The 56911-nt window shown below is 56.6% G+C and carries 56 protein-coding genes and 1 pseudogene (1 of these 57 running past the window's edge); 23 read left to right on the top strand and 34 right to left on the bottom strand.

Annotation, left to right across the window (positions count from 1 at the left end):
* Nucleotides 1–630 carry the 3' portion of an endonuclease III domain-containing protein gene (locus tag LARV_RS01545; protein WP_075071980.1) on the top strand. Its footprint begins 75 nt before the window's first position, so 630 of the gene's 705 nt are visible here — the last part of the coding sequence; its start codon lies beyond the left edge, outside the window; it ends in the stop codon at nt 628–630.
* 121 nt (nt 631–751) lie between these two features.
* Here the strand turns inward: LARV_RS01545 and LARV_RS01550 are convergent, their stop codons facing one another.
* Both LARV_RS01550 and LARV_RS01555 read right to left on the bottom strand, forming a co-directional pair.
* Nucleotides 752–1495 carry an HAD family hydrolase gene (locus LARV_RS01550; RefSeq protein WP_075071981.1) on the bottom strand — a complete coding sequence of 248 codons (744 nt, stop codon included), beginning with the start codon at nt 1493–1495 and terminating at the stop codon, nt 752–754.
* 183 nt (nt 1496–1678) lie between these two features.
* On the bottom strand, nt 1679–2584 hold the full coding sequence (locus tag LARV_RS01555; protein ID WP_075071982.1) for a DMT family transporter: 906 nt from the start codon (nt 2582–2584) through the stop codon (nt 1679–1681).
* A gap of 225 nt (nt 2585–2809) precedes the next feature.
* Between LARV_RS01555 and LARV_RS01560 the strand changes: the two genes are divergently transcribed.
* Both LARV_RS01560 and LARV_RS01565 read left to right on the top strand, forming a co-directional pair.
* Complete coding sequence (locus tag LARV_RS01560; RefSeq protein ID WP_075071983.1) at nt 2810–4696, top strand: glycoside hydrolase family 5 protein; 1887 nt, start codon at nt 2810–2812, stop codon at nt 4694–4696.
* A 108-nt stretch (nt 4697–4804) separates the two neighbouring features.
* Nucleotides 4805–5764, top strand: a complete 960-nt coding sequence (locus LARV_RS01565) for a GNAT family N-acetyltransferase (protein WP_075071984.1) — start codon at nt 4805–4807, stop codon at nt 5762–5764.
* Between the two features lie 48 nt (nt 5765–5812).
* Here LARV_RS01565 and LARV_RS01570 read toward each other — a convergent pair whose 3' ends face one another.
* Together LARV_RS01570 and LARV_RS01575 are read right to left on the bottom strand one after the other, a co-directional pair.
* A complete protein-coding gene (locus tag LARV_RS01570) occupies nt 5813–6307 on the bottom strand; it encodes a GNAT family N-acetyltransferase (RefSeq protein ID WP_075071985.1) in 495 nt (164 codons plus the stop codon).
* A gap of 25 nt (nt 6308–6332) precedes the next feature.
* Entirely contained in the window at nt 6333–6803 is a 471-nt protein-coding gene (locus tag LARV_RS01575; protein ID WP_075071986.1) for a GNAT family N-acetyltransferase, read from the bottom strand.
* A 118-nt stretch (nt 6804–6921) separates the two neighbouring features.
* Between LARV_RS01575 and LARV_RS01580 the strand changes: the two genes are divergently transcribed.
* The 8 genes and pseudogenes from LARV_RS01580 (at nt 6922) to LARV_RS20530 (ending at nt 12631) form a co-directional block, all read left to right on the top strand.
* The gene (locus LARV_RS01580) at nt 6922–7746 is read left to right on the top strand and encodes a M55 family metallopeptidase (RefSeq protein WP_075075069.1); all 825 of its coding nucleotides are present in this window, start codon (nt 6922–6924) and stop codon (nt 7744–7746) included.
* A gap of 183 nt (nt 7747–7929) precedes the next feature.
* A pseudogene (locus tag LARV_RS20890) lies at nt 7930–8160 on the top strand (NUDIX domain-containing protein); the annotation flags it as partial.
* Between the two features lie 201 nt (nt 8161–8361).
* Nucleotides 8362–9168: a GNAT family N-acetyltransferase gene (locus LARV_RS19805; RefSeq protein WP_407936364.1), complete on the top strand. Its 807-nt coding sequence runs from the start codon at nt 8362–8364 to the stop codon at nt 9166–9168.
* Between the two features lie 256 nt (nt 9169–9424).
* Nucleotides 9425–10705 carry a tyrosine--tRNA ligase gene (gene tyrS, locus LARV_RS01595; protein ID WP_075071987.1) on the top strand — a complete coding sequence of 427 codons (1281 nt, stop codon included), beginning with the start codon at nt 9425–9427 and terminating at the stop codon, nt 10703–10705.
* A 107-nt stretch (nt 10706–10812) separates the two neighbouring features.
* The gene (locus LARV_RS01600) at nt 10813–11346 is read left to right on the top strand and encodes a GNAT family N-acetyltransferase (RefSeq protein WP_075071988.1); all 534 of its coding nucleotides are present in this window, start codon (nt 10813–10815) and stop codon (nt 11344–11346) included.
* A gap of 140 nt (nt 11347–11486) precedes the next feature.
* Entirely contained in the window at nt 11487–11831 is a 345-nt protein-coding gene (locus LARV_RS20520; protein WP_075071989.1) for a putative sulfate/molybdate transporter, read from the top strand.
* Nucleotides 11832–11879: 48 nt separating this feature from the next.
* On the top strand, nt 11880–12518 hold the full coding sequence (locus tag LARV_RS20525; RefSeq protein ID WP_201785854.1) for a putative sulfate/molybdate transporter: 639 nt from the start codon (nt 11880–11882) through the stop codon (nt 12516–12518).
* Nucleotides 12488–12631, top strand: coding sequence for a hypothetical protein (locus tag LARV_RS20530; RefSeq protein ID WP_201785855.1), 144 nt, complete (start codon nt 12488–12490; stop codon nt 12629–12631). Before LARV_RS20525 ends, LARV_RS20530 begins: the two co-directional genes overlap by 31 nt.
* A 25-nt stretch (nt 12632–12656) precedes the next feature.
* Here LARV_RS20530 and LARV_RS01615 read toward each other — a convergent pair whose 3' ends face one another.
* A complete protein-coding gene (locus tag LARV_RS01615; protein WP_075071991.1) occupies nt 12657–13388 on the bottom strand; it encodes a GNAT family N-acetyltransferase in 732 nt (243 codons plus the stop codon).
* Nucleotides 13389–13666: 278 nt separating this feature from the next.
* Here LARV_RS01615 and LARV_RS01620 point away from each other — a divergent pair, with 278 nt between their 5' ends.
* The 6 genes from LARV_RS01620 (at nt 13667) to LARV_RS01645 (ending at nt 18360) form a co-directional block, all read left to right on the top strand.
* A complete protein-coding gene (locus LARV_RS01620) occupies nt 13667–14374 on the top strand; it encodes an ABC transporter permease (protein WP_075071992.1) in 708 nt (235 codons plus the stop codon).
* Nucleotides 14375–14377: 3 nt separating this feature from the next.
* Nucleotides 14378–15097: an ABC transporter ATP-binding protein gene (locus LARV_RS01625; RefSeq protein WP_075071993.1), complete on the top strand. Its 720-nt coding sequence runs from the start codon at nt 14378–14380 to the stop codon at nt 15095–15097.
* A gap of 24 nt (nt 15098–15121) precedes the next feature.
* Entirely contained in the window at nt 15122–16432 is a 1311-nt protein-coding gene (locus tag LARV_RS01630) for a substrate-binding domain-containing protein (protein ID WP_075071994.1), read from the top strand.
* 149 nt (nt 16433–16581) lie between these two features.
* On the top strand, nt 16582–17103 hold the full coding sequence (locus tag LARV_RS01635; protein WP_152031653.1) for a hypothetical protein: 522 nt from the start codon (nt 16582–16584) through the stop codon (nt 17101–17103).
* A complete protein-coding gene (locus LARV_RS01640; RefSeq protein ID WP_075071996.1) occupies nt 17103–17834 on the top strand; it encodes a hypothetical protein in 732 nt (243 codons plus the stop codon). Before LARV_RS01635 ends, LARV_RS01640 begins: the two co-directional genes overlap by 1 nt.
* A complete protein-coding gene (locus tag LARV_RS01645) occupies nt 17785–18360 on the top strand; it encodes a hypothetical protein (protein ID WP_152031654.1) in 576 nt (191 codons plus the stop codon). The genes LARV_RS01640 and LARV_RS01645 overlap by 50 nt, the downstream gene beginning before the upstream one ends.
* A 2-nt stretch (nt 18361–18362) precedes the next feature.
* Here the strand turns inward: LARV_RS01645 and LARV_RS01650 are convergent, their stop codons facing one another.
* The 17 genes from LARV_RS01650 to LARV_RS01730 all read right to left on the bottom strand — a co-directional run bounded on the left by LARV_RS01650 (nt 18363) and on the right by LARV_RS01730 (nt 30666).
* The gene (locus tag LARV_RS01650) at nt 18363–19655 is read right to left on the bottom strand and encodes a hypothetical protein (RefSeq protein WP_075071998.1); all 1293 of its coding nucleotides are present in this window, start codon (nt 19653–19655) and stop codon (nt 18363–18365) included.
* Nucleotides 19656–19773: 118 nt separating this feature from the next.
* Nucleotides 19774–20250, bottom strand: coding sequence for a hypothetical protein (locus LARV_RS01655; RefSeq protein WP_075071999.1), 477 nt, complete (start codon nt 20248–20250; stop codon nt 19774–19776).
* A 38-nt stretch (nt 20251–20288) separates the two neighbouring features.
* Complete coding sequence (locus LARV_RS01660) at nt 20289–20657, bottom strand: roadblock/LC7 domain-containing protein (protein WP_075072000.1); 369 nt, start codon at nt 20655–20657, stop codon at nt 20289–20291.
* Nucleotides 20658–20691: 34 nt separating this feature from the next.
* Nucleotides 20692–21423 carry a DUF4388 domain-containing protein gene (locus LARV_RS01665; RefSeq protein ID WP_083522250.1) on the bottom strand — a complete coding sequence of 244 codons (732 nt, stop codon included), beginning with the start codon at nt 21421–21423 and terminating at the stop codon, nt 20692–20694.
* Nucleotides 21424–21430: 7 nt separating this feature from the next.
* Nucleotides 21431–21832, bottom strand: a complete 402-nt coding sequence (locus LARV_RS01670) for a hypothetical protein (RefSeq protein ID WP_075072002.1) — start codon at nt 21830–21832, stop codon at nt 21431–21433.
* A gap of 63 nt (nt 21833–21895) precedes the next feature.
* Nucleotides 21896–22267 carry a roadblock/LC7 domain-containing protein gene (locus LARV_RS01675; protein ID WP_075072003.1) on the bottom strand — a complete coding sequence of 124 codons (372 nt, stop codon included), beginning with the start codon at nt 22265–22267 and terminating at the stop codon, nt 21896–21898.
* 10 nt (nt 22268–22277) lie between these two features.
* Nucleotides 22278–22874: a GTP-binding protein gene (locus LARV_RS01680; RefSeq protein WP_075072004.1), complete on the bottom strand. Its 597-nt coding sequence runs from the start codon at nt 22872–22874 to the stop codon at nt 22278–22280.
* A 21-nt stretch (nt 22875–22895) separates the two neighbouring features.
* Nucleotides 22896–23423: a roadblock/LC7 domain-containing protein gene (locus LARV_RS01685; RefSeq protein ID WP_075072005.1), complete on the bottom strand. Its 528-nt coding sequence runs from the start codon at nt 23421–23423 to the stop codon at nt 22896–22898.
* Nucleotides 23424–23721: 298 nt separating this feature from the next.
* Nucleotides 23722–24810: a WD40/YVTN/BNR-like repeat-containing protein gene (locus tag LARV_RS01690; protein ID WP_075072006.1), complete on the bottom strand. Its 1089-nt coding sequence runs from the start codon at nt 24808–24810 to the stop codon at nt 23722–23724.
* 4 nt (nt 24811–24814) lie between these two features.
* On the bottom strand, nt 24815–25087 hold the full coding sequence (locus tag LARV_RS01695) for a MoaD/ThiS family protein (protein WP_075072007.1): 273 nt from the start codon (nt 25085–25087) through the stop codon (nt 24815–24817).
* 130 nt (nt 25088–25217) lie between these two features.
* Entirely contained in the window at nt 25218–25721 is a 504-nt protein-coding gene (locus tag LARV_RS01700; RefSeq protein WP_075072008.1) for a methyltransferase family protein, read from the bottom strand.
* A 96-nt stretch (nt 25722–25817) separates the two neighbouring features.
* Nucleotides 25818–26180 carry a DUF5655 domain-containing protein gene (locus tag LARV_RS01705; RefSeq protein WP_075072009.1) on the bottom strand — a complete coding sequence of 121 codons (363 nt, stop codon included), beginning with the start codon at nt 26178–26180 and terminating at the stop codon, nt 25818–25820.
* A 7-nt stretch (nt 26181–26187) separates the two neighbouring features.
* The gene (locus LARV_RS01710; protein ID WP_075072010.1) at nt 26188–26622 is read right to left on the bottom strand and encodes a hypothetical protein; all 435 of its coding nucleotides are present in this window, start codon (nt 26620–26622) and stop codon (nt 26188–26190) included.
* Nucleotides 26623–26713: 91 nt separating this feature from the next.
* Nucleotides 26714–27592 carry a hypothetical protein gene (locus LARV_RS01715; RefSeq protein ID WP_075072011.1) on the bottom strand — a complete coding sequence of 293 codons (879 nt, stop codon included), beginning with the start codon at nt 27590–27592 and terminating at the stop codon, nt 26714–26716.
* A gap of 7 nt (nt 27593–27599) precedes the next feature.
* The gene (locus tag LARV_RS01720) at nt 27600–28631 is read right to left on the bottom strand and encodes a glycosyltransferase family 87 protein (RefSeq protein WP_075072012.1); all 1032 of its coding nucleotides are present in this window, start codon (nt 28629–28631) and stop codon (nt 27600–27602) included.
* Nucleotides 28632–28800: 169 nt separating this feature from the next.
* Complete coding sequence (locus LARV_RS01725; RefSeq protein WP_236709900.1) at nt 28801–29472, bottom strand: MBL fold metallo-hydrolase; 672 nt, start codon at nt 29470–29472, stop codon at nt 28801–28803.
* A 78-nt stretch (nt 29473–29550) separates the two neighbouring features.
* On the bottom strand, nt 29551–30666 hold the full coding sequence (locus LARV_RS01730; RefSeq protein WP_075072014.1) for a WD40/YVTN/BNR-like repeat-containing protein: 1116 nt from the start codon (nt 30664–30666) through the stop codon (nt 29551–29553).
* 265 nt (nt 30667–30931) lie between these two features.
* On the opposite strand from LARV_RS01730, the gene LARV_RS01735 reads away from it, so the two are divergent.
* The gene (locus LARV_RS01735; protein ID WP_075072015.1) at nt 30932–32710 is read left to right on the top strand and encodes an ABC transporter ATP-binding protein; all 1779 of its coding nucleotides are present in this window, start codon (nt 30932–30934) and stop codon (nt 32708–32710) included.
* 173 nt (nt 32711–32883) lie between these two features.
* Here LARV_RS01735 and LARV_RS01740 read toward each other — a convergent pair whose 3' ends face one another.
* The 8 genes from LARV_RS01740 to LARV_RS01775 form a co-directional block, all read right to left on the bottom strand.
* Nucleotides 32884–36552 (bottom strand): beta strand repeat-containing protein, encoded by a 3669-nt coding sequence (locus LARV_RS01740; RefSeq protein ID WP_075072016.1) that lies wholly within the window; start codon nt 36550–36552, stop codon nt 32884–32886.
* A gap of 48 nt (nt 36553–36600) precedes the next feature.
* Complete coding sequence (locus tag LARV_RS01745) at nt 36601–37134, bottom strand: phage tail protein (protein ID WP_075072017.1); 534 nt, start codon at nt 37132–37134, stop codon at nt 36601–36603.
* A gap of 29 nt (nt 37135–37163) precedes the next feature.
* Entirely contained in the window at nt 37164–37655 is a 492-nt protein-coding gene (locus tag LARV_RS01750; protein ID WP_075072018.1) for a phage tail protein, read from the bottom strand.
* 16 nt (nt 37656–37671) lie between these two features.
* Complete coding sequence (locus LARV_RS01755) at nt 37672–38184, bottom strand: phage tail protein (RefSeq protein WP_075072019.1); 513 nt, start codon at nt 38182–38184, stop codon at nt 37672–37674.
* A 30-nt stretch (nt 38185–38214) separates the two neighbouring features.
* A complete protein-coding gene (locus LARV_RS01760) occupies nt 38215–38523 on the bottom strand; it encodes a DUF6916 family protein (protein ID WP_075072020.1) in 309 nt (102 codons plus the stop codon).
* Nucleotides 38513–39004 carry a GNAT family N-acetyltransferase gene (locus LARV_RS01765; RefSeq protein WP_075072021.1) on the bottom strand — a complete coding sequence of 164 codons (492 nt, stop codon included), beginning with the start codon at nt 39002–39004 and terminating at the stop codon, nt 38513–38515. Before LARV_RS01765 ends, LARV_RS01760 begins: the two co-directional genes overlap by 11 nt.
* A gap of 10 nt (nt 39005–39014) precedes the next feature.
* Complete coding sequence (locus LARV_RS01770) at nt 39015–39371, bottom strand: twin-arginine translocation signal domain-containing protein (protein ID WP_236709901.1); 357 nt, start codon at nt 39369–39371, stop codon at nt 39015–39017.
* Nucleotides 39372–39559: 188 nt separating this feature from the next.
* A complete protein-coding gene (locus tag LARV_RS01775) occupies nt 39560–40105 on the bottom strand; it encodes a nucleotidyltransferase domain-containing protein (protein WP_083522251.1) in 546 nt (181 codons plus the stop codon).
* A gap of 510 nt (nt 40106–40615) precedes the next feature.
* On the opposite strand from LARV_RS01775, the gene LARV_RS01780 reads away from it, so the two are divergent.
* The 4 genes from LARV_RS01780 (at nt 40616) to LARV_RS01795 (ending at nt 44828) form a co-directional block, all read left to right on the top strand.
* The gene (locus LARV_RS01780; RefSeq protein ID WP_075072023.1) at nt 40616–41851 is read left to right on the top strand and encodes a beta-xylosidase family glycoside hydrolase; all 1236 of its coding nucleotides are present in this window, start codon (nt 40616–40618) and stop codon (nt 41849–41851) included.
* A gap of 129 nt (nt 41852–41980) precedes the next feature.
* Nucleotides 41981–42682 (top strand): hypothetical protein, encoded by a 702-nt coding sequence (locus tag LARV_RS01785; protein ID WP_075072024.1) that lies wholly within the window; start codon nt 41981–41983, stop codon nt 42680–42682.
* 186 nt (nt 42683–42868) lie between these two features.
* Nucleotides 42869–44260, top strand: a complete 1392-nt coding sequence (locus LARV_RS01790) for an FAD-binding oxidoreductase (RefSeq protein WP_075072025.1) — start codon at nt 42869–42871, stop codon at nt 44258–44260.
* Nucleotides 44261–44357: 97 nt separating this feature from the next.
* Nucleotides 44358–44828 (top strand): VOC family protein, encoded by a 471-nt coding sequence (locus LARV_RS01795; protein WP_075072026.1) that lies wholly within the window; start codon nt 44358–44360, stop codon nt 44826–44828.
* An 83-nt stretch (nt 44829–44911) separates the two neighbouring features.
* Here the strand turns inward: LARV_RS01795 and LARV_RS01800 are convergent, their stop codons facing one another.
* From LARV_RS01800 to LARV_RS01810, 3 genes are all read right to left on the bottom strand, one after another.
* Complete coding sequence (locus LARV_RS01800) at nt 44912–50608, bottom strand: peptidoglycan DD-metalloendopeptidase family protein (protein ID WP_172797757.1); 5697 nt, start codon at nt 50606–50608, stop codon at nt 44912–44914.
* A 41-nt stretch (nt 50609–50649) separates the two neighbouring features.
* Nucleotides 50650–54387: a phosphodiester glycosidase family protein gene (locus LARV_RS01805; protein WP_075072028.1), complete on the bottom strand. Its 3738-nt coding sequence runs from the start codon at nt 54385–54387 to the stop codon at nt 50650–50652.
* 333 nt (nt 54388–54720) lie between these two features.
* Nucleotides 54721–55281 carry a methyltransferase family protein gene (locus LARV_RS01810; protein WP_075072029.1) on the bottom strand — a complete coding sequence of 187 codons (561 nt, stop codon included), beginning with the start codon at nt 55279–55281 and terminating at the stop codon, nt 54721–54723.
* A 147-nt stretch (nt 55282–55428) separates the two neighbouring features.
* Between LARV_RS01810 and LARV_RS01815 the strand changes: the two genes are divergently transcribed.
* Nucleotides 55429–56208 (top strand): nitroreductase family protein, encoded by a 780-nt coding sequence (locus LARV_RS01815; RefSeq protein ID WP_075072030.1) that lies wholly within the window; start codon nt 55429–55431, stop codon nt 56206–56208.
* Nucleotides 56209–56313: 105 nt separating this feature from the next.
* Here LARV_RS01815 and LARV_RS01820 read toward each other — a convergent pair whose 3' ends face one another.
* Nucleotides 56314–56826: a ClbS/DfsB family four-helix bundle protein gene (locus LARV_RS01820; RefSeq protein WP_075072031.1), complete on the bottom strand. Its 513-nt coding sequence runs from the start codon at nt 56824–56826 to the stop codon at nt 56314–56316.
* Nucleotides 56827–56911 lie beyond the last annotated feature (85 nt).

Consider the following 56911-nt stretch of genomic DNA (forward strand, 5'->3'; position numbering starts at 1 on the left):
TTCTACGGCATGCCCGAGTGGCGCGATCCGCTGCCCGCGCTGGACGAACTGGTTTCGACCATCCTTTCGCAAAACACCAACGACCGCAACCGCGACCTGGCCTTCAACAACCTGCGCGCCCGATTCCCGACCTGGGAGGCGGTACGCGACGCCCAACCCGGACAGGTCGTCGAGGCCATCCGCATCGCCGGGCTTGGGAACCAGAAAGGCCCGCGCATCCAGGCCGTGCTGCGCCAGATCAGCGCGGAACGCGGTTCGTTGGACCTGAGCTTCCTGGCCGACTTGCCGGTCGCCGAAGCCATGGCCTGGCTGACGCGCTTCAACGGCGTCGGGCCTAAGACGGCCTCCATCGTGCTGGTCTTCTCGCTGGGCAAGCCCGCCTTTCCGGTGGACACGCACATCTACCGCGTCACCGGGCGCATCGGGCTGCGGCCGGAGAAGATGAGCGTCGAGGATGCGCATTCCTATCTGGCAGCCCAGTTCCCGCCCGCCGAGTACGGCCCGGCGCATTTGAACCTGATCCACCTGGGGCGCGAGATCTGTCACGCGCGCAAGCCGGATTGTCCCCGATGCCCGCTCAAAGACCTGTGCGATTATTTCCAACGGGCAAGCGCCGCAGTCGGAAGCTGACAGGATCAACCGGATTTTAAACAGAAGAGATGCGGTCTACCAAAGATCGCGCCTCTTTTTTCAGCCTGGGGCCGGAAACCGCCAACCCTGCCCGGCTGCAATCGTCCTGGTCTTTTTTACGTTACAAATCCGCCTCGAGCAGCTCTTCCAGCGAATGGATGATCGCGTCCGGCGGATTTTGCCCAGCCTGGGTGGTCGGCTCGTTGCGGCTGTTCAACCAGATGACGCGCATTCCCACCGAGCGCGCCCCCACCACGTCCTGTTTATACGTATCGCCGACGAACAGCGCCTCTTCCGGCTTCCAACCGCCGGCGTCCAGCGCGTATTCGAAAATCCGCGGGTGCGGCTTGAGATAACCGGTTTCGGAGGAGACGATCACCGGGCCGAACAGCCCGCGCAATCCCTCGGATTGCAGCAGGCGTTCCAGCAGCGCACCCGGAAGCATCATATTCGATATAATTCCCAGCTTGAAGTTGAGGTTGGTCAATGCGCGCAGCACCTTGCCGGCCGCCGGATCGATGCGCATGTATTTCATCGTATCGATGTGCGACAACAGGCGTTCGTATTGATCGCCATTGAGCGCGTGTGAAAAGATCTTCGGCAGAAGACCGCGCAGGATTTCGCTGCTGCGGGGTACGATCAAACCACCGTTCTCCAGGCTGATGAAACGCTGAAAATAATCGCGCTCGAACACGCCCGATAACTCGGCCGGGCCAACGCCCGGGCGCAGGTACGGCGCCAGTAGCGGGTCGACAGCGATGCGCGCCATCCCGTCCCAGTCCAGATATAAATACCGCGGGTCCAATCCCGGGGTGGGCGTTGCCAGCACATAACCAAAATCGAAGAAAATAACGCGAATTGCCATTCAATCCCCTCCGGATCTGATTTTACACTGAATTGAGAATCAAAAAGGACAGAATTTAACGCCGACGAAATAAAAGACAACCGGAACCGGCCGGAGAATCAACATAGCGGTCCATTTTTTCAGGGACCCGTATGAAACGGCTTTTTCTCTCAGGAGCGGCAGCGTTCCAGGCCGCACACCGGATCAGTCGGCGGGCGATCCCTCCACGGCCCGTTTTTGGCTGGCCCTCAGCGAGCCAAAATAGACGCCCGCGACCACCAGAACGGCCCCGACAAACACCCAGGGCGTAAACTTTTCATGATCCAACCAGGCCGAGGCCGCTATCCCAATGAAGGGGAAGATCACAAAGGAATAGGAGACCGTGGAGGCCGGCCAGCGATTGAGTACATAGACGGTCAGAATAAAGATCGCGCACGAACCGAACAGGATCAGGTAAATCAGCGCGCCCCAGGTGGTCGCTTTGACCGGCACAGGGTGAGGTTCGTGAAACAGCATCGACATCAGGAACAGGATCACCGAACCGACGGCCATGCCGATCATGTTGGTGGTGACGGGGTGGCTGCCGGGAAAGCGTTTGATGAGCAGCCCGGCTTCGGCAAAGCATACCGACCCCAGGGTAATGGCCAGCAACGCCGCCAGCGGAGCATTGGCGGGGCCTTTCGCGCCATAAATGACCGCGATGCCGGCCAAAGAAAGCAGCGATCCAAACAGGGCCCGCAAACGGAAGGGTTCGAGACGCTGCGCGACTGCAAAAATCAAAGTAAAGAGGGGCACCAGCGCCAAAAAGATGCCCGCCGTGCCGGCCTGGACTTTTTGCAGCCCCCAGTAAAGAAATGAATAATTCGCCCCAAAATTGAGCACACCGTACAGCACCGCGCCAAGCAGGTTGCGGCCGGATGGCAGCGGCAGACGTTTTATGGCAGCGATTCCGGCCAGAATCAGGAAAGCCGGAACAAATCGCAACACCGCGCCCCAAAACGGCGGCAGCTCCTCCACGGTCAAACGCACTCCCAGGCCGTTGAACCCGGCCAGAAAGATCGTCATCAGGAAAGCCGCCAGGGTGGCGCGCTCTCCGACAAGGTTTTTCATACTTCCTCCGCGATTTCTACCGATAATCTGCCATCCATAAAACCTCCGGCCCGGGCCCGGCCGGAGGCTCTCTTTCTTGCCATTTTCGCATGATATTCATTATATACAGGATATTGTTGATAAAACTTATAGTATATTAAAGTATTGCTTTTTGACCAAATGCGGGTGGATTTTTAACCAACCCATTTCGAATTTGCGCTACAGTAGTGGCAAAGGAGCTCAACCATGATCCATCTTGACAGCCGAAATTTCAAAGATGAATATGGGCGCACGCTCATGCTACGCGGCGTCAACCTGGGCGGCAGCAGCAAGGTGCCCGTCCAACCTGACGGCGCCACCTGGAACAAGGCAGGCTTCTACGATCACCGCCATGTCTCCTTTGTCGGGCGCCCCTTTCCACTGGCCGAAGCTGACGAGCACTTCAACCGCCTGCGGAACTGGGGCTTCACCTTCCTGCGTTTCCTGGTCACCTGGGAGGCCATCGAGCACGCCGGGCCGGGCATCTATGATGAGGCCTACCTGGATTATGTGCGCGCAATCGTCGAAAAAGCGGCCGAGTACGGCATCCAGGTGTTCATCGACCCGCACGAGGACGTGTGGAGCCGCTTCACCGGCGGCGACGGCGCGCCGGGTTGGACGCTGGAGGCAGCCGGTTTCGACCTGACCAAAATCCACGCCACCGGCGCGGCCATCCTGCATCAGGAGTACGGCGATCCCTTTCCGCGCATGGTCTGGCCGACCAACAACAACAAGCTGGCCGCCGCCACGATGTTTACGCTGTTCTTTGCCGGCAATGATTTTGCCCCACTGCTCAAGGTCGACGGCGAGCCGATTCAGGACTATCTGCAGCGCCATTACATCGCCGCGATCCAGCAGGTGGCGCTGCGCCTGCGCGGCCTGCCCAACGTGGCCGGCTACGATACGCTCAACGAGCCCGCCAACGGCTGGATCAGCGAGCCCGACCTGCGCAAACCCGGCCAATCCGTGCCGGCGTTGATCGGCGCCTCGCCGACCATTTTCCAATCCATGCTGCTCGGCGCGGGCATCCCGCAGCGGGTCGATTGCTACGCAGTGGGATTGGCCAGTTTCAAAAAGACGGGCCAGGTGCTGCTCAACCCGCAGGCTGAACGCGTCTGGTGGGAAGGTCAGGCAGACGTCTGGCGCCAGCACGGGGTGTGGGATCTGGACTCCCATGGCCAGCCCGTGCTGCTCAAGCCGGATTATTTTACGAAGGTCAACGGCCGGAGTGTCAATTTCGATGAGGATTATTTCAAACCCTTCGCCAACCGCTTCGCCCGCGAAATCCGCGCGCTGGCGCCTGAGGCTCTGATTTTCGTCGAAAGCGTGCCTTCCTTTACGAACCTGCACTGGGGCAGCCAGGACGAGACCCAGATCGTGCACGTACCCCACTGGTACGACGCTGTGACCGTGTTGAAAAAAACCTTCCTGCCCTGGTTCACGGTGGACGCCGACACGCGCAGGCTGGTGTTCGGGGCGGCCAACGTGCGCCGGGATTTTGCCGCGCAACTGGGGCGTCTGCTGCGCCAGGCCGACGAGCAGATGAACGGCGCCCCGACGCTGTTGGGCGAGGTGGGCATCCCCTTCGACCTGGACGGCGGAAAGGCCTTCCGCAGCGCCGATTTTTCGCGCCAGGTGCAGGCGCTGGACGCAACCATGGCGGCCCTGGAGATGAACTGCCTGAGCTTTACGCTGTGGAACTACACCGCCGACAACACAAACCAGCGCGGCGACCTGTGGAACGACGAGGATTTCTCGCTGTTTTCACGCGACCAGCAGAACGGCAGCCATACCGTTTACGACGGCGGGCGCGCGCTCGAGGCTGCCCTGCGCCCCTATCCCATGGCCACCGCCGGCCAGCCCCTGCGCCTGGCGTTCGATATCCGCAGCAAGCGCTTCGAGTATACCTTCCGCGGCGATGATGGCGTTGTCGCCCCCACCGAGATCTTTGTGCCCGATTACCAATATCCGCGCGGTTTAAGCGTCGAAGTCTCGGATGGATCCTACGAGTTCGACCGCGAAGCGCAGGTGGTGCGGTATATCCAAACCCCGGGCCGCGAGGCGCATACGATCCGTATCAGGCCAGAAACCTGACAACAACGTGGCGGAGGGGTCGTGCAAGAAGCGGCTCATGGATGACAAGCCATCAAACCTCCACAGAATCCAATCTGTTTTTCGGACCGCGAAAGGACGTCAAAAGCCATGCCCGGCATTCATCTGCGTCCGGCCGAATTGGAACGCGATTTCGGGCTGCTAGCCGAGCTCTTCACGCTCGAACAGGACGAGCCCACCACCGAATCGGGACTGATCGAAGACTATGAGGTCCATAAAGACCGCATCTTCTGCCTGACGGTGGCGGAGGACGAGAGCGGCGAATTTCTGGGGTTCAACTGGGCCACCCTCAACCGCGACAGCGCCCGTAAGGCTTATTTTTACGTCATCGTCCAGCCGGAACACCGCCTGAAGGGGGTCGGCAGCTGGCTGTATCAGGATGTGGAACAGTCCGCCCGGGCGGCCGGCGTTGATCAGTTGGAGGTTGGCATTCGGGATGACCGGCCGGAATGCCGGGCATTTGCCGAACGGCGCGGGTTCAGCGAACACCTGCACCGCATCGGGATGCGCCTGAATCTGGATGCCTTCGATGACCATCCGTACGACGAACTCATCGCCCGGCTCGAGGACGGCGGATTCTTATTTACCTCCATGTCCGAACTGGGGGACACGAACGAAGCCCGGCGCAGGCTTTACAGGCTCAATGACACCACGGCTGCCCAGACCATGGGCGCGGACGGCGACCATCCCTGGTCAGATTTCGAGGACTTTCAAAAGCATGTCTGCCAGGCGGAATGGTACCAGCCCGGCGGGCAAAAGGTCGCCATCGACGTCGCCAGCGGCGAATGGGCCGCCATGAGCGCAATCACGTGCTTTGCAAGCCGCGATTACGCGTACAATCTGTTCACGGGCGTGGACGAGCGCTACCGCGGGCGCAAATTGGGTCAGGCCGTCAAGGTGACCGCGCTGCGCTATGCCCGCGAGGTGCTGGGCGTGCACGAGGTCCGCACGCACCACAACACGAATAACCTGCCCATGCTGGCCATCGACCGTAAATTCGGCTACGAAGTCCTGCCGGGCGAGTTCGTCATGATCCGGAGCCTGATTTAGGAGCCTGCATTCCGAACGTGCCGGCCGGGTACTCATAGCACGGGCTCATCAGCCCGGTTTTTCAGGGTCAAAGTCCTCGAGTTCCAGCTTCATCTCGCTGGTCTGTTCGAAACCCATCTTTTCGTAGAGCAGGCGGCCCTCCTGCGAGGCGCGCAGCGTTGCCCGGGGAATGCCCTCTTCTTGCAGTAACACGAGAATTCGTTTCATTATGGCTGTCGCAAGCCCGCGGTGGCGGAATTCCGGGCGGGTGTAGATGCCCATGATGTAGCCTTCGCGCCCCGAAAGGTTGTGGTAGGCTGGCGGCGCTTCCCGCAGGATCAGCCCGCCGGTGGCCGCAATTTGCCCATCCACCTCGACCAGCCAGGCTCGAAAACGGCCGTCAGCCAGGTGGGCATTCATGTACGTCTCGCTGGCGGCCGCCACCTCGGCCAGGATGTTGGGATCGCAGCATCCCATGGATTGGAACATCGCCAGGCGCAGCTCGATCAGCACGGGAATATCGGCCATTTCAGCGGCGCGAAGGAAGGGTTCAGGATTTGTCATGGCGGTATGGGATGGATGGCTGCTCCTACGCCAGCCGTAATTTCATTTCAGGGGTGGCTTCGAAGCCCAGCGATTCATACAACGGCCGCCCATCCGGGGACGCGCGCAGGGTCACGCGGGTGATGCCTTCGGCGCGCAGTTGATCCAGGATCGCGCGCAGGATGGCCGTCGCCAGTCCGCGGCGGCGAAATTCAGGCCGGGTGTATAAGGCCATGAGGTAGCCCTCCCGCCCGGAAAGATTGTTGTAGGTGGGCGGCGCCTGGCGGATGACCAGCCCGCCGGTGGCGACGGCCTGCCCGTCCATCTCGATCAGCCAGGCCCGAAAACTGCCGCCCGGCAGGTGTTCGCGCAGATAGACCTCGGTCGCGGCGGCCAGGCGGGCCAGCGACTCGGGATCGTGCCTCCGCATGGACTGCATTTGCGCCAGGCGCAGCTCGATCAGCACCGGGATGTCGGCGATTTCAGCGGGACGAATAATGGTATTAAGGGCAACCATACAGACCTCACAGGTCGTGATTTTGGAGAAGTATAGCCCAAAAATGGTTTCCGGATCACGTGTCAACGAATTGCGCTTCTTGGATTATACTCATCTCCATTCCACTCAGGAGCACATCATGAAATTGTTGATCGCTGTCGATATGGAAGGCATCACCGGCGTGGTCAACTGGGATCACGTTACCCCCAGTCACGCCGAATATCAGCGCTTTCGCCACCTGATGACCGCCGACGTCAACGCCGCCATCTGCGGCGCCGCCGACGCCGGGGTCGAAGAAATTATTGTCTCGGATGGTCACTGGTCCGGTACCAACCTGCTGATCGAGGAACTGGACCCGCTCGCCCGGCTGAACTGCGGCAGCCCGGCGCCCTTCTCGATGGTCCAGGGCGCCAACCAGAAGATCGATGCGGCCTTCTTCATCGGTTATCACGCACACATCGGTTCGCAAAACGCCATCCTGGATCACACCTGGTCGTCCACGGCGGTGGCCAATGTGTGGCTCAACGACCGCATCGCCGGCGAGATCGGCCTGAACGCGGCGGTGTGCGGCGCCTTCGACGCGCCGGTGCTGATGGTCTCCGGCGACCAGACCGCCATCGCGGAGGCGCGCGATTGGCTGGGCGAGATCGAAACCGCCGTGGTCAAGCAAGCCAGCGGGCGCTTTGCGGCCGAATGCCTGCCCCCGCCGGTTACCCAGAAGCTGATCCGCGAAAGCGCGACCCGCGCCGTGCGCCGCTACATGAAGGGCCGCGCCCCCGCCCCGCTCAAGGTCGATCTGCCCGTCACGGTGACCGTCGAATTCACCTACTCGAACATGGCCGACCTGGCTGCCATGCTGCCCGGCGCTGCGCGCCTGGACGCCCGCAAGGTGGCCTACACCGCCGCGGATATGCCCACAGCTTACCGGGCCTTCCGTTCGCTGGTGGGGCTGGGAAATAAGTGATGAGTTCTGAGTTGATGGGTTCTGAGTTCTGAGGAATGAAGGTCAGAGTCAATGGGTTCTGAGTTCTGAGGAAAAAGAAACCATAGGACGTTTAGATAATCTCGTTGACCCACACATTCTTTCTCATCACTCATCATTCTTCACTCATCACCCATCCCCCATCACTCCTCACTCATCAATTCAATGTCCACGTTTCTTCCCCTCCCCAAAGTCACCGCCCTCATCCTGCGGCCCGGGCTGACCGGGCCGCAGATCCTGGCCTTCCACCATCCCACCGCCGGGCTGCAATTGCCTGCCGGCACGATCGACCCCGGCGAAACGCCCGAGGCAGCCGTGCTGCGCGAAGCGGAAGAGGAGAGCGGCTTGACCCGCCTGCGCCTGGTCTCCAAGCTGGGCGTCGTGGAGGTGCAGGCTGAGCCGGGTCAGGGCTGGCTGCTGCGCAGTCTGCGCCCGTTGGAAGCGCCCCATCCCGGCGCGGCCGAGGTCGCCCAACGCATCGGGCGCGCCTGGCCGGTGAGCGTCGACGAACGGCGCGCGGGCCTGGTCCACGTCACCTACACAGAGAGCGACCTCAATTACACCCCACCGCTGTTCCAGTGGTCGGTCGCGGGATGGGTGCCGCAGGCCGACCTGGCGACCGCGCAGGTGCGCCACTTCTATCACCTCGAGGCCGCCGCGCCGACCGATCCCTCCTGGCAGTGGCGCGCCGATCACGGCCATATTTTTCGCTTCGAATGGCTGCCGCTGGATCCGCCTCCCGCGCTCATCCCGCCCCAGGATGGCTGGCTGCGTCACCTGCCCGCCGGCCCAGGCCCCGCGCAAGTGATCATCGAGCAGGGCGACCTGGCGCTGCGGAAATTGCAGCCCCACCCGACCGATTACGCCGCGCTGCAGCGCTGGCTTTCGGACCCGCGCGTGCTGGAATTCTACGCGGGGCGCGATCAGGCTTTCGATCTGGCGCGCGTTTCAGCTCAATTCGATCCGGCTGCCGCGGCAGCCGCCGGCGAAACGCCCTGCCTGATCTTCTACAAAGGCTGGGCAGCCGGCTTTTTACAGTTCTACCCGCTGGCAAGCCAGGCGGCCTGCGCCGACTACGGCCTCACGGCCGCAGGCAGCCTATCGGCCGCAGGCGACCTCACGGCCGCAAGCGGCAATCCCTGGGCGCTGGACCTGTTCATCGGCCAGCCCGAACTGTGGTCGCGCGGCCTGGGGACGAAATTGCTGAATGCATTCGCCGATTGGTTGTTTTCGAACACCCCGGCGACTGCGCTGGCCGTCGATCCGCACGCCGACAACCTGCGCGCCATCCGCGCCTATGAGAAAGCCGGCTTCCGGCGCCACAAACTGCTCCCCGCCCACAAACTGCACGAGGGAAAGTGGGTGGACTGCGTGGTGCTGGTGAAATCAGCTTTTGGCAATTAGCTTTTAACCTTTAGCCTTTAGCTTTTAGCCTTTAGCTTTTAGCCCTTGGCGTTTAGCGATTGGCTTTTAGATCCTTTCCTGGATATGAATTTCAGGGCCTGACATCGGTTCACGCTTCACTCTTCACTCATCCCCAATACCGAAGCAACGAATACCGCATCAACCCAAATCCCCTTTTACCCGTCCCACCCTGCTGATGATATACTAAGGCCATATCCAACCCCGGAGCAGCACCGGGTATTACAGGGAGTAAAGAATGTCCAACAGTATTTTCGAAGAACTTCAATGGCGGGGGATGGTCTACGACAAGACCGATGGCGTGCAGGATTTGCTTGCCAGAGAGAAAGTGACCGTCTACAACGGCTTCGACGTGACTGCCGACAGCCTTCACGTCGGGCATATTGTGCCGCTGGTTGCCCTGGCGCGCATGCAGCGCTTCGGCCACAATCCCATCGCGCTGGCCGGCGGCGGCACCACCATGGTCGGCGACCCGTCCGGCAAGACCAGCGAACGCACCCTCATGTCGCTGGAGGCCATCCAGGCCAACACCGAGGCCATCAAGGTCCAGCTGGCCCATTTTCTGGACTTCGAGACCAAGATCAACCCGGCCAGGGTGCTCAACAACGCCGATTGGCTGGCATCGCTCAATCTGATCGAGTTCATGCGTGACATCGCCAAGAATTTCACGGTCAACTACATGCTGGCCAAGGATTCGGTGCGCACCCGCCTCGAACGCGAGGAAGGGCTCTCGTTCACCGAGTTCACGTATATGCTGCTGCAATCCTACGACTTCCTGTATTTGTACGATCATTACGGCTGCCGGCTGCAAACCGGCGGCAGCGAACAATGGGGCAACATCACCGCCGGCGTCGAACTGGTACGGCGCATGCGCGGCGAGCAGGCCTTTGGCATGGTCTACCCGTTGATCACCAAGGCTGACGGAACCAAATTCGGCAAGACCGAATCCGGCGCCGTCTGGCTGGATCCCAAACGCACCTCGCCCTACCGCTTCTACCAGTTCTGGTTGAACACCGAAGACAAGGATGTGGTGAACTACCTCAAGTACTTCACCTTCCTCGAGCACCAGACCATCGAAGACCTGGCCGCGGCCGTGGTCGAGCATCCCGAAGCGCGCGAGGCGCAGCGCCGCCTGGCAAGTGTGATGACCCAGACGATGCACGGCGAGACCGCCCTGGCGCGCGCCGAACAGGCCAGTCAGGCCCTCTTCGGCGGCGATATCAGCGGCCTCTCGGCGGCCGAGATCAGCGACATCTTCAGCGACGTACCCTCCTGCGAACTGTCCAAGACGCAGCTCGAGGGCGACGGCCTGCCCGTGGCCGACCTGCTGGTGAGCGCCGGCGTGGCCAAGTCGAAGGGCGAGGCGCGCCGCTCGCTGCAGGAAGGCGGCATCTACATCAACAACCGCCGCGTCAGCGATCCCAATCCTTCCGCAACGCTGACTGACCTGCTCGAAGGCCAGTTCATCGTTCTGCGCAAGGGCAAGAAAAATTACACGCTGGTCAAGGTGATCGGGTAAATTCACAGGTCATTTGAACTTCAGAGGCCGGCAGGCAGGCGTTTTTTGGTAAATGTCTTGCTTTTCGGCCTCTTCTTATACCAACCTGAGTCGCAGAGGGGAAAACCATGCTCTTTACAGAGATTGAAACGGATCGATTGATTCTAAAGAACATCGGCACGGATGACCGGGATTTCATCTTCGCCCAGTTTTCCGATGACGTCGTGAACCGCTACCTGTTCGACGCCGAACCGTTGAGCGATCTCCAGGGCGCCGACGAGATCATCGCCTTCTACACCCAACCCGAACCGCGCTCGCAGCAGCGTTGGATTCTGGTGCGCAAAACGGACGGCGCGAAGGTGGGCACCTGCGGTTTCCACTGCTGGAACCCACCCGAGGGCAAGGTGGAGGTCGGTTACGACCTCAGGGAAGCCTTCTGGGGAAACGGCTACATGCAGGAAGCCATGCAGGCCATCCTCGCCTTCGCCCGCGAGAAGATGCATGTCAAAAAGATCGACGCGTGTATAGCGGTCGAAAACCAGCGGTCGATCCGGGTGGTCGAAAAGTTCGGTTTCGTTCGCTCCGGTTCGACGACCCTGGTGTTTCGCGGCCGGGAATACCCGCACCACATTTACTCGCTGGAATTGGCAAAATCCGCGTGAACCCCATCGATGCCTGGAGGCGGCAGAATCATCCGCGCATTCCGACGTGCATTTGTATAATGATTGGATAATCATCCAGGGCCATCCAGGACGGGGCGAACCGCGCGTCTGATTGATACGGCCCGTCGGAAAAGCGCAGGATGCGATTCAAATCTCTTGAATTCAACCTGAGAGAACTGGCCGGGTCGATGGGCGATTTTGGAACGCTGCTCCCATTGGCGATCGGTTATATTGCCGTCAACGGCCTCAACCCGGCCGGTTTTTTGGTGATGATGGGGCTGGCGAATATCGTCACCGGCCTGGTTTACGGTCTGCCCATGCCCATCGAACCAATGAAGGTGCTGGCGGCGGTGGCGATTGCGCAGCACTGGTCGCCGTCCTTGATCTACGCGTCCGGCTTCGCCATGGACGTGATCTGGTTATTCTTTGCCGCGACCAACCTGGTGGGTTGGATTTCGAAAGTAACGCCCAAATCCGTAATCTAGGGCATCCATATCACGCTGGGCATCCTCCTGGCGATTGAGGCGCTCAAATTGATCTCCAGTTCCTGGATGCTGGGCATGGTCTCGATTGGAATCGTGCTGCTTCTTCGCCGGAATCGCTACGCTCCCGCCGCCGTTGTTTTGATACTGCTGGGTGTGGTAATCAGCCTCGTCAACGGTAAATTCCATCAGGTCAGCCTGCCGGCCTTCACGCTGCCGCCGCTGACCCGTTTTTCGCTCCGGGAAGTCTGGCAGAGTATGCTGCAGGCGGGCTTTGCCCAAATCCCACTCACCGTAACCAACGCCACCATCGCCACAGTCGCGTTGATCAAGACGTACTGGCCCGAAAAAGCCGTTACCGCGCGCCAGCTCTCGCTCAATCAGGGCATCATGAACCTGATCGTCCCATTTTTCGGCGGCATGCCGATGTGTCACGGGGCCGGCGGCCTGGCCGGACAGTATTATTACGGCGCGCGCACGGCCGGGGCGAATATCCTGGAAGGGACAATCGAAATTTTGCTGGGCCTGTTCTTCGCCGCTTCGGTCGCCGGCCTGTTCGCGGTCTTTCCCTCCGCCATCATCGGCGCCATGATGCTTCTGGGGGCATCGAAATGGCGCTGTTTGCCCGGAACGCCCGCCTGGACGTGGATGTGCTGCCCATGGGAGCAACCATCGCTGTCGCTTTATTGACCAATATGGCCTGGGGCTTCCTGGCCGGACTCGCGGTCCATTATTTGATCCAATCCATCCTCAAGCGCAAGAAGCATCCCGAAGGCCAACCCCCGGCGATTCCCCCGGGATGAGCGAGGGCCTTGGAGCGCAAGCGCCTCAGGCCGCCCTGACCATCAGCTCTTCCTCGGTTACGTACAACCGGAAGTTCAGTGAACGGGCCAAATTGACGGACGCGATGTTCGCGGCGTCGCAGCGGTACTGCGGGAGGGAACCCCGTTCGACCAAACCGGCGCACAGCGCCCGCACGGCCGCCCTGCCCAGGCCGCGTTTGCGGTAGTCCGGGTGGGTCAGCACCCCGACATCCATGAATCCGATGTAATCGAAAGCGCTGGCCGCTGCCGCAAGCTGCCCGTCTGCCAGGCAGCCGAAAGCCAGATCATCGTCGACCTCCACGCAGCCCGCCTCCACCTCGGCCGGAGGGTTGGCGGCGTGCAGCGCCTGCATCAACCCGGCATCCTGGGCGGTCAATTGGCGCAGCTCGAGTGGCGCCAAAGGCTGGATTGCCGGCAGGTCCGCGGCATAAAGGTAATGATAGAGCGTGCTGTCGCGCGCGATGACTTTCCAGCCATCGATCGGGGCCAGGTCATCCGCGCGCAACGCAGTTCCGGCCGGCCGGCCTGCGGATGCGCTTTTCAGATAGCCGGCCAGATGAGGATCGAATTCGAGAAATGTGCGCCGGTGAACGTAGCGGAAACGGACCAGTTCCTTTCCGTCCCAGCGCTCGATCGGAATCCATTCCGTACCCGGCTGGTTCAAGTTCTCGGTTGGGCAATGATAATGATTGCCCCAATTTTGAAAAATGGTTCGTTCAAAGGCGTCGAAATCCATGCATGCACCCGGCAGACGAATTAATTTTGAAGATCAGCAGGACTTATTTTTACTGCATTTCCACCGGAAACGTGGCCAGTCTTTAAGGCCAGAATCCCCACGCCATGGCATTCGTTGCACGAATTGGATTTCGGCGATTGATTTTTTACTCGAGCTCGTTTGGGTGGGGTTTACTTCCGATTATCCAAAGAGTGTCAAAATAATTCCAAAAAATGTAACGGTTGCATGCAAATGAATATACAGTATAATAGCAGGCGACAGCACAGGAGTACTCGAAGTTGGAAAGAGTCGTACAGGGTATTATCGATGGTTTAAAAATGTTCTTTGGCGGCGATCCGGTACTGTGGGAGATTATCCTGCTCTCCGCCAAAGTCAGCGGCATCGCCTTGGTGTTTAGTGCGGTATTGGGAATCCCGATTGGGGCGTTTCTCGGCCTGGTTCGCTTTCGCGGACGGCGGCTGGTGCAGGCATTCGTTTACACGGGCATGGGACTGCCGCCGGTAGTGGCCGGCCTGGCCGTCTACCTGCTGCTCTCGCGCGCCGGAATCCTCGGGCCGCTCAATCTGCCCTTCATACCCCAGTTGTTCACCGTTTCCGCCATGATTCTGGCGCAGGTGATCATCGCCACGCCCATGATCGTGGGCTACACCATGTCGGCGGTGGCCGAGGTGGCGCCCGATCTGCGCCTGCAGGTGAGGTCGCTGGGCGCGACCCCTTTCCAGGTGACCGTCGCCGTGCTGCGCGAGGCCCGCATGGGCCTGATCGTCGCGCTGGTCGGTGGGTTGGGCTCGATCATCTCCGAAGTCGGCGCGGTGATGATGGTGGGCGGCAATATCGAAGGCAAGACGCGCGTGCTTACCACGGCTATCATGCTCGAAACTCGCCAGGGCGATTTTTCGCTGGCCATCGGCCTGGGAATGGTGCTGCTGGCGCTCTCTTTTGCGATCAATTACGGCGTCACCCAGCTTCAGGGTAAGGGGAACTGAATCATGGGCGCCATTTACGAACTCGATACGTTGAAAAAGCTCTACGAAGGGCGCGCCGTCCTCGATCTGGACCGCCTGACCATCGAACGGGGTGAAATTCTGGCCATGGTCGGTCCCAGCGGAGCCGGAAAATCGACGCTGCTTCGCCTGCTCAATTTTCTCGAAACGCCCGAGCAGGGAGAACTGCGTTATAAGGGCATCTCCGCCGTTTCGATCCCGCTGGAACTGCGCCGCCAGGTGACCACAGTTTTCCAGCATCCGGCGCTGCTGCGCGACAATGTCGAGAACAACGTGACCTACGGTCTGCGCCTGCGCGGCCAGCGCGACTGCGGCGATCTGTCGCAGACGATTTTGAAGCGCATGGGCCTGGAGAAGCTGCGCCGCTCGCAGGCGCGCACGCTCTCGGGCGGCGAAGCGCAGCGCGTGGCGCTGGCGCGCGCCGTGGTCATCCAGCCTGAAGTGCTGCTGCTGGACGAACCCACCGCCAACCTCGATCCATACAACATCGGGTTGATCGAAGATGTGGTGAAAGAAATCCACCAGCAGCGCGGCGTCACGGTGGTGCTGGTCACGCACAACATCTTCCAGGCCCATCGTCTGGCCGACCGCGTGGGATTGATGCTCAACGGCGGCCTGATCGAGATCGGCCCGTCTTCCCAATTTTTCGAAGATCCCCGCGATCCGCGCACACGCGCATTCGTTCGCGGTGAGATGATCTATTAGCACTAGAAATCAGGAGAGAGAAATATGAAATCGACGAAGTTCGCGAAGATTTTTGGACTGCTCGTCCTGGCGTCCATGCTGTTGGCCGCCTGCGCGCCGGCCGCCACCCCCACTGCCGTGGTTGAACCTACCGCCGCCGCAGTGGAACCCACCGCCGCCCCGGTCGAGCCGACTACCGAGCCCACGGCCGCCGCAACCGAAGGCACGAAAACCCTGATCCTGGCCACCACCACCAGCACTCAGGATTCCGGCCTGCTGGATTACCTGCTGCCCATGTTCACCCAGGATACGGGCATCGAAGTGAGCGTAATCGCCGTTGGCTCCGGCCAGGCGCTGCAGATGGGCAAAGACGGCGACGCCGATGTCCTGCTGGTGCACTCGCCCGCTGCTGAAAAGACCTTCATGGACGACGGCGACGGCATCCGCCGCGAAGACGTGATGTACAACGACTTCGTCATCGTCGGCCCCGAAGCGGATCCCGCCAAGATCACCGGTATGACCGCGGCTGTCGATGCGTTCACCGCCATCGCCAACGCCAAGGCACCCTTCATCTCCCGCGGTGACGAATCCGGCACCAACGCGAAGGAATTGGCCATCTGGAAAGCCGCCAAAATCGAACCCGCCGGCGATTGGTACATCTCCGCCGGCCAGGGTATGGGCGCCGTGCTGACCATGGCCGATGAGCAACAGGCCTACACGCTGAGCGACCGCGCCACCTACCTGGCCCAGACCCAGAAGGACCTGACCCTCAAGGTTCTGGTGGAAGGCGACAAACTGCTGCTCAATCCCTACGGCGTGATCGCCGTCAATCCGGCCAAGAACGCCAAGATCCAGAACGACCTGGCCAACCAGTTCATCGATTGGATCATCTCGGTGCCGGTGCAGCAGAAGATCATGGACTTCAAGAAGGCAGAACTCGGCCAATCGCTGTTCATTCCCCAGTCCAAGTTATGGCTTGAATCACAAACTGCTGCCGCCCCCGCCGCCGCCCTCAAGATCACCGGCCTGGTGGAAACCGAACAGGCCTGGGCCGAAGCGGACGTGAAAGCCATGACCACCCTGGAAGTCGAAGCCGCCAACAAAGACGGTGTGATGTCCAAGTACACCGGCGTTTCGCTGAAATCGCTGCTCGAGCTGGCCAAGCCGAAAGCCGATGCCACGACGGTCGTCTTCGTCGCCGATGACGGTTTCACCGCCGAATTGCCGCTGGCCGACGCACTGGCCTGCGAGAAGTGCATCGTTTCCTTCCGCGACAAGGGCGGTTTTAGCACCGTGATGCCCGATATGGCCAACAAGCTGAACGTCAAGGGCGTCATCGAGATTCAGGTGAAGTAATTTCTCCGCAGGAAGGAGTATTCAGGGACCTTCCTGATCCGTTTTTGCAAAGGCGCAGCAAATCCGTTTTATTGCTGCGCCTTTGCCTTTCAAAACCGAAACCGGATATACCTTTCGAACCCGTACGAATGTACAATAAGGAAGTGAATGTGAACAAACTGGCCCATTCCCTCGCCGTCAGCCTTCTGATTGGGCTGCTCATCGCCCTGGCTGGTTGCGTCCCGGCGGCTGCCCCGGTTGCACAGGCAACCCTGGCGCCCGCATCCGCCGCCAGCGTCGCGCCGGCCCAACAGGTCACGCCCACCTCGCTGTCGGGTGATGCCAGCCTGCCCGCACTCCAGTCCGGCGCGCTCTTCCGGGTGGTCAAGCCCGACGGCAGCGCGGTGATGTTCACCGTCGAGGATGTCAAAGCCCTGCCGCTGGCGCAATACATGACCGAGGGCAAGGTGGAAGAAGGCCCCAAACTGCTGGATGTGCTGGCCAGGGCCGGGGTCGATGAATTTAGCGAGGTTGTCATCAGCGGGCCCAAGAGCAGTCAGACGCTCACCCGGGCCCAGGTGGATGACCAGACCGTACTCGACCTGACCAACCGCGGCACGGTCAAATTGGCCACGCCGGCCATCACCAAAGCGGACTGGGTCAAAGACGTCGATTTGATTCTGGTGCATTGATGCGAATATTGATTGGAATCGACGATACGGATAACCTGGAGACCGAAGGCACCGGCCACCGCGTGCGCGTGCTTTGCCAGCGCCTGATGGAAGCGGGCCTGGCGCAGGGGCGCGGCATCACCCGCCACCAATTGCTGGTCTCGCCGGAAATCCCCTACACCTCGCACAACAGTTCGGCCTGTCTGGATGCGGAAACGGTCCCCGAGAGAATGGATGAAATCTGGGCGGCCTGCCGCGCTTTCCTGCTGGCCGAAAGCGCGCCCGGCTCGGACGCCGGATTGTGCCTGGCGGCCTTCGAGCAGGCCGGCCCCCGGGTGCGCGCCTTTGGAACCCGCGCCAAAATGGAAGTGCTGCGCAAGGCAGAAGCTCAATCGCTGGCAGATGCCGCAGACATCCGCCTGGAAGGGCTGACCGGCACCGGCGGCGGGATCATCGGCGCACTGGCCGGTGTGGGGTTGCATGCCGCCGGCCAAGACGGGCGTTTTTTATGGATGCCTGGCCTGCGCGAAATGACCGGGGAGCGGGTCTCAGCCGGAGAATTGGCCGAACGCACTGGCATCGGCGCAGTGCTGACCCTGAATGGCAGGGCCCTTGGACCACAGGAATGGATCGATCTGGGCGCCTGGCCGCGGCCGGTTTTACGCGCCGGGCAGGCCGTGTTGCTGGTAGAGGAGGACGAGAATGGATGGCACTGTCTCTCAAAAGAAATCGTTAAGCAGCTTTCTGAATAGCGCAAACCTGACAGCGCTCGAAGCGTTGTTGATGCTGGGGGTCGGCGCTTCCGCGGTGGTGCTGCACCAGGTCCTGCGCGCGCCGCTCGATTTGCCCGGGCGCCACGGTTTGGAATGGATGGCGCTGCTGGTCATCGGGCGTTCGTTTGGGCGCTCGCGGTATGCGGGCAGCCTGGCCAGCATCGGCGCGGCGATCACCGCGGTGCTGCCCATGTGGGCCGGCTTCGACGATCCCCTCATCTGGCTCATCTACCTGCTGCCGGGCCCGATCATGGATCTGGCCTTCGCGCGCTTCTCACGCTGGCAGGGTAACCTGGCTTTTCTGGCCGTACTGGGTGGACTGGCGCATGCCACCAAACCGCTGGTGCGCTGGGTGATCAACCTGGTCACCGGATTCCCATACGGTTCGCTGCTGTGGGGCGTCGGCTACCCGCTGGCCACCCACATCCTCTTCGGCGCCGCCGGCGGTTTGCTGGGCGGGCTGGTGGTGTGGGGCGTCCGCCGCGCGGGACGGGCCAGGAAATAAGCTCAGTGCGTAAAGAGTAGAGAACCGCGGGCAGCGTCCCAGCGCAGTCCGCGCAATGCCTTCAGGCGTTCGAGGCGCTGTTCCAGGTTCTGGGGGGTCAGGTACAGTTCGCGCGAGGCGCTCCATTCCCAGGATTCGAGCGATGACAGGCCGCTCCATTCGCCCACCTCGATATATTGCATCAGCTTCCGGTCGGTTTCATCCAGGCCCAGATCATCCACCGCAGCGCGTTTGGAAAGCAGGCTTTCGATGCCCTGCCAGTCGTATCCGGCGCAGCGCAGCAGCGACACGGGCTGTTCGGCCAGCGAATTCAGCACTTCCAGCGCCGGTTCACTGTCCAGGCCTTCGAAAACGGGGGTCAGCAAATCCAGCAGCTCACGGCAGCCCTGGCGCAGTTCCTGAATCATTTCATCCGTCAGCGCCGAGGTGTCGCTGGTGGCCAGGTTGCCGTCGTTATTATTCAATATTCCCAACAAATAGGTCTTGCGGCGCCAGGGAACAATTTTGCCAACATGAATGACGCCGTACTGGCTGAAATCCACCGCTTTGAGCAGCAGCGCCAGGAATAAAAAGGTTTTGGCGCTCACCGATGTGGCCGAAAGATCGGCATCCGGGAAGCGAAATTCGAGATGAAAATCGCTGACCGCGCCGGAATCATCGAATTGAACGTGCTGCAAATTGAAAAAGTTTTGGTGCTCGGGGACGCGCTTGCTCTCTTTAAGGATCTCCTTGATTTCCCGCATGGACATCGTAGCCGGGGAATGCTGGATCATCTCGATGTGAGAGGTATAGTTGCGGCGCCGGCACAATGCTTTGCGGGTATCGCCGCAACTGGTCAGGAAGCGCAGTTCGGGCGAATAACGCCGCACCAGGTTCCACAGATTGGCCAGGATGATCTCCGGCACCGGTTCGGCCAGGCCGGGGGTCAGCAGGTGAAAGTGCAGCCCGCAGGTGGCGCGAGCCCGCCCGCCCTTCTCCAACAGCGCGCCCATGATGGCCGAAAGCTGCTTTTGCAGCGACCGAAAATGCGGCTGGCGGCCGATGATGCGAATCTCCACCCCGCAGTGTTCTTTTCCAACGTCCAACACGCCGTTGATCCCCAGCGAATTGAACGTCCCGCTCGGCGCCAGCGCCTCGTTCACCGCCGCTTCGAAGCTTGGCCGGTCGATGCCCTTCGGCGTGGCCACTTCCAGTTCCATCCCGATTTTGGTCACCTGGTACAGCAGGCGCTTCCAGTAACTGGCTTCGTCCAACGATAAGAGATCGGAACGGCGTAAGAAGATGGGATCTTTCATTAGCATGCACTCGGTTTCGTTGAATAATCTTTCACGCCCGGAATAAACTTGCAACCAGGCCCTTCTTTGGATTAAGAAAGGGCCTGGCAGAAATTTCGATCCGATCCGCCGCGGCGGATTACTGCATGGTCTGAATTTCGATGGTGCAGGTCTTGGTCCCTTCGTCGTATTTGCGGCTCAGGAAGCGGTTCTTGTGGCCGGTGCCTTCGCGCAGGGCGGAGGAAGCCATGCAGAACATGCTGCAGTAGAAAGGCTGCACGCCGTGGCTTTGCAGTCCGTTGCACATCGTGCAACCTTTACAATGATCGCATTCAATGGTGATATGGTCGCCCGTAAAGACCGCCTTGCCGTCTTCCATCAGGCCCAGCTCATCCACCGACAGGCGGACGATTTCGGTCAGAATTTCATCCGGGGTTTCGCCCTGCACCTCGAGGCCGGCGGCCTTTTCAGCGCGCGCGACCATCATATCGCCGATGGTTGTCGAGGTGGCGAACGAAGAATCGCCGAACAATTCCCACATGCCCTGGGCCAGACCGAAGACGGTATAGCTCAACATTTCGAGCAAATTCTCTTTTTTCTTCTCTTCTGTAGCCATTTTCGTTTCCTCAGAGTGATCTATATTGATAACCAGAATTAACGGGGAATTGCATCCCATAACTGCGCGTCGTAATCATGGATGACCATACGGGCCACGCCCAGGGGCGCGTCGTTGGACAGGCCGAGCAGGGCGATATACGAACCGTCTCCGAGTTCGTTGATCAATACCATTCCGGTGTTCGTTGAGATCAGGTTGTCTTCCACTTCACCGATGTTCAACTTGTCGGCGACTTTGGCGGCCAGTTTGGCGACCATGGTAAACCGGGCCGCGACAACGGACGTATCGATATTGATGAATTGCTCATCCGCAATGGAGAGGCCATCCGAGCCCACGATTTCGATAAATTGCAGGTCGGCGCCCAATTCATTATGGATATCCTGAAGTAATTGGTCGAGTTTAGACATTCCGCTATTCCTTTGTATTCAGTCCGTCCACGCCTTAGCGCGGCATCACCTTGGAAATACGCTCGGAGTAAATGCCGCTCATCAGGCGCAGATTGCCCAATACGGCGGTTTTCCGGTCGGCAATGATGCCGATGAAATGCTTCTTGTCCGGCAGGTGGTGCATCAGGACGTAAGCATTCCTGGCGGTGAGCAGGTTATCCTTCATGACGATGCTGCTGTCCAATTTGGAGACCGAAGTATCCACCAGTTTGAGAAGCAGGGTCATCTGGGCGCTGACCATGTCAACGTCTTCTTTTTCCTTGGAATAAACGGCAATCGGGAGGGCATCCATGCCCACTACCATACCGGCGACGAAGCCGGTGATCTCGTTGCCCATTTCCTTTAAAATGTCTTCGATCTTCTGTGCCATCGTATCCAGTCCTGTTACAAGGGGTTGGTCAAATAGCTGGTCGATTTCATTGGCGTTTTCATCGAGAAGGCGCGCGCCTTCCAGAAGAATACCCGACCAGTTCTGCGTGATTGTGGTTTTCGGGGAAGTTATTCCCGCATCCAATGAAAATTCACCGTCTTCCCAGCGTATGATCTGATAGACTGCCTCCTCTCCCTCCACATTGCCGCACACTGCATGAGTCATGTTGCCGTCTTGAAAAAAAACGATGGCCGACTGGTTGGCGTGCCTGAGCGTCAGCCGGGCAGTTTTCTGCTCCATGCAATTGTGTTGAATCAAATCGGTAATCGTCATATCTGCAAGTGTGCCTTGCATCATTGCACCCTCACTTCCAGTGTTTGGCCCACACGCTGCTGATCTGGTTGATCGCGTGTGCTGTGATGCGTCGATAAGTGTGCTGCCGGTCAGCCATCAAAACTGCCAGGATGAAATCGTGCTTCTTGGCAGAAAAAGCCCGGCAAATCAATAACTGCCCGTTGGAGTCGACAATGCTGATCTCTTCGGCCTGAGCGATGCCCAGGCGTTTCTCGTTTTGCGAGATCGTTTTTTTGACCATGGCCACCGTGGCGGACTGCCGGTCTGAGTCGAAACCCTCACGGGCTGCAAAAACAATCGGAAGGCCGTTCTCGTCCGTAAGCACGGACGCGAGAAAATCGCCTTCTTGATTCATCTCTTCCAATATTTGGGTAAAAATATCCGTTACCGATCGTGATTCATCGAATGTCATGTCGTCGCTGCCAGGTTCAAGGGATATTCTGTTGTAAACCGATTGGGGATGAAATCTTGCAGTCTAGATTTCGAAGACTTTCTGAATTGCCGTAATCGTCTGAGCCATCACCCGGCGGTAGGCTGTATCCTTGCCCGGGATGAGGAATGCCAGCACCAAATCGATCCCGTTGGCCGAAAACGGCCGGCAGATGAACAGGTTGCCGTTGGCGTCTGACAGGCTGAACTCCGTGGCGGCTGAAATTCCAAGCTGCTCGGTTGCCCGGTTGGTGACGCGCTGGATGATCCCGACCAACGCGGCATGAATTTCGGAATTCAACTGGGTATTAGATGCCGAAGCAATTGGGAAACCTTCCCGATCGGTGAGGACGGAAGCCAAAAATTTACCTTTTTCTTTTGCATCGACCAGTATCCTGGATATTTCGGTGGAATTCATTCTGCCTCGTTTATTGTCGTTTTTCTCTTGCGGTTGTTTGGATAAAGCGGATTGTTTCTCCGCAGATCAACTTGACGGTTTCCAATACCCCCCTGCCGTTCACAGCAACCGCCCCAACAACCGGGCAATCTTTGGCATTCAACAGGGAGCGCATTTCTTCTTCCCCCAGAGCGCCATCGGCATCCTGTTTATTGAGTTGAATGACGACCGGCGTGCGCTCGTGCAATTGATGTTCGCGCATGTGCATGTGCAGATCACACCACGAGACGATATTATCCAGCGCGCGTTCGCGCGCGGAGTCGGCCACGAAGACGATTCCGTCGGCTCCCTTTAAGACCACCTTGCGGCTAGCCTGGTAATAGGTTTGACCCGGCACGGTATAGAGTTGAATGATCGGCACCAACCCGCTAATGCGCCCCAATTCCAATTGCAGAAAATCAAAAAACAGGGTCCGATCCTCAGCAGTCTTTAATGAAACCAGGTTCGAGCGTCGATCGGGGGAGGTGTGCGCGTGAATGTATTCGAGATTGGTCGTCTTCCCGCTCAATGCCGGACCGTAATAGACGATCTTGAGGTTAAGTTGTTTTCTTTTGTAATCGATAATCATCCCGAAGATTCCCCCATGCGATTACATGCGCCAGAGTTCTTCCAGGCTTTTATCGATCTCACTGCTAAAGTCCACCTGATCGATATCAAGCGAGGATTCGGAAGGTTCTTCTTCGACCGGGGCATCCGCAATCTCGGCGATCAATTCAGCGGCCCGACGGATCACCAACCGCGTCCAACCCAGGGGTACATCGGAGGAGACTTTGAACATCAACACCAGATTTGGCCCGGCATTGACGATCCAGGTATTGATCTCAGGCCCCTCACGCAGGATCATGTTGTAATTTTGAACTTCGCCGGTAAGATGCGCCATTTCCTGGCTGGCGGCCATATCGCTGGCCACCAACGCGCCCAGCGCCACCGGATCGGCTTGTTCGCGTTTTCCACTAACGGAAATGACCTGCCCGCTGCTGTCGGCCAGCAGGATATACTGGGCAGGAATTTTTTCCATCAGGCTGGAAAGCACCTTGTCGATGGCTTGATCCTGGGAAGGGTAAAGAATTAGGCCACAGCGCAGAATCGTGCTGGCCTCAGCCTTGGGGATTTTCATATGAGAGCACCTCCACTGGGGTAATCGGTCTTCCTTGTAATGAACCGGTCCCCCATGGTTTTAAATACAAACAAAGCCCATTGCCAGACACAGCAATAAACCAATTTTCGGGGAAGCTAATCGGTTTTATTCTTGGTAGGTGAGTTTATTATAACGTTCCTTGTGAAAAACCTCCTTAACACTCCTGTAAAGTGAGAATTGGATTAATTTCAATCCGTAAAATTAATGATCTTCATCCTCGCCCGAATTCAACCGGGAAAAGCAGTTACCCGGGCAATCTTTACGGTTTTTGTGAGGCTCAGCCGCCAAAACGGGCCGAATAAATTAATGGATAGTTCGTTCCCAGGCATTCCCAATGTTCGCCGTCGTCCTCCGACAGGAACAGGTTCCCAGAGTTGGTGCCGAAAACCAGGTCCTTGCCGGCCCGATCGGCGGCATGGCGCAAGGCGTAATCATAACAATTCTTCTGCGGCAGACCCTCGCGCAGCGTCTGCCAGGAGCGTCCGCCGTCCGACGTCCGGCACACACACAGCGCTTCGTCGATCGCCATACGCTGCTCGTCGCTCTTGGCCGGGAAAACCCAGGCCAGGTCCGGATTACCATCATCCATCAAGATCGGGAACCCAAAACGCGCCGGGCCGTTTTCCTGCATCGCCGCCTGCCAGTTTTGGCCGCCGTCTTCGCTGCGATAGATACCGACATGGTTTTGCTGCATCATCACCTGCGGGTTGGCGCGGTTGGCCGCCAGTAAATGCGTATCGAAGCCCACTTCAGGCGTCGGATCGGGCAGCCAATCGGCTCGCAGGCCCTTATTGCGCGGCGTCCAACTCTTGCCCCCATCCCAACTCTCGAATACCCCGGCCACGCTGATGGCCACCCACACATGGTTGCTGTCACGCGGGTCGACCAGAATGGAATGGATCCCGGGCTGAGGGCGGCCGCCGCCAAACCACTGTGTCTTGCGGGAAGGATGATTCCAAAGGCTCTCGACCAGTTCGAAGTGGTCGCCGCCATCGTTGCTGATAAACAAACCGCCCGGTTCCGTGCCCAGATAGAGACGCCGGGGTTGGTCCGAACCGCCAGGCGCGACCAGCCAGATGTAACTCAGGCTGGCAGGCGTCCCATCCCCAAGTTCGGCGCCGGCCGGATATTTGGGCAGTTCGACTTCCTCCCAGGTCTGCCCTCCATCCTGCGAACGTTGTAATTTCGGTCCCCAGTGACCCGTATCCAACGCAGCCCAGATCGCTTCACTGCGCGGATCTCGAAATGAATAGGATACGGTCAGTCCTGGGAATGCGTGCCGCACGGTCTTCCAGGCGCCGGCGCTGTGTTCCAGCATCAATAACCCTTTTCGCGTTCCAAGTAGTAGAGATGTACCGCCGTTCATCGTTTCAACCTCCTGATAACGCCTGCAGGATAAAAATCGTATCATTGGCCTGAACCGGATCGGAGAGCGACTCGCGGTCGCGAATCAAATCCTTCCCGATAAAGATGTTGACGTGCTCACGCAAGCGGCCCTGGTCGTCGACGAAATAGGCGCTCAACCCGTGATATCGCTCTTCCAGCGCTGCGATGACGGCTGCCACAGTGCCGCCTTCCACCTCCGCGGTTTGCAGAGCCGGATAATAACGCAACAAGTGTTTGGTAAATCGGACCGTTGGCATTGCGCACCTGAAAATCGTTAGCCGAATCAATCTATCGTAGATAAATATTATATATATTTACAATGAGGATTCAAGAAGAATCCCCTTAACACAGCATATATTATTTTTTCGCCTGGCTGCAATCTGATCCCTATGCCGGATGCCAGGGCGTCAGGCGCGGAATCCAGCGCGGAACGTTCTTCCTGTATTCGCGATATTCGTCCCCGAAGCGTTTTTCCAGCCCCGGTTCTTCTGAAGCGATGAAATAAATGGTATTGACGGCAAAATTCAATACCGCCAGCAGGGCGATGCCGGGCGACCGGAACAGGAAGGCCTCACCCGCCTGAAGGATGATCAGGGACAGGATCATGGGATTGCGAACGTAGGCGTACATGTTCGCGATCACGAGTTTGCGGGAGGGATCCCAGGGCATGATGGTGCCGTCGCCAAGCAGGATGAACATGCGGATGGTCAAAATGAGCAGGATCAGCCCGATCCCGCCGACCAGCGCGCCCAGGATGCGTAGATAAATCGAAGTCGTCAGCGCCGGCCGGGCGAATTTAACGTTCTCGGCCCAGACAATGACCCATGGTATCACCAACCCCAGCATGGCAGGCGCAATGAAAGAACTGAGGTGTCGCCAAAAGTTCTTCATCTTTCACCTCCCGCTTCGAATCAGAAAACCGGATCGGCCATCGTGAACCGGCCTGATTCCATTATAGCCAGTAGGCGGGCCTGTGGGACACCTGACTTATCCGGCCTGTTCCCAGGCAGAACGCAGCCAGCCGCGCACCTCGGCATCGAGATCGTTCGAGGAATTGAGTTCGAGGTGGTGCATATACCGCCCGCGCGCCGGTTCGACGATTTCCTTCCAGCGCCGGGAAGGATCCCGCTGCGGGAAAACCAGCGACAGCACCAACGGCGCAGTCTGGCGTCCGCGCAGATATTGGCCCGGCATCCAGACCCAGGCGAACGACCGGACGCGCCGAAAGGCAATCTGGCTCTTCGTCACCGACCTCTCGGCCGGGCCGATTTCATCGATCAAACGCGCGACCGCCTCGTATAGCTGCCGGGATGCGGGTGGATCGCGGAAAAAGTCATCCACCGCTGACATGACTTGCTTATGACTCTGACCGCCGGAACAGGTCGCCAATCAGCAGCCCGCCGCCCACCGCCATTGCCGCTACGGCCAGCCAGTAGAGCAGGATGCACCCTGTCACCACGCCCCACCAGATGCCCTCCGGCTCGATGGCGCCCGAGGCCAGACCGCTGAGCGACGCCACGGCCATCCCGCCGACCAGGAGAACGGCTGCCGATCCAAGGCTCCACCCGACCCAGTTCCGCCGCGAGCGAGCGCGCAGCGCCGCCCACAGCAGCGCCAAACCGCCCGCCAGCGCCACCGGAAAAAATTCGGCGGGCATCAACCAGTCGAGCAGATAGCGCCGGCCGGCGATCAGGCTGGCCAGGCCAAAAATAAACGGCGCCAGAGCAGTGAAAGCCGTCAGTACCGTGCCCAGGATGGCCAGAAGTTTGGTGAAACCATCTCTTTTATCCATGCGGGTACCCTCCTGAAAGGTGAACAGGCCGCGTCATTTTCATCATACAACTTTTCAGGTGGAGAAACGGATGAGATCGATCGAAGCGCCCCTAGGATGCCGCGGCTTCGGGATCGATCTTCTTCTGCCTCGGTTTGCTGAAATAAACCCCCATCCACAGCACCAGCGCGAACACATTGCCGGCATGCCAGCCGATGTTTCCCAACCAGTTGGCCAGCAGCGGCGTCCACGAAAGCAGCCAGGTCAGAATCATCCAGCCGGGTTTCATGCGCCCCAGCGCCGGCATCAGCAGGTAGAAATGGTATGGGAAAAGATGCGGCGTTATGAAGCTGCCGGCGGCCATCAACAAATCCTCATCGCCGCGCGAGAACCACAGCAGCGGCAGCGCCACGATTGCCCCCCACGGGAACAGGGAAATATCCTGGACCCACTCCGCGCGCCAGTCCGGCGCGAAGGTGCCCATCAAGGCCTGCGGCCAGAGGCCCCAGATGAGCAGCGTGAGGACGCCCCAAATCGCGGCCGCGATAAACCACTTCTTTTTTGCGAATAATGCGAAGGTCGAGAGCTGGGGTTTCATGGTCACCAGCGGCACGCCCCACGGCATCAGCAGCAGGCCGGCCAGCACCAGCCCGTCCAGGTTGCCCAGGATCATCAACCACACGGTGGGCAGCGAAAGCAGCGCCAGGACGATCGGCAAAGGCGAAGGATTGTAGCGGTAGGTCCGGTAGATGAGCGCGAACAGGGTGATGGCGACCAGCAGCGGCCAGTTCAGGAATTTGACCACCACCGCCGACCAGGGCGTCCAGATCGGCGAAACCGCGCCCTGACCAAAAAAGTGCACCCAATCGAAGCCCTGTGGAATGAATAACCCGGCTCCATAGAGCAGCGCAAACAGCCCCACCCAAGCCAATACCGGCTTCCAGTGGATGGGATGGTCATGCAGGTAATTGTGAATGGGATTTGGAGTCATCAAGGTATCATTTCCCGGCCGTTCGAGGCAATGGCTTTTGTTTTTGATACAGCATCGCCGCCAGAATTCCGGGCGCGATGATCGTAAAGGCATACCAGGCCGTATTGTTGGTATAGGCAAACAGGATCACCAGCCAACCTGGGATGGATAAGAGAACGGCCGTTCTCAGGATTGATGGATCCTCCAGCAGCGGGATGAGCTGGATCAAATCGTAATCATGCACCAGGGGGCTGACCACGAAACTCCAGACAAGCATCAGGTCGAGCGAGACGGTTTTGTGATTCAACCGCCAGACGACCCACAGGAGCGCCGCCGCGATGCCAACCAGGAGGATCCAGAACCCGGCCTGCGCGGGAGAGATCCAATACAGCAGCGTCCGCGGGACGAAACCGGAAAGCGCTCGTTCGAACAACGGGCGCGGCGAGCTCAACCACTTCGCCGGCCAATCCGGCATCACCAGGAACCCGGGCAGGTAAAGCGCCAGCATGGCGATTCCCCAGCCCCAGGCCTGGCGTGGGATGCGGCGCTCCTGGCGGAAAGCCTTCCACCACTGCCAGACCGCAAACAGCAGTGGAATCATGCCCAACTGCGGTTTCAGCAGGGTCAGCGCCAGAAAGATGCCGCCCGCGATTCGATCCGTCGGGTTGTATTTCCGGTAGCCCCACAACCCCAGCATTCCGAACACGGCCGATTGTCCGCCGGCAAAATGCCCGAACAGGGGCGCAAAGAGCAATACCAGCGGGTTGCCGCGTGTGATCGCCAGCGCCACCACCACCGGGCCCAGCAACCAGAGCGCCAGGCTGAGCGGGCGCGGCAGCCAGGAAAACAACGCGAATACCATGACATAGGGCATGGGATAGTAACTGTTTTCACCGTAGACTTCGCTGCCGGCCAGCAGGTGCCCGCCAATCCGCATGAACGTCTCATAATCGACCGGTCCCTGGTTGGAGCGAATGGCAAACCAGGTATACAGCAGGTAAGGGATGAGCAACAGGATCAGAAAGATGAGTTTGAGCAGGCGTTTTTTTTCTGGGCGCATGGCTGGATCATATTGTGAGGAAAAAAAAGCAGCTTGGATTTCGTTCTATTGTGCCACAACCCGGACCCGCTGCCGGCCAATCGAAGGCCCGAATTTTGACTGCAAAGGGTTTGTAAGGAGATCGTCCGAAGAAATTTTTCCAAACCGAAAGAGGGTGTTCAAGAAGCGTTCAGGGTTGGATGTGTTGCAGCGCCGCACCGCTGATCGGGCGGCGGGAATGGCCGCTGTAGATGGTCCGGGGTTGGGCATTCTGTAAATGGCGCAGGCTGCCCGGCAGCGATTCCCAATGCGTGGCGAGCAGATTTTGCAGGTGCGGCTGGCTGGAACTGGCGATCAGGTCGGCCGCAAAAGCCGTGCCGTCGCCCAGCACCAGGCAGGTATGCCCGGGGGTGTGGCCGGGCGTATGCAGAACGGTCGCGTCCAGGCCAAAGCGTTCCAGGGTCTGGCCGTCCTCCAGGGTAAAATCCGGCGGCGTGGGTCGCAACGGCCGGAGGAGCCTGGCCACCGGTTGAGCCATCGGATAGATCCGGCTGCGGCCGCGCGCGGAGCCGAGCGGCGATTCACCCCGGGCCAGGAAATCCGCATCCGCCGGGTGGACGCCAATGCGCGCGCCGGTCAGCTCGCGCAGGCGGGCCGCGCTTCCGTAATGGTCATAATGCGCGTGCGTGATCCAGATCAGCCTGAGATCACTGCGCCCCAGTTCATTCAGTCTGGCCAGCAGGATGTTTTCCTTGCCCGGCGTGCTGCAGTCGATCAAATACAGGCCGTGCGGGTATTCCAACAGGAAGAACTGTCCCAGGCCGGCGGGCAGGATATGCAGGATCAGAGAGTGAGGGCCCATCATGATGCAACGATTATACTGTTAGTTCCCTAAAGAAAGCGTTTCAACCGCGCTTATGTACCGCTAAATGTCGATGGATCATTTTGAAATTTGTGGCAGGTAGAGCGACAACGTGGGAGCCCGGCCGTGCAGGATGACGCCGCCATTCCCCACTGCCCAACCATCGAAGGGTGAAACCAGGGATACAGAATTGAGGGTTGCCGAAACCGGGCTGGGGACCAGCGCCCAGGTATTGCCATCCCAGTGCCCGATATCCCCTTCACCTCCGACAGCCCAGGCGTCGCCGGCGGAAAGGATATCGATGGAAGGCCGGCCGCGGATCGGGCTGTCGACGGCCGTCCAGGATGTCCCATTCCACCGCAGGAATCGGTTTTGCCCTGAGACAGCCGTCCAGGCCGTATTCGGGTCTAAAGCCGCAATCTCTTCGAGGATGAAACGGATGCTTCCACCCGGGTATTCCGTGAGCGGATGTTCGACCGCCGTCCACGAAGTACCGTTCCAGTGCAGGATGCAACTGCGCAACTGCCGGGTGGGTTGCACCAGTTCGAGTCCGACGGCCCAGCCGTCTGTATCGCTCAGCATCGAAATGGCCGAAAAACGCAGGTACGGGAACGAAGTGTAATCCCAGGCGCTGCCGTTCCAATGCAGGATGGTGCCGAGCGCATATTCGGGGTTGCAGGGCTGGCCCAACGAGCAGACAAAAATACCGCCCGCGATCCAGGCGCTGGTATCATTCGGCACCGAAACATCGGCCATCGCGAAAGGCCAGGGCGGAGATGGCAGCGGCACGGCCACCCATTCGATTCCATTCCAGCGCAGGATGACGCCGTAATAGGGCGGCGTTTCATCCATCCCGATTGCCCAGCCGTTGTCTGCCGAGGACATGGAAACCGCGGCAAGCGTGGTCGTGGGCGTAACCGGCGCGTTGAACGCAATCCAGTTCTTTCCATCGAATCGAAGCACCGTGCCGTTATCGCCTACGGCCCAGCCATCGTTTGCCGAAAGCATGGCCACAGAATTTAGATCGGCTGTAACCGGACTCGAAACGACCGACCAGGTGTAGCCGGCGATGGGCGAACTCACGGCTTCAACGGGCGCGTTTGCCAGGCCCACACCGGACGGGCCGGAAAGATCAGCCATGCCTACGGCGATGAAGAAAGCCACCGTGATCAGAAGGACTGGGGTCTTCATCATGGTACCTTCCTCGAAACCATTGCGGATTGGCTTTTAGGCGGCCGGATTGCGTGCGATGATTTGAACGGATCGCGATCCAGGCCGGCCCAACAGGATCATCCTTTTCATTATATAGAGCGAGCGGGAAAAAGAAAGCCATCCAGAAAAGATCGGGAGGCGCCGGCCCTCAGTACGGCAAAAGAACGGCGAAAAAAAATAACCGCCCGAATCCTTTTTTCGATTCGTCATATAATCGAGTGCTGTAATTTATCGGAACAGGATCGTTATGAATCAACCCCTTCTCGAACACAATTACCAGGGCGAATCGCCGCTGCGCACGCTCTGGTTTCTCTTCGAAGGCGACCGCCTGCACCTGCTGGCGGCCACGCTGCTCTTCGTCATCAAGCACAGCCCGGTGTGGCTGATGCCGCTGCTGACCGCCAAGATCATCGACGTGGTGGTGCAGCACCGGCCCATCGCCGAATTATGGTGGAATGCCCTGGTGCTGGTGGTGCTGCTCTTCCAGAATATCCCGATCCACGTGCTCTACATGCGCCACCTGAGCGCCGCCCTGCGCCGCATGGAAACGAGCCTGCGTTCGGCGCTCGCGCGCCAGATGCAGCGCCTTTCGATCGATTTCTTCCACCAGGCCAGCGCAGGCGTGCTGCAGAACAAGGTCGTGCGCGACGTGGAGACCATCGAGCAAATGGTGCGCCAACTCTTCGACGGCGGGTTGAGCGCGGCCTGCAACCTGATCGGCGCGATTGTCATCACCGCGGTGCGCGCGCCGGCCTTTCTGCCGTTCTTCGTGGTCATGGTGCCCATCTCGGCCGCGCTGGTCAATGCCATGCGCCGGACGTTGTCTGCGCGCAATAAGGAATTTCGCGCCGAGGTCGAACGCATGGCCGCGCGGGTCACCGAGATGACCCATCTCATCCCCATCACCCGCGCCCACGGCCTGGAACGCAACGAACTGGAACACATGGACGAAACCCTCAGCCACGTGCGCGAGGCCGGGCTGGAACTCGACTCGTCCACGGCCGTCTTCGGTTCGATTTCGTGGGTGACTTACAACGTTTTCAATGTGGTGTGTCTGGTGGCAGCGGCCTGGGCGGCCTATACCAGGATCATTCCCATCACCGCCGGCGACGTGGTCATGTTGAGCGGTTATTTCGGCAGCCTGACCAACGCCGTCATGGGACTGGTCAACCTGATCCCGGCCATCAGCAAGGGTTTTGAATCGATCCATTCGGCCGGCGAGGTGCTCGAATCGCCCGACCTGGAGCACAACGAGGGCAAACTCGCCGTCGAAACCGTGAAGGGCGACTTCAACTTCGAAGCCGTTGATTTTCGCTATCCGGACGGCGATTCGGCCGTGGTGCGGGATTTCAACCTGAAGGTTGCCCCCGGCGAAAATATCGCCCTGGTAGGTCATTCCGGCGCCGGAAAATCGACCGTGTTGAACCTGGTGATCGGTTTTGTCCGCCCCACCGGCGGGCGCATCCTGTTGGACGGCCGCGACATGCAAGAGATCGACCTGCGCACCTACCGGCGCTTTATTTCCGTCGTGCCGCAGGAGTCGATCCTGTTCGAGGGCAGCGTGCGCGAAAATGTCACCTACGGGTTGGGCCGCGTATCCGACCGGGTGATCGAAAGCGCCCTGCGGGACGCCAACGCCTGGGATTTCGTGCAGAACCTGCCGGACGGCATCGAAACGCGCATCGGCGAGTACGGCGCCAAGCTCTCCGGCGGGCAGCGCCAGCGCCTGGCCATTGCCCGCGCGCTCATCCGCAACCCGCGCGTCCTGATCCTGGACGAAGCCACCTCGGCGCTGGACAGCGAATCGGAAGCGCTGATTCAAGAAGCGCTGGCGCGGTTGATGAAGGGCCGCACCACCTTCATCGTGGCTCACCGGCTCAGTACCATTCGCAACGCACACCGCATCGTGGTGCTCGAAGACGGCCGGATCGCGGAAATCGGTTCGCACGCCGAATTGATGGCCCGGGAGGGCGTCTACGCGCGCCTGCAATCCGTCCAGGAATCCGGCCCCCAGATCGAAATCTAACGAATGCCGGACTTGCCGACCGCGGGCGGGGAGGGTTGGATCGTTCAATCGATCTTGGCCGCACCCAGCACAACCCCTCCCTGTTGGTTAACTCGTCGGTATTGTTGCCCGAATTAAAAGGGGCAGCCGTTTGTGAGGCTGCCCCTTTGTTGATCCTCGTCAGGGTCCTGAATTTATTTATAGATCATCGGCATGATCAGCACGTACGGCGCGAATGCGGTCTGTGTGCCTGTGCTGGCGACAAAATTCGGGCCGCCGCTGTAAGTGACGGTGAAAGTATTGTTGCCCCGCGGGACATCCGGCGCCGTCACCGTGGCCCGGCCGTTGGCATCCAGGGCAACCGTCGTGGTCGCCATCGACCCGCCGCTGAAGGTCACCGTGCCGGTCGGGATGCCCGCGCCGGGTAACACAGTCGTCACGCTCACGCTGAGCAGCGCGTCCTCCTGGAATAATCCACCCCCGTAGGTGACTGCCAGGGTCGAAATCGTGCCCGCCGCCGAAACGACCTGCGTGACGGGCGTCGTCAGTGTATAGAATTGGAAATTATCATCCCCATTGTAAATGGCGCGAATGGAATGGTTCCCCGCGCTCAACTGGCTTTCACTGATGACAGCAATGCCGTTATCCAGACCGATCATCGTGCCATAATTTCCATCCAGGCTAAACTGCACCGTACCGGTGGGGGTTCCAGCATCCGAAGTGACCGTCGCTCGGATGGTAATTGCCTGCCCGTAGATGGATGGATTGGGAGACGTCTGAAGGGCGAGCGTCGCCGCCGCCTTTTGAACGGTCAGTGTAAAAATCTGGCTGGTTTTACTACCAGTGGCATTATTGGCCGTGATCGACACCGGGTAGCTGCCTACCGTACCCAGAGCCGGCGCCCCAGACATTGTAGCCGTGCCGTCACCGTTGTCGCTAAAGATGACCCCGGAGGGCAGCGCGCCGGCCAACGTGAGCGCCGGTGTGGGGTATCCCGTGCTTGTCACGGTGAAGGAACCTGACGTGGCAACGGTAAATTCGGCATGGTCAGCGCTCGTGATCGCCGGATTAGCGTAAATTGTGGAAGCGGCGCTGTCCGAGTTGTTGGTTGTCACCGGATCCTGAGCACCCGTACTCACAATGGCCGTGTTGGTCAGCAGTGAACCCGGCGTCGCCGCCGCGTTAACCGACACGGTGATGCTGAACGTGGCCGTTGCGCCCGATGGCATTGAATTGAGGCTATCGCTGATGGTGTTGCCGGCATTCGAGAGCGTAAAGGCTGGCCCATTGGTCTGGCTCTGTGAAACAAAGGTTGTATTCACCGGGAGCGGATCGCTTAGCTGAACATTCGTGGCAGCGTCCGGCCCGTTGTTCCTCACGCTGAGGGTATAGGTCAACGTACCGCCCACGACGCCGTAGGATGGCGCGCTCTTGCTGATCGACAAATCCGCGGCCGGGTTCACCGTCTGCGTGACAGGAGAAGCGCTGCTGACGGCAGTAAAGTTTGCATCCCCAATGTAGCTGGCGCCGATACTGTGATCTCCGTTGCTCAGCGTGCTGGTCGTCAGGCTGGCGCTGCTGCCGCTCAGGTTAACCGGTGAGCCTAAGCTGCTGCCATCCACGCTAAACTGAACCCCGCCAGTGGGCGTACCCAAACTTGAACTGACCGTCGCGGTAAAGGTGACTGTCTGCCCATTGTAGGATGGGTTGGGAAGGACGGTCAGGTTGAGCGTTGGCGACGCTTTCGCAACGGAGAGGGTAAAGTTCTGGCTGGCATCCACAAGGCTGGCATTGCTGGCTGTGAGGGTGACCGGATAGTCGCCCACCGTGCCCAGCGCGGGCGTCCCCGCCAGTGTAGCCGTGCCGTTGCCGTTATTGGTGAAAGTGACCCCAGCCGGCAGCGAGCCGCTGAGGGATAACAACGGGGTTGGGTAACCCGTGGCTGTGAAGGTAAAGGACCCGGCGGTGGCAACGGTAAAGGAGGCGGTTGCGGCATTGGTGATGGCCGGCTTTGTATAAACGATGGAGGTGGCTGAGGATGAGCCGTTTCCCGGCATGGGATCCTGAGCTGCGGAACTGACACTGGCCGTATTGTTCAGGCTCGATCCCGGCGTCGCCGTCGCATTCACGGTCGCGACGATCGTAAAGGTGGCCGTCTCCCCGGACGGCAGGCTGCTGATGGTGTTGGAGATCGTATTTCCGGTGTGCGAAAGGGTAAAAGTCGGGCCGGCAGTCTGGCTCTGCGAAACGAAGGTCAAATTCGCCGGCAGTGGATCACTCAGCACCACGCTCGCGGCCGCATCCGGGCCGTTGTTGTGGACCGTAAGGGTGTAATTAATCGTATCTCCCGCCACGCCAAAGGCCGGGGCGGTCTTGGTCACCCCGAGATCGGCGTTGGAGGTGACCGTCAGGTTGGCAGGCACAATGGCATTATCGACCTGCGCGCTGGCGCCGGCCAGTCCATTGGCTGCTCCGCCGGTAAATGTGGCGGTCGCCTGGCCATTGGGTTGAATGGAAGTTTGTTGATTCGAAAGCGAACCATTGACGGCATTTGCCCAGTTCACCGGCAGGCCCAGCAGGACGCTGATATCGTTCACTGTCAGCGGCTGCCCGGCTGAATTTTGCAGGAAACTGGCGGTCAGGGTAGCGATTCCTCCAACTGAAAGGGCATTCGGGTTGGCGGTATGCGACAGCACGATCCACGGCGCGAACGTCAATCCGGCGTTATCGGTCACGGCCAGGTCGCAGCCAGAGACGGTCGGACCGCCGTTGCAGCCCCACCAGTTGTTGGCGGCCGTCGTCGTGGCGTTGTTCAGGGCATGATTGAAAATACCGCTGCCAGCGCTGCTGGCCTGATTGCCGGTGAGACGCGAGGTACTGATATTGAGGGCGGCGGAATCAACATAGATAGCCCCGCCTTTGGCGTTGGTTCCGCTGGCGACGTTGGCCGTGAAGGTCGAGTGGTCGATGGTCAGGCTGCCGGTATTGATCTGAATGGCTCCGCCGTAAGCGGCGCCGGCTGTGGAACTGGTCGCCTGATTGCCCGTAAAGGTCGACCGGCTGATCGTCGCGGTGACATTATTGAGGTAAATGGCTCCGCCGCCGGACGGCCCACTGAGGGCGGTATTGGCAACTTGGTTCCCGCTAAACGTAGAATCGGTAATATTCATAGTGCCGGCGTTCCCGGAAGCGATGTAGGCGATTGCGCCGCCCGGGCTGGCAGCCGAACTGTTGCCGGTAAAACTGCAGTTGGACACGGTCAGGTTGCCGCCGGCCATTTGCAGCGCTCCGCCCGGCTGGGTATTGAAGCCGGCGTCGGGTTGGCTGACGCGGTTGTTGGTGAAAACCAGGTTGTTCAGGGTCAGCGTGTCGGTCGGGGCCCATATGCTGCCCGCCAGAATGCCCGCACCGCCGAAATGGTCTCTTTGATCGGCGCCGCCCGAGATCGTCAAACCGCTGATCGTGACGTTCACATTTCCGACAACGTCGTAGTCAATGCTGATGACGCGATCGATACCGTTGGTCTGGTGGAGGAGGGTGCTGGCCGCACCGGCGCCGTTGAGCACAATGGTGCGGTTGCCATCCGGCGCGATTTGGAGTTCTCCCAGCGTCAGGTCATACGTCCCGGCCGGCAGGGAAATGGTGGTGGAAGCGGCCGAGAGGCTGGCCTCCTCGATGGCGGCGCGCAGACTGCATTGGCCGGTCGGGTCGATGCACAAGCCGTTGCCCGGCGCCGCATCATGGGAATCGGCAGAAGTGTTGACGGTAAAGGGCCCGGCGGCCTGCGCGAAGGGAACGGGGGTAAACGCCAGGGCCAGGACAACCGCCAGAGCTGAAAAGGGCAGCCAAAAGTTTTTCTTCATTGGAATTCCTGTGATTCTGGGTTAATGCGGCGCAACGGATCGGATAGATCAACCTCGGGATGGGAAAACACCCTGAAGCGCAATACAAAAATTGAGCGCGAGATACGGCGGCATGTTATTGTGCGGCTGGCTTCCGCCGCTCGCGTTGAGCGCCTGCGGGCTCATGCCCACCTGGGTCGTGGTGCCTGGTGCGTACATCTTGATCGGCGTGCGGCCGGTATGGGCCTGGGCCAGCACGCCGCCGGTCGCATCGCTGTTGGTGCCGGGTTGATTACTGACCATCAAGGAATGTGAATGCACAGGCATCTCGGTGCCATCCAGTGTGACCGACGCCTCTCCACCGCTATCCCCGATGAAATAATTGGTCAGACCAACCCCCTGCCCCCAGTGAATAGGCGCGCTATCCTGGAAGTTGGGCAGCGCGAAGTTTGATTTACCATCTCCGCCGAAGTTTGTGCCCAGCAGTGAAAAAAGGGCTGTATTTTGATACAGGGGTATCAACTGGCCATTGCAGGTGGCCCAACCTGACGGCGGAAAATTGCACGCAAAGATGCGAATCTCAGCAAGGAAGGGTTCTGACACGAGTTCTGCTCCTGACTGCTCGCGAGGCGTCAATCCCGACTCGGGAAGACACCGGACAAAGCGATACAAAAATTAAGCGCCAGATAGGGCGGCATGTTCGGGTGAGGCTGATTGCCTCCGACGTTGGCCACGGCCGCCGGATTCATGGAAACCGCGGGATTATCGGCATAAGCCGGGACGTTTTCACTGGCGCACAGATTGCCGCCGGCGGTTGTTGAATTGGCGGCGGCGCTGCTGGCGCTGACCGGGTGATTATGTACAGGAATCTCAGGGACGGTCAGCGTATGCGCGCTCTCGCCGCCGGCTTCGCCCATCCGTTCGAGGGAATGGATGGGCATGCGGCCCTGTAAATTGGGCAGCGCAAAATTGACCCGCCCGTCGCCGCCGTAGGTGGTGCCCAGCAGGGCAAAAAGCGCCTGATTTTGTTGGATGGGCAGAAGCTGTCCGTTGCACATCGCCCAACCCTTGGGTGCGAAACTGAAGCTGAAAATCCGAATTTCAGACATATAAGGAACTGACATAAGGGTTGCTCGCTTTCTAGGATTGCAGCGGATAGAGCCCTTCGAAGGCAATGATAAAGCTGACCGCAAGGTAAGGCGGCATGTTGTTGTGGGGCTGGCTGCCGCCGGCGCTGCCCAACGCAGTTGGATAAGCGGGCTGCAGGCCGTTCAGGTCAGGAGTGTACTGCGCTCCCGGCCAGGAGGCCCAGACGTGCCCATCCGGGAAATTGTATTCACCGTTCACCGCGACCTGCGGGGTATGCGTGTGCGCGGGCATCTGGCCGATGGCCAACGGCACATTCTCGACGCCGCCCAATTGACCCAGAGTGTATGTCGCGCCGCCGCCCGCGCCCGTGTGCAGCGGAAAACGGCCGCACAAATTGGGCAGCGCGAAGGTTTCCTGACCGTCGCCGCCGTAAGTGGTGCCAATCAGGGTAAAGAGGGCCTCATATTCACTGATCGAGAGAAGCTGTCCATCGCAAAACCTCCAGCCAGGCGGGGCAAAATTCCCGCCAAAGAGCCTGATTTCACCGATATATGGATCTGCCATTTTCCTTCCTTTCGGTAAAGACCCGTTATGCTAGCGGGTCGGTTTTAGCAGGTTGAAGACCGCCTGGTATTCAATGCCATTTTCCCGCCGGCCGACCGGCACCAGGAACAAATCCATCTCACCCAGCTCGGCGTGCCGCAAATGGTAGATATGCTGCGGTAGCATACCCTCCTCCGGGCCCAGAAAAAACAAGGAGAAAGACTGCTGGCCGGGCATCTCTTTGAGTTGCGAGACCTCCTCCAGTTCCAGGTCGACGGGTTCCGGCAGCACGTTCAACGCGCGGAAACGGGTGTGCAAACAGCCGGCGAACGCGTCCCGCGCGGGCAACTCAGCGCTCATCTCGATCCTCCTCTGAACGCCATTCCATCTCCAGATAAATTCCGTTTTCCGAGACGGCTCGAAAACCCAGGCGTTCGTAGAGCCGCCGCGCCGGATTGAAGCTCTCGACGTGCAAGACCACGGTCTTGTGCGTCTGGCACGCCTCGTTCATCAGGTCGCGCAGAATGGCCGTGCCGGTGCCCTGGCAGCGGTATTCAGGCAGGAGGGCGATGTCCATCAAAAGCAACGTTTTCGGCTTACGCTCGACGATCAGGCGGCCAATGCGCGCGCCGCCCTGCTGAATAATAAAATATTCGGCTTCCGGATAATAAGCGGCATAGTGGCGGGATTGGGCGTCAAACTGCATGCTCGTAAAAGCCTGTTTTTGCTCCGCGCTCCAATCGACCAGCGCCAGCTCATCGGCGCGCGTGCTGGCATAGACCGCCAGCAGAAACGGCGCGTCGTCGGTCTGAGCCGGTATGAGGATAAAGGCTGTACTCATGCCGGTCGATTCAGGCGGCGCTGTTTCGCAGGGTGCGCCATACGCGCGCGTCCGGCGAAGAGAGCGTGAAGTGCATATTGCGCAGGCCGACCTTGGCGAATACCTGGCCATCGCGCTCCATCAGGTCCAAAACCGCGCAATGGCTGCCAAAATCAGCCGTTTGCTGCCAGGTCTGGCCATTGTCGCCCGATTCGAGCACCCGTCCATCGGCGGTGCCGCGCAGCAGCCGGCCGTTGAATGCCAGATCCACGGGCTGCGGCGCTAGAACGGCCGCCGTGACGCCGTGTACGGTTGAGGATTGAATGGCCATTCCCGCCAGCGCGCCGGTGGCAGCAGCCATGGTTTTAAGAAAGCTCCGTCGGTTCAATGACATCTCCAATTCTGGGAGCAGAGGTAAACCGTGTAATGGATATTTACCCCCCGGAAAGATTGTTATATTTTGTTTGAAATGGGTTAGGAAATCAAATACTGATGGTTATTTTACAGCAATTTCAATTCGAGATCGTAAAATCAGGCGATTAAATTAGATGAACATCCAATGAATCTCGCTCGAGATCATTCGCCCCAATTTCCAATATCGTTTTTCACATAAGCGCTGAATTCATCCGGAATGGGCAAACCAAAATGCCGGCACAGGGCCCTGACATCCCGGTAGTCGTTCTCGTCGATGGCGTACCCGGTGTGAAATTTAACCAGCCACTCCGGGGTGATGCAGCGCACCCGTTTCCCGCCGACGGTTCCTTGCCCCAGAAGCGAGTCGAACGGATAAGGCACGCCGTGAACCAGCTTGCCGTTGGCGTCGAAGGTGTACGAATGCACATCGATGCGGTGTCCTTCCGCGTCCCCCAGCACGAAGTTGCACTCCCAGGAGTCATCCAGCGGCACCTCGGAATAACCCCGCCCGGCCAACAGGTCGCGCAGGCGCGGCGTATCGGCATGCTGCATGGCGATATCCAGATCCGCGTGCCGGCGGGTCACCCGGCCCAACTGCGCGTCCACGGCCCAGCCGCCGTCGAGGATGACCTCGATGCCATTGTCTTCCATCCAGCCGACGAATTCGATCACGTCCTGCGCGGTCATTTCCGGATCGGATTGATCCATGTGAGATACCTATCCCATCCTATATAAAATTTTCTCAAAATGATCTCCAATCTTAGCATCAATTATAAGAATTTAATTCTTTACAAATCCAATGGATATTACCAAATATAATGTGCTATCATAATTTTAAGGGGGCTCGTCAATACTTGTCAGTTTACAACATCTCCTTTACGAGCTCCGTATGTCACACGGGCACCCAACTGTCAGACAACCTGATCATCATACTCATCCATCCTGACTACTTTTCCTTGAATGGCCCATTCCCCAAGCAAATCGTCCTATATCGAAGAAGGTGAAATTTCGACAAGCTAGAGTCGCACGGTAAAGATGTCTGTCTCGCCGGGTCGACTCTCAGGAAGGTGTTCGTGTCCGCAGGATTTGATCTCGAGAGGAGGGATCAAAATGGACACCCAACTATTCAAACGATTTCTCAAAAGGACCACTAAATATGCGACACTTCTACTATGCGCAGTAGTCGTGTTTACGCTAAATTTCGCTGGAGTCTCCTCGATGGGCTCGCCCACCTGGAAGGATCCTTTCGACGCTCCGGTACTCCGCCCTGAATGGACCTGGATCAATGAAAATCCGGATCGGTGGAGCCTGACCGAGCAAAAGGGATCTTTGCGCATTTACACTTCACCTTATGGCGCCGGAGGAGAAAACCTGCTGCTGCAATTGGCGCCCAGTCAGGATTTTACGATTGAAACCCGCCTCCTTTTCGAACCAACGTCGAACTTCCAAATCGCCGGGCTGGTGATCTATGAGGACTCGGAGAATTTCCTGCAATTGGGACGCGCGTACTGCGACCCGGGCATTCCTGTCTGCGTCGGCAACGGCATCTATTTTGACGATGTCTCCAATGGAGTCTGGTTCCCTGATAACTTTGCCACTCCGACAGCCAGCCCAAGCATGATCTATCTGCGGCTTGTTCGCCAGCAGAGTATCGTCACCGCTTATATCAGCGAAAATGGGACCGATTGGCGGATGATCGGCGCGCATAGCATGCCGGAAGACTTTGTGATAAACGGAGTAGGACTGACGGCTTCGCAAAATTTCTCTTACCCCGATGTTCCACCCATTCCCGCCGACTTCGATTACTTTCACCTCAGTTGGTCGTCGCCATCTGTCATACCCAACCGCCGGGATCCCTTCAATGCTCCGGTGCTTGGCCCGCAATGGCGCTTGATTAACGAAAACCCGAGCACATGGAGCCTGACCGAGCAGAAGGGATCCTTGCGCATTTACACTTCGCCTTACGCTGCCGGGGGTGAAAACCTGGTGGTGCAATCGGCGCCCAGCCAGGACTTTGTCATCGAAACCCGCCTCCTTTTCGAACCAACGTCGAACTTCCAAATCGCCGGGCTGGTGATTTACCAGGACACAAATAATTTCCTGCAGTTGGGACGCGCCTATTGCGACCCGGGTATTCCTGTCTGCATCGGCAACGGAATCTACTTTGACAATGTTTCCGATGGAGTCTGGTTCCCAGATAACTTTGCCACTCCGACAGCCAGCCCAAGCATGATCTATCTGCGGCTCGCCCGCCAACTGAACACGGTCGACGCTTATATCAGCGAGGACGGCAGCGTTTGGGTAAAGATAGGGTCTCATACACTGCCGGAAGACTTCGTGATCACGGGTATCGGTCTGACAGCATCCCAGAATTTCAGTTTCCCCGATATCCCGGCCATCCCAGCCGATTTCGATTATTTCACCTTGGTCTCCGAACAGCTTAAATCCTATTGAGCGCCGTAAATTGGCTCTCTGCCCGGCGCTTGGCGGGCAGAGAGCCGGCAACGGGCCGTCGAACGGCCATTTTCCATCGGGTGAGGAGGATTTTCTTCTCTTCACCCACCTTGAAAAGGTGGGGGCACCATGAAAAGACTCTATCTTCTGAGTCTGATATTTGCGGTTCTATTTGCGCTCTTCATCCTGCTGCCGCCCTTATTGAGCACGCCTTTCGGCGAGTTTCCGCTGATGAAAACCGCGGATGTCGTCGACCTGTTCACCCCGCTGGTGCTCATGCCGTTTTACTGGCTGCTTTTCGAGGTCAAATCCGACAGCCTGCCCGGCCGGCGTGAAGTGCTGGTTTTCATGGTCTTTGCCGCACTGTGGGTGCTGGGACAGGGCATGCACCTGGCCGCCAACTCCATCGGCCATCTCGTCCCTGAGAATCCCACCGGCGACCTGTACCGGCTGACCTACTACTACGACGAACGCCTGGGTCACCAGCTCTGGCACGGCGGCATCCTTCTGATGATGTTTCTGCTGCTCTACCGGCAGTGGTGCTACCCCTTTGCCGGCGAAAGCGGCGGCCCGGCCCCGGGCATAATCGGTGGGATTGTATACGGGATCACCTTCTTCCTGGCCGGGATCGAAGGCGGCACGGTTGGCCTGGGCTTTACCGCCGCCATTCTGGTGACGGCCTTTGCCCTCATCTGGGGACGCAGGCAATTCCGCCACCAACCGCTGCTGGTCTTCTTCTTCGTCGCCTGCGTGGCGTTCATCCTGCTCTTTATCGGATGGGGCATCTACTGGGGCGGGTGGCCTGAGCCCAGCAAGGTGGGCCTGCTGTAAAACTCCGAAAAGAGTCCTCATTGTCCCCTGCGATTTGGGATCGAGTCGCCGAGTTCGTTTCAATTGCCAGAATCTTAATATTCTCTATAAGATTGCGCCTTGCATTTTGTGCTCGATTTGTTTAGAATTTTCACACAATTTACATCTGAATAGTATATTATCTACCAGGAAAAAAGGAAACGACTTATGGATTCGAACGATTCCTCTACCCTTGGCCTTGGCAGCCGGGAAATTGCCGAATTGCGGCAGATGCTCAAGGGTTCACTGATCCTACCCGGCGACGACCTTTATGACAATGCCCGCACTGTCGTTCAAGGCGCCATCGATCGCCGACCGGCGGCCATCGCGCGCGTTGCCAACGCCGCGGATGTGGCGCAGGTGATCGGATTCGCGCGTCAGAGCGGTCTGGAATTGGCCGTGCGTTCCGGCGGGCACAGCCCGGCCGGGCACGGCGTTTCGGACGGCGGCCTGGTCATCGATTTACGGGAGCTACGCACCCTGACGATCGATCCGGAAAAGCGCACTGCCTGGGCAGAAAGCGGCCTGACCGCGGGCGAATATACCGCGGCCACCGGGGTTTACTCGCTGGCAACCGGATTTGGCGATACCGCCTCGGTCGGCATTGGCGGCATCACCCTGGGCGGCGGGGTCGGCTACCTCACCCGCAAGTACGGCCTGACCATCGATAACCTGCTGGCCGCGGACCTGGTGACCGCCGACGGGCAGCTCGTCCGCGCTGACGCCGGTGCCAACCCGGATCTTTTCTGGGCCATTCGCGGCGGCGGCGGCAACTTCGGCGTGGTCACACGCTTCCAATACAGGCTCCACCCGGTCAGCACGGCCGTGGGCGGCATGCTGATTCTGCCGGCCACGCCCGACGTGATTGCCAACTTCGTGGCCGAAGCCGAAGCCGCTCCGGAGGAGCTTACGACCGTCGCCAACGTCATGGCTGCCCCGCCCATGCCGTTCCTGCCGCCTGAAGTCCACGGCAAGCTGGTGTTGATGGCGCTGATCCTGTATGCGGGTGACATCGAGGCCGGCGAGCGCGCCGTGGCGCGCTTTAGGGCACTGGCCAGCCCGCTGGTGGATCAGTTGCACGCCATGCGTTACGCCGAGATCTTCCAGCCCGAAGACACCAGTTTCCGCCCGGCCACCGTGGCGCGCACGCTGTACGTCGATCGCATCGATCGGGCTGCCGCCGGGATTATTCTGGATTATCTGCAGGCCTCGAACGCTCCCCTGCGCCTGGCCCAACTTCGCGTGCTGGGCGGAGCGGTGGCGCGCGTGCCCGTCGAAGAAACCGCCTATGCCCACCGCCAGGCGCGCATCCTGGTCAACCTGCTTTCGATCTATAACGGTGAAGTGGATCGCCCGGTGCGCCAGGCATGGGTGGACCAGTTCGCCGCCGCGCTGCCGCACCAGACGGGCGGCGTGTACGTCAATTTCCTGGACGGCGCGGGCAGAAATGGAATTCACGAGGTCTATCCCGGCGAAACCGGCCAACGCCTGGCCCAGATCAAGGCTCGCCGCGATCCGGACAACCTGTTCCGCCTCAACCACAACATCAAACCGATGTAACTATGTTTACGTCCGGAGGAGGGTTTGCGCAACCCGGGTTCGTCCCGCGGCCAGACCCTCCCCGACATTTCCAATCATTCCATGGAGGTTTTCTCTCATGCAAAAGATCACCCCCTTCCTGTGGTTCGACGATCAGGCCGAAGAAGCGGCCCGCTTCTACACCTCGATCTTCAAGAATTCGAAAATCAACGCCATCTCCCACTACGGCGAAAGCGGCCCGCGCCCGGCTGGCATGGTGATGACCGTCTCCTTCCAACTCGAAGGCCAGGAGTTCACCGCGCTGAACGGCGGGCCCGAATTCAAATTCAACCCGGCCATTTCGCTGTACGTGGACTGCAAAACGCAGGCGGAAGTCGACTTTTTATGGGAAAAGCTGTGCGAGGGCGGCCGGCCGGATCAGTGCGGCTGGTTGACCGACCGTTACGGCATCTCCTGGCAGATCGTGCCCACGACGCTGACCGAGCTGCTGCAGGATCGGGACGCCGAAAAGGCCGGCCGCGTCATGCAGGCCATGCTCAAGATGACCAAAATCGACATCGCCGAATTGCAGCGCATTTATGCTGGATGAAATATTGTGCAAACTATACCAAATCGAGCCGGTGTTTTCACCGGCTCGTTTCTTAATTGAAACAACAGGAATTTCTTTTATCCTTATCGAATGATGAGTGGCAAAAAAACCTTCCTTTCATTTGGCTCCGTAGAATCAATGGTGAACTGCATCAATGGACTATTTGGGCCATATCCACTGATATTCCAGGTCTTAACTTGCCAGGAATAGACACCATTATCCAACGATATATCCGGCGTGAATGTACAGACATCAACTGTGCAATAACTCATTGCATCTACCCATTCAATATTAACATTTTCACCCTGTGCATCCTGAATGGCAAAAAGATATCTTGTTGAATTCAAGCCAGGTACCCACGTAAATGTCGGCCTGCGAATTACCAAAGTGGAATTCGGTGAGAGAAGCTGGGCTGCGTCGGGTGTATTGATACTGAAATCCACATGCAACTGCATCGTCCCTGCTCCGATTGTTAGTGGTTCGCTGATTTTTCCGGACGACCCAGCCTCGGGGCTTGGGGTAAGATACCCATTGTATTTGCCGACCATTAGGTAATAAACATTGCTAGCGTCCAGAGTAGCCACTAATTCTGAATCCTGATCGTGAGGAGTAATGCTTCGATCGTCGTTACATGCAACTAAAGTCAAATTGCCTCGTGACCCTGTCCACACGGCTAAAACGGTATCATAATCACTCCCGATCGTATCTGCATGAAGAGTACCCAATTGAGCCGGCGTAAAGCTATACCAGACCGTCGCCTCAGCAGGAGCCAGATCGCAATCCAGCATCGGCTGATCATCAATAGCTCGGGTGGCACCAAAAGTATCCAATTCTGTGGCAAACGGGGTATTGTTAATTATCACGGGTGTGTTGATGTCATCATTCAAAGGTGACGGCGTATTCCTCACCTCGAATGTACTCATACCACTTGTCACCCCCTGCCATTTTCCTAAATAATTTAGAGTCACTTTTGAAGTCCATGTTCCGATTGCAGCATTCCCGGGGATCGTCCAGGATGTCAAACCATTCCACCCATCTCTGCTTTCTTGATATGTAAGGACATTAGTCGGGTCTAGTAGTTCCACTGTGGCGGCAATTGGTGTGACAGTCTGAATCGTGACACTCTCTGCTAACTTTAAATTATCCTTCCATTTTCCAAAGAAATGGCCTGTTTCGTTATCTTTAACGAAGATTCGCTCATCCAAGACCTCTCGAGCGCCTTCGTGATTAATCACAGGTGCGTTCGTGGACGTTCCTGTTTTTGTTTGCGTCCATAGATCAGAAAGGTAGTTCCCATAACTGTCTTTCACACTTTGCTGGATCATTGCCTGATCACCCCGGCCGTATGGGGTTTCATATGGTTTCACATTAACTTGCAAATCTCCACCGATAAAAATATCGTTTCCTTGCCTGAACTGCTCAATTTGCAAGTTGCCATTTCCAAAGAGGTAATACCAGAAATCCTCGGTATCTTCCAGTGCCACGATGTTATCAGACCAAAAGGTCAGATCCGGCGGGAAGGAAATTACCGCGGTCTGACCATCAAACATCTCAAGACCTGTTCCAGAATTGCCCGTCCATATGATCAGATTTACACTTGGAACGGTTTGGACATGATAGTTCAGAAGAATCGCCGGGGATTGCGCCACATTATAGATATCTTCAACTTGGTCATTACCCTCCTGGACTGTAAATTTGTGATAAGTCAGATACTTATCCGTATCGTTACTCATTTGGATCAAGTAATTATCCGGTGACGCATAGACGACAAGCGGGCTGTTTACATAAGAATAGCCAACATAGAATTCGCTGTACTTGTTTGCGAACGCGACAGTTGAATTGATCGGATTACCCTGCAAATCCTCCAACGATACGACCGTGATTGGTAGATCTGAGGTATATATCCCCAAATAACCAGGCCCTTGTAGATTTTCGACCGTTTTTAGAATACCCCAATCGGTAACCACAACGTTATAAACACCTGTGCTCAAGTCATTGATCAAGCCGAATCCATACTCGTCCAAATCAAAATACCGTAGGAACGCGCCTGTACCGTCAAAGACTCGACCGCTATTCGTCATTGGCCGATACCAAGGGTTGGTTGCCGTAATGCATAAAGATGTCGACGCGCAGGGAACCTGTGACATATTCATCGTCAGAGACCCACCCGTGCCATTGCCGTAGTGCGTCACACTGATCAAGTAGGTCGTATCCCTATTTGCGGTAAAGAGAATCTTGGATTGGCGCAGGTTTGGATCCGCCTCATCATCATCTCCCTGAATTGGAGAAAGAGTTCCCATGCTTCCACGCTCGAACACGTGTAGCACCGTGTCGTAATTGCTTCCAAAAGTATCCACTGAGAAGATTCCAGTCGCTGTGGGTGAGAATCTAAACCAAACACTCGAAGCATTGTTCGACCCGATGGGATAATTGGGTTCGCCACTCTCGATCGTCGCGGCGCGTGTAGATTGGGTGACCGAATATGGCAATGTATTGATCGTTGTCGCAGCTGCTATGTTGTCATTCGCGGGTGGGCAAATCGCGGTAGTAATACTGACCGTATCACTGGCAGCGGAAAGGATCGTACCTCGGTAGGCGTACACAGCGTAGCTATAATTACTTTCTCCCGAAACAGAAGTATCCTGGTAGCCTGCCGAGTTACTTCCAAGTGTAGCAATCAGCGAGGTGTTGCGATAGACCTGATAACCCTGTTCATTACCGGAACTATCAACCCATAATAAATTCACCCGATTGCAAGAAGGTGATGTCACTGTGAGATTGGCTGGCTGGCCTGGACGCACGGTGAAATTACGCGTGTTGCTAAATCCACTCTCTCCGACTGTATTTCTTGCTTTTACTCTCCAGGTATAAGAATAACCTGCCCATTGCGGGCCAAGATCCTTGCTCGTCTCATTCTGCCAACCGAAAGCCAACGTTCCGGCCGGACCGCCGGAAATTTCACCATAGAATTCATCACCCGTATCGCTCCACGAGAGGCTGATGGATTGGCCTTCATCAAAAATGGCACCATCGTTAGGCTGCATCAGTATCGGTGTGCCCGCCGCACATCCCGCTGTTGTCAGGCTTTGTGTGTTGCCCGAATCGGATTCCAGACTTCCTCTATATGCCCTGACAAAGTACGAATAGTTCCCATTGCAAGACAGGCCATTATCTGTGAAATTGGTGGTGGAACTTCCTACTGTGGCAATTGCCGTCCCATTGCGATAAATGCGGTAACCATCGATATTGCCTGGCGCATCTGCCGAAGCACCCCACGACAGAGTCACTTGTGTCTGGGTCGCGTCAGACAGAGTCAGATTCGACGGTGTACCATACTTGCGATATAACGTGCGGGTCTCACTCCACGCACCCTCACCAGTGCTGTTACGTGCTTTTACGCGCCAGGTGTATACACCACCCCAAAACGTACTCCCGATGGTATAACTCGTGCCGCTCGTCCATCCAGAGTTTACCGAATACCCAGGTCCGCCAGAAAATTCCGCGTAGTAATCACTGGCGCCAGAAACAGAATTCCAAGATAAGACTACATTATCATAACGACCGACTGTTGCATTATTTGAAGGTGAACTTAGCGATGGCGCTGCTGGCGGCTGAACGCAGACGCTGGTATCCGTTGTCCACCATATCCTTACCCGCGCGTCGCCCCCATCTTCACGTAAAAGGGCCCGTAGGTTGGCATTACCACTGATATATCGAGCTGGGCAAGCCTTATCATTAGATCCACTGCCACCGTAATCGCCTATGTTTTGTCCATTAAGCCATATTTTCAAACCGTCATCATGATCCGACAAAAACACATAATTGCCAGAGGGGAAATTAATTGTGGCGGAATAATCCGCAATCCATGTATCCCCATCCATGCCGCATGGCCCACTGGTGCCATAGTTTTTATCTAATGTTGGGCCGCCAACATTTTCAGAGCACTTATAATTTCCGCTATTGTTGTTATCCCACCAACGGTCAATCGTATCGTAATAGTTGGCTGTCCAACTACCGGAAGAGGAGCCCCTCGATTGAACTTTCATTGATGAGACGGAATTATCACCAATGCTATTGTCGCTTAAATTAGAATCGTTCCCTGTAAATTCTTCGCATCCGCCGGCATAGTTATCATCTTTGCAGAGAACAGCTTTGACGTTACCCCCAACTTTTACCGAGGAAACAGAATCGTTGCCAAAACCCATTGCGCCCGGATTGGCCCATTCACCTTGACCAAAGATTTTATAACTGCCACAATAATTTGCATCCGCATAAATCCCTACCTGATCAGAATTAGGAGAAGGATTATTGCAATTGTTGTTGTAACTGCCATGATTATCCACCCACCATTCAGGGTCATAATAATAGTTCTCTACATTACTTTTAACATTTAGGACATTCGTAGTGTAATAACCACTATTATTAGGATCCGGATGATCCGACTGGCGAATTTCCCAATGAAGATGACATGAAGCAGCTCCTCTGGTACCCATTTCTGCAATATGTTGACCTTTGGTTACATTATCTCCAGTAGAAACTAAAGAGCTCTCTAGATGGCCATATTGAGAATAAACAGTAATACCTTGCCAATTATGTTCGATTACTAGAGTGCCCCATCCGCCAAGATTCAAATTTTTCACAACACCATCAGCAACAGCGCTGATATCTGTATAACAATCATTCCCTGGGCCGTTATAGTCATCGCCAGGATGATAAACAAGAGGTGGATACCCCGCGGTCCAATCTAACCACTCAAATCCATAATGATCATTGCTCATGGGGCGTTGAAAGCCAGAAGACGCCTCCTGCACGGCGAGAACGGAAAATGACTGAATGCCCGATGAGTTTCTCAAAATTGTTGAATTCGCTCTTGAAATCCAACCTTGAGGTAGTATTTGGATGTTATCACTAGAATTTACGGATTTAATAATTTCCTGGGTGAAATCCAACATCAACAATGTAGTTGATTTTGAAAACTGGATTGGCGTATCTCCAACTAAACCTTTCAACACGCCAGTGGCAGCCATATATAAGTTATCGGGAGAAACCCATAATGTGCTATTGTAATAATCGCTTTCAGAAGCCATTTCAGTAAATAATTGCTCTTTAATTTTATAAACATAAATACCACTAAAGGGTTCCATTCTTACGTGATCATAGCTTTCGAAATAGATTAACTCTTTTTCAGCGTCGAACAGAACCGGATAAAGTAATTTTCCGGGAAAAGAAGAATTGGAATTATCGGCAAGTAATTGCCTCTCGCCAGATTTAAGATTTACAAACCACATTTGAAATTCAGTCAGAAATCGTTCACTAGGAGAATCGTAGGAATTCTCCACATATACTAGATTATTTTGATCCTCCGATAATATTCCACCCAACAACATATATCCGTCTTCGATGTGTATATCAGGGTAGGATTGGGGATTCTCGATGCAATTGGAGCACCTTGGTGACAACAAAGTGCGGTCCCATCCAGTTTTTGACCCAATATCAATGGATTTATCCAAACCTGGATCGTATAAATAATAGTGATCATCAATTTGATATAAGAATAAGTATTCTGATGTTGTTTCACCATTTGTATTGACTAACTGTTCTTTTGAACTTGAACTGCTATCTGATATTGATGCAGCAAAGGCTGGTACTGGATTAAGTAATTGCAAACTCAGAACCAAAATAATCATTGAGTTTATTAACCACAATTCATTAGTTATCGAGATTGAATTTACTTTTTTATCAGAAGACAGTACATTGATTCTTCTCTTTTTGCTGTTCATTTCATATCTCCTTTTGCATGATGGGACCATTTTGCGCAACTTCATCTAATAACAATGGGTAAATATGTTGCAAAACCATTAACTTTGAATGGCGTCTTTTCTTCAAATGAGAACCACCAATTATTTAAATCCTCAAATGCTGGCTCAACAAAATATCCTTTGCCTGGAATCGCAAATAACCGTTCTCCCAAATAGGTGTAACTTTGACCAGGACGCAGGATAATGTTATCGACAGGCGGAAAATCCACATTCCGCTCGCAGTTCCAATCTGCACAGTTCGGTCCGCGCGCTACGACTCCTAAACGCCTGATCGTGATTGATCGACTGCCCTTGTTTTGAATCGTATAACATGCTAAAACAGGCTCGAAAACACTTGGGTCTTGAGGGGTTAATGTAATTGGGGAGGAGATTTCAATTCCTGGCGAAACCAAAAACCTCTTCATATCTCCGATCTGCCACCAAAAATCTTCCCCTCCGAAAAACGTAATCTGAGCAAAATAATCGCTGCCCGGTTCGATAAATGTTCTCGTTTGAGAAAAATCAATTTCTTGGCCTGGCTGAATTGTCACATTTTCAAGCCAGGGATAATCCACTGGCGAATTACAGCTCCAATCCTGGCAATCAGGGCCATGGGCACCTACCCCAACGCGTTCATAGCGCAAAACGTGATTCCCCATGTTCTTTAGTTTGAATTGAGCCGTCACGGATTCGCCTGCCAATGGCGTTGAAGGCGTTAAAGTCAAGGGCGTAACAACTTCAAGACCGCGATCCACCGAATAGGTTCGTTGCTGTGCTCCAGGAAGTGTTAACCACCACCCATTTGCATCCATAAAGAGCGGCACAACAAAATAGCCGCTCCCTGCCTGTGTAAAGGATCGTGTGGCTGAATAAAGAATCTCTTGACCTGGGTTAAGGGTTATATTTTCTTTTGAGGAAAATCCAGCCCAATTCGTGCAGGTCAAATCAGTGCAATTTGGACCCCGGCCATCTGCATTAATCGCTCGAATGTAGATCGTTCTGGGTCCAATATTTTTTAATGTGTAGGTAGCGGTTACAGGTTGAAGCACGACCGGATCGGAAGGGTTTAGATTAATGGGTGTGGTAACCAATAAACCGGAAGACACTGAAAATGTCTTTATGTTATCCAACAATTTCCAGAAATTCTCCCCAACGTTATACATTATCTGAGCAATATACCCGGCTCCAGCTTCAGTAAAAACCCGATGCTCCTCAAATACATACTCCTGGCCAGGCAAAAAGGTCACATCCTCTTTCCATGGAAAATCCACCGCTCGTTGACAATCGAAGGAGGTACAATTCGGGCCCTGGCTGCCTACTCCAATTCGGTCTACGTGAATTGTGTGCGAGCCCATATTTCGCAGCTTGAAACGCGCGATGATATCTTCCCCAGTTAAAGGCGTGGTTTGGTTAAGGGTTAATTCTTCGATCAACTCCAGCCCGCGATCCACCGAGAAATTTAACCGAGAGCCTCCTGGGATGATATACCACCAGTCATTTTGATCAGCGAACATGGGCTGGACGAAATAACCACTGCCAGCTGATTGATAACTGGTTATCTTTAAGTAGGAAAATTCTTCTCCAGGTGGTAAGGTTATGTTACTCATCACCTCAAACCCCGCCCAATTCTGGCAAGTCAGGTCGGAACAATTCGGTCCGCGACCCTCTACGCTAAGTTTTTGAATTGTGATCGATCTATTCCCATTATTTTGCACTTTAAATGCAGCTGTAACTGGTAAGTTCGCTATAGGTTCAGTAGGAGAAAGAGATAAAGGTTGGCTGATCTCAATTCCCGCCCCAACCGAAAAGGTTAGCTTGTTACCAAGTACAAACCACTGATTGGAAGATTTGTTGTAGGTGATTTGAGCGAAATAATTACTTCCTTGCTCAGTAAACACACGTTGTTTTGTATATGAATATTCCTGACCAGGCTGTATCGTCACCGATTCAACGACCGGCCAATCGACCACCGGATTGCACGTCCAGTCGGCGCAGTTTGGTCCATGCGAGCCGACCAGGATACGTGCGAAAGTAATGGATTGTGTGCTTGTGTTTTTTATTCGGAAGTGAGCAGTAATACTCTCTCCAACAAGTGGATCTTGGGGGGATATTGTTAGAGGATCGATGATTTGAATTGGATTCTGAAGAGAGAAATGCCAGGTGCTTGACCAACCACTTTCCGCGTTGCGATTATCCCTGGATTTCACATGCCATTGATAATTGCCATACTGGTCATTCAAAGAATTGGGTTGCCAACAGGTGCCACTGATCCATCCGCTGCTTAAGTATGTTGGGCTGTTATAAACTTCCGCAAAAAACTCAACAGAGTCTCCATTTGGATCACCGTTATTGTTCCAACAAAGATTTGGCACAGTACCATTGGTGATGATTGAGTTATCAGGTGGGCTTAACAATGTCGGTACGCGTGGGGGATCATTGCACACACTTGTGTCGGTAGTCCATGATAGTTTTACCCTAGCATCTCCGCCATCTTCGCGAAGCATCACACGAAGATTATTATTGCCGCTTAAATTTCTGGCCGGGCAGACCCATGAGATCCCGCTGCCGCCCCGATCGGCAATGTTCTGCCCGTTTAACCACAGTTTTAATCCATCATCATGTTCAATACCAAATACATAATTCCCTGTAGGAAAATTGATGGTAGCACTATAATCTCCGACCCAGGTATCACCATCCATCCCACCACATGGTGCACCTGAACTATAATTCTTATCTAGCCCTGGCCCATTGATCGTTTCGGAACATTTATAGTTTCCAGAATTGTTGTTGTCCCACCAACGGTCCTGGTTATCGTAATAGTCAGCCTTCCAACTACTGGGCGGAGGTGGCGGAGGTGCATTATCAACAATAATTGCCAGGTGATTCACAATCGCTCGAGAACCGCTTCCTTTCATTAGCGAATTGTTATAATAAATACCGCTCGAGCCGCCTCCATCAAGTTTTAGAACATCGAATGCGCCCCGATCCTTTAACCACTGGGCTACCTGAGTTACTGTCCATCCGCCAGATGAAACGCCAATAAAGAGATATCGCCGATCACTCGAATATCCAGCCAATGTTAACGCGCCAGTAGTTGTACAGTACCAGCGTTGGTCACCTGTAAATTGTTCTTGGGTGGAGAAATATGTTGTCCCATTAATTAATTCACCCTGACAGACAGGAGAACCACCATCTTTTACAATCCACGGACCTCCAGCAATCGTCATGTTTTTCTTAGATTGCGCGTCACCGATTGCGATTTGTACACTTCTGGAAGAATCGAACCCGATGTTACCCCTTACAGGCCAGGTAGTACCATAAGCTGACCAATTATCTTTTTTATTCCCATCAATGAAAGTTAATCCTTGCGCGCAATTAACATTTGCTGGACAGCCCCCACCAAAATAATCCCCGTTGATGATTGCCCATTCTGAATAACCTTGACTGGCATACCGGTTCTTCATACTGGAGAGTGATTCATATCCTCCAGAATCATTATTTGCCAAACCGACTCTGATTCGCACCCTAGAATCTTGTAAATCGACTTTTAAGAAATAAAGGCTGCCTTCAGAAATTACCTCAATTGGTGAACTTGCAACAATTGAGGTAATACCTTCTGGCTCCGCAGAATCGGTTTGATCATTTTCAAGATAATAAACAATTGCTGATTGATCTTGCTGGTCAACTATAGAAGCATTTATGCCATAATTTTGGGAAAATGAGAAGATTAGGTTTAGTATGATCGCTAATTGTTCTATCATCTTTATTCCCCCTTATATTTATTGTATATTAATTGTAATATATGAACTAGTGATAAATGTAATCCTTATTATGATCCTTGATCAATGAGCGTTTTGGGGGTTGGAAGTAAAAATCCTTAGATTTACGGCGATTCTTCGTCATTGCTTCCAAAATCGGTTACCAGACCTGAAATGATCTTTATTTCCCTATTACATTCAAATGGAAATTCCTGCCTAATAGAAATTGCCAATGGTAACACAACCATTGTTTAGTGTAGTCGCTGCCTTTACAATGATGATATAAATTTTGCGACGATTACGATTAAACTCAAAAATGCCGTGATAAGCAATATTTTATAAAATAAACGGCACGAACCGCTTCGTGCGTTTCATATACTCCTGATAGCGCTCGCCAAAGAAGCGCGTGCATTCGGCTTCATCGGCGCGCGCGGTGGCGACCAGCGCCAGGGTTGCCCCCAGCAGCAGCAGCCCGCCGACCCAGCCCGGCGCCTTGAAGAAAGTCCCCCACGCCAGGAACAGCAGCGAGCTGTACAGCGGGTGGCGGATATAGTGGTAAATCCCGTCCGTCACCAGGGTGGAGGTCTTTTCGAAGCCCAGCAGCTCGCCCTGCCCTTCCCGCCGGTCGACGGGTTTCCCGCGCCGGACCAGTAAACGCACCCCAAAGCCCAGCGGAATGAAACTGATGACCAGCAAAACCCACGAAAGGATCTGATGCCACGACCCCGCCTCCCGGAACCAGACGTCCAGGTTGATCAGGATCAATGCCAGAATGCACTCCCAGGCAAAGAAGCGGTAAAAGCCGTGCGAGCGCGGTTTGAACAGCGAGCGGCGCGAAATGATAACGATCGCCAGCGATGCCAGGACAAAGATAATCCACTCGAACAGATCATCCATTCGTTGACCCCTTGCAAGGCAGAGAATGTATTTTGGTAACGATTATCGCACAGAATATCATCTTTCCTGGCCTATAAGCCGGTGAATTGGCGGTTCGTCAAAATCCGAACGGCGCTATACTACCCTCATTCCTCACGAGGTGATCCCATGGACAACCCAATCCTCCAGACCCTGCGCAACCGCAAATCGGTCCGCAAGTACACCGCCCAAAAGCCAGACGATGAAGTCATTGCCACGGTGGTGCGCTCCGGACAGCAGGCGCCGTTCGCCGCGCAACTCTACAGCATCCTGCTCGATCGCAAGAAGAAGCATGCTTTCTCGGCGCCGCTGCTTTTTACCATCTGCGTCGACCTGCACAAACTGGAACTCATCATGCAGCGCCGCGGCTGGCAAACCGTTTCCAACAATCTGTCGCTGCTTTTCTTCGGCATCCAGGATGCGGCTTACGCCGCCGAGAACATGGTCATTGCCGCCGAAAGCCTGGGCATGGGATCCTGTTTCCTGGGCATGGCGCCCTATCGCGCCGCCCAAATCCAGAAAACCTATCATTTGCCGAAACGCGTCTTTCCATTGGTCGAGCTCGTGATGGGTTATCCGGCCGAAGACTTCCCGCCGCGTCCGCGCTATCCGCTGGAATACACACTCTTCGAGGACCGTTACCCTGAATTCAGCGATGCCCAGATCGAAGAAGCCATGCGCTGCATGGACGCGGGTTACCTGGCGCAGGGATACTACCGCAAGCAGCGCGCCAAAATCGATATCGAGACCGAAGGCAAGGAAGAGACGTACACCTACTCGGATTATTCCTGGACAGAGCACATTTCACGCAAGTGGGGGCAGTGGCTGGCGGACCCGGCCGAACTGCTCGAGCCGTTGGCAGCCTGCGGCTTCGAAATCGAGTTGCCTTCGAAGAAGCCTGCTGAATGAAAGCCTGACGATGATGAAACAACAAAAAATTCGACCCGCCCGGTTGGGCAGGTCGAATTTTTGTTGTTTTTCGGTCACGGTCCGATTCGCCCGTGAGACAGGCTTTTACAACTCCTGGCGGTGTTCGCGCAACCACTCACGCAGCCCATCCAGGTGTTCCTTGTGATGATCGTACGAACCGATCAACACATCCGCCATCGAATAGCCGTTCAGCCAGGCATGACGGCTGCCGTCCAGCAGATCGCGCTCGGGGATCTGCTTGGCCGAATTCAATAAACGAATAAAGCCGGCCCGCCATTCCTGGCGCAGGCTGGCCCAGGAGGCATCCTGATAGGTGGCGTGAATCCAGTCATTGACCGGGTCCGCCCCGCCCTCCCCGTCCGGATCGCCGGCAACGGGCCAATCCGGATAGACTGGCTCGCGATCCAACCGGGCGGCTTCGCTGCGCGCCAGCGAACGCTGCTGCCAGATCCACAAATGCGCGATCACGTCCTTGACCGACCATTCGGACGGCGCCAGCGGCGCAGTGATCTGCGCCTCGCTCAGACTGTCCAGCAGATCTTCCCACTGCCCGAAGACCTCGCGCAACGCCGCCAGGATGTGATGTTTCATATTCATGGCCGTTCCCCTCGATTTCATTCCCTATCATCCAGTATACGCAACGATAAACGAATATGCGCGCTCCAATTAGCGAGCGCAATCC

This window comes from Longilinea arvoryzae (assembly GCF_001050235.1).
Classification (GTDB): domain Bacteria; phylum Chloroflexota; class Anaerolineae; order Anaerolineales; family Anaerolineaceae; genus Longilinea; species Longilinea arvoryzae.

What these genes read in the sequence shown, in the direction of transcription:
- LARV_RS01660 (WP_075072000.1), bottom strand. Translation starts at nt 20,657, where the DNA reads ATGTCTAAACTCGACCAATTACTTCAGGATATCCATAATGAATTGGGC.
- LARV_RS01780 (WP_075072023.1), top strand. Translation starts at nt 40,616, where the DNA reads ATGGGCTCGCCCACCTGGAAGGATCCTTTCGACGCTCCGGTACTCCGC.
- LARV_RS20530 (WP_201785855.1), top strand. Translation starts at nt 12,488, where the DNA reads ATGGGAGCAACCATCGCTGTCGCTTTATTGACCAATATGGCCTGGGGC.
- LARV_RS01725 (WP_236709900.1), bottom strand. Translation starts at nt 29,472, where the DNA reads ATGGGCCCTCACTCTCTGATCCTGCATATCCTGCCCGCCGGCCTGGGA.
- LARV_RS01795 (WP_075072026.1), top strand. Translation starts at nt 44,358, where the DNA reads ATGCAAAAGATCACCCCCTTCCTGTGGTTCGACGATCAGGCCGAAGAA.
- LARV_RS01800 (WP_172797757.1), bottom strand. Translation starts at nt 50,608, where the DNA reads ATGAACAGCAAAAAGAGAAGAATCAATGTACTGTCTTCTGATAAAAAA.
- LARV_RS01705 (WP_075072009.1), bottom strand. Translation starts at nt 26,180, where the DNA reads ATGTCAGCGGTGGATGACTTTTTCCGCGATCCACCCGCATCCCGGCAG.
- LARV_RS01760 (WP_075072020.1), bottom strand. Translation starts at nt 38,523, where the DNA reads ATGAGCGCTGAGTTGCCCGCGCGGGACGCGTTCGCCGGCTGTTTGCAC.
- LARV_RS01750 (WP_075072018.1), bottom strand. Translation starts at nt 37,655, where the DNA reads ATGTCAGTTCCTTATATGTCTGAAATTCGGATTTTCAGCTTCAGTTTC.
- LARV_RS01560 (WP_075071983.1), top strand. Translation starts at nt 2,810, where the DNA reads ATGATCCATCTTGACAGCCGAAATTTCAAAGATGAATATGGGCGCACG.
- LARV_RS01580 (WP_075075069.1), top strand. Translation starts at nt 6,922, where the DNA reads ATGAAATTGTTGATCGCTGTCGATATGGAAGGCATCACCGGCGTGGTC.
- LARV_RS01805 (WP_075072028.1), bottom strand. Translation starts at nt 54,387, where the DNA reads ATGATAGAACAATTAGCGATCATACTAAACCTAATCTTCTCATTTTCC.
- LARV_RS01695 (WP_075072007.1), bottom strand. Translation starts at nt 25,087, where the DNA reads ATGCCAACGGTCCGATTTACCAAACACTTGTTGCGTTATTATCCGGCT.
- LARV_RS01700 (WP_075072008.1), bottom strand. Translation starts at nt 25,721, where the DNA reads ATGAAGAACTTTTGGCGACACCTCAGTTCTTTCATTGCGCCTGCCATG.
- LARV_RS01810 (WP_075072029.1), bottom strand. Translation starts at nt 55,281, where the DNA reads ATGGATGATCTGTTCGAGTGGATTATCTTTGTCCTGGCATCGCTGGCG.
- LARV_RS01785 (WP_075072024.1), top strand. Translation starts at nt 41,981, where the DNA reads ATGAAAAGACTCTATCTTCTGAGTCTGATATTTGCGGTTCTATTTGCG.
- LARV_RS01790 (WP_075072025.1), top strand. Translation starts at nt 42,869, where the DNA reads ATGGATTCGAACGATTCCTCTACCCTTGGCCTTGGCAGCCGGGAAATT.
- LARV_RS01740 (WP_075072016.1), bottom strand. Translation starts at nt 36,552, where the DNA reads ATGAAGAAAAACTTTTGGCTGCCCTTTTCAGCTCTGGCGGTTGTCCTG.
- LARV_RS01640 (WP_075071996.1), top strand. Translation starts at nt 17,103, where the DNA reads ATGCGAATATTGATTGGAATCGACGATACGGATAACCTGGAGACCGAA.
- LARV_RS01575 (WP_075071986.1), bottom strand. Translation starts at nt 6,803, where the DNA reads ATGGTTGCCCTTAATACCATTATTCGTCCCGCTGAAATCGCCGACATC.
- LARV_RS01775 (WP_083522251.1), bottom strand. Translation starts at nt 40,105, where the DNA reads ATGGATCAATCCGATCCGGAAATGACCGCGCAGGACGTGATCGAATTC.
- LARV_RS01550 (WP_075071981.1), bottom strand. Translation starts at nt 1,495, where the DNA reads ATGGCAATTCGCGTTATTTTCTTCGATTTTGGTTATGTGCTGGCAACG.
- LARV_RS01680 (WP_075072004.1), bottom strand. Translation starts at nt 22,874, where the DNA reads ATGATTATCGATTACAAAAGAAAACAACTTAACCTCAAGATCGTCTAT.
- LARV_RS01615 (WP_075071991.1), bottom strand. Translation starts at nt 13,388, where the DNA reads ATGGATTTCGACGCCTTTGAACGAACCATTTTTCAAAATTGGGGCAAT.
- LARV_RS01815 (WP_075072030.1), top strand. Translation starts at nt 55,429, where the DNA reads ATGGACAACCCAATCCTCCAGACCCTGCGCAACCGCAAATCGGTCCGC.
- LARV_RS01675 (WP_075072003.1), bottom strand. Translation starts at nt 22,267, where the DNA reads ATGAATTCCACCGAAATATCCAGGATACTGGTCGATGCAAAAGAAAAA.
- LARV_RS01645 (WP_152031654.1), top strand. Translation starts at nt 17,785, where the DNA reads ATGGATGGCACTGTCTCTCAAAAGAAATCGTTAAGCAGCTTTCTGAAT.
- LARV_RS01820 (WP_075072031.1), bottom strand. Translation starts at nt 56,826, where the DNA reads ATGAATATGAAACATCACATCCTGGCGGCGTTGCGCGAGGTCTTCGGG.
- LARV_RS01735 (WP_075072015.1), top strand. Translation starts at nt 30,932, where the DNA reads ATGAATCAACCCCTTCTCGAACACAATTACCAGGGCGAATCGCCGCTG.
- tyrS (WP_075071987.1), top strand. Translation starts at nt 9,425, where the DNA reads ATGTCCAACAGTATTTTCGAAGAACTTCAATGGCGGGGGATGGTCTAC.
- LARV_RS01715 (WP_075072011.1), bottom strand. Translation starts at nt 27,592, where the DNA reads ATGACTCCAAATCCCATTCACAATTACCTGCATGACCATCCCATCCAC.
- LARV_RS20520 (WP_075071989.1), top strand. Translation starts at nt 11,487, where the DNA reads ATGCGATTCAAATCTCTTGAATTCAACCTGAGAGAACTGGCCGGGTCG.
- LARV_RS01690 (WP_075072006.1), bottom strand. Translation starts at nt 24,810, where the DNA reads ATGAACGGCGGTACATCTCTACTACTTGGAACGCGAAAAGGGTTATTG.
- LARV_RS01720 (WP_075072012.1), bottom strand. Translation starts at nt 28,631, where the DNA reads ATGCGCCCAGAAAAAAAACGCCTGCTCAAACTCATCTTTCTGATCCTG.
- LARV_RS01600 (WP_075071988.1), top strand. Translation starts at nt 10,813, where the DNA reads ATGCTCTTTACAGAGATTGAAACGGATCGATTGATTCTAAAGAACATC.
- LARV_RS01650 (WP_075071998.1), bottom strand. Translation starts at nt 19,655, where the DNA reads ATGAAAGATCCCATCTTCTTACGCCGTTCCGATCTCTTATCGTTGGAC.
- LARV_RS01555 (WP_075071982.1), bottom strand. Translation starts at nt 2,584, where the DNA reads ATGAAAAACCTTGTCGGAGAGCGCGCCACCCTGGCGGCTTTCCTGATG.
- LARV_RS01625 (WP_075071993.1), top strand. Translation starts at nt 14,378, where the DNA reads ATGGGCGCCATTTACGAACTCGATACGTTGAAAAAGCTCTACGAAGGG.
- LARV_RS01710 (WP_075072010.1), bottom strand. Translation starts at nt 26,622, where the DNA reads ATGGATAAAAGAGATGGTTTCACCAAACTTCTGGCCATCCTGGGCACG.
- LARV_RS01570 (WP_075071985.1), bottom strand. Translation starts at nt 6,307, where the DNA reads ATGACAAATCCTGAACCCTTCCTTCGCGCCGCTGAAATGGCCGATATT.
- LARV_RS01665 (WP_083522250.1), bottom strand. Translation starts at nt 21,423, where the DNA reads ATGATGCAAGGCACACTTGCAGATATGACGATTACCGATTTGATTCAA.
- LARV_RS01685 (WP_075072005.1), bottom strand. Translation starts at nt 23,423, where the DNA reads ATGAAAATCCCCAAGGCTGAGGCCAGCACGATTCTGCGCTGTGGCCTA.
- LARV_RS01670 (WP_075072002.1), bottom strand. Translation starts at nt 21,832, where the DNA reads ATGACATTCGATGAATCACGATCGGTAACGGATATTTTTACCCAAATA.
- LARV_RS01565 (WP_075071984.1), top strand. Translation starts at nt 4,805, where the DNA reads ATGCCCGGCATTCATCTGCGTCCGGCCGAATTGGAACGCGATTTCGGG.
- LARV_RS01655 (WP_075071999.1), bottom strand. Translation starts at nt 20,250, where the DNA reads ATGGCTACAGAAGAGAAGAAAAAAGAGAATTTGCTCGAAATGTTGAGC.
- LARV_RS01765 (WP_075072021.1), bottom strand. Translation starts at nt 39,004, where the DNA reads ATGAGTACAGCCTTTATCCTCATACCGGCTCAGACCGACGACGCGCCG.
- LARV_RS01630 (WP_075071994.1), top strand. Translation starts at nt 15,122, where the DNA reads ATGAAATCGACGAAGTTCGCGAAGATTTTTGGACTGCTCGTCCTGGCG.
- LARV_RS01730 (WP_075072014.1), bottom strand. Translation starts at nt 30,666, where the DNA reads ATGATGAAGACCCCAGTCCTTCTGATCACGGTGGCTTTCTTCATCGCC.
- LARV_RS01755 (WP_075072019.1), bottom strand. Translation starts at nt 38,184, where the DNA reads ATGGCAGATCCATATATCGGTGAAATCAGGCTCTTTGGCGGGAATTTT.